This is a genomic window from Kineosphaera limosa NBRC 100340 (assembly GCF_000298215.1).
Taxonomy (GTDB): Bacteria; Actinomycetota; Actinomycetes; order Actinomycetales; family Dermatophilaceae; genus Kineosphaera; species Kineosphaera limosa.
The window spans coordinates 1-54,612 of record NZ_BAHD01000018.1 but is presented as its reverse complement, the minus strand read 5'-3'; the positions used below and the strand labels follow the sequence as shown (position 1 = coordinate 54,612).

The 54,612-nt window shown below is 70.1% G+C and carries 55 protein-coding genes, 1 tRNA gene and 1 pseudogene; 32 read left to right on the top strand and 25 right to left on the bottom strand.

The window, feature by feature from the left end:
- The first annotated feature begins 67 nt into the window (after positions 1-67).
- Positions 68-439: a hypothetical protein gene (locus KILIM_RS06460; RefSeq protein WP_006591840.1), complete on the top strand. Its 372-nt coding sequence runs from the start codon at positions 68-70 to the stop codon at positions 437-439.
- A gap of 2 nt (positions 440-441) precedes the next feature.
- Here KILIM_RS06460 and KILIM_RS06455 read toward each other — a convergent pair whose 3' ends face one another.
- Both KILIM_RS06455 and KILIM_RS06450 read right to left on the bottom strand, forming a co-directional pair.
- Entirely contained in the window at positions 442-789 is a 348-nt protein-coding gene (locus tag KILIM_RS06455) for a helix-turn-helix domain-containing protein (protein ID WP_235774804.1), read from the bottom strand.
- 230 nt (positions 790-1,019) lie between these two features.
- The gene (locus KILIM_RS06450; protein WP_373280984.1) at positions 1,020-3,026 is read right to left on the bottom strand and encodes a heavy metal translocating P-type ATPase; all 2,007 of its coding nucleotides are present in this window, start codon (positions 3,024-3,026) and stop codon (positions 1,020-1,022) included.
- A gap of 66 nt (positions 3,027-3,092) precedes the next feature.
- Between KILIM_RS06450 and KILIM_RS25420 the strand changes: the two genes are divergently transcribed.
- A complete protein-coding gene (locus tag KILIM_RS25420; RefSeq protein WP_373280983.1) occupies positions 3,093-3,362 on the top strand; it encodes a hypothetical protein in 270 nt (89 codons plus the stop codon).
- On the opposite strand, the gene KILIM_RS06440 is transcribed toward KILIM_RS25420, so the two are convergent.
- A complete protein-coding gene (locus KILIM_RS06440; RefSeq protein ID WP_006591837.1) occupies positions 3,320-3,898 on the bottom strand; it encodes a YdhK family protein in 579 nt (192 codons plus the stop codon). The genes KILIM_RS25420 and KILIM_RS06440 overlap by 43 nt on opposite strands.
- A gap of 253 nt (positions 3,899-4,151) precedes the next feature.
- On the opposite strand from KILIM_RS06440, the gene KILIM_RS23140 reads away from it, so the two are divergent.
- The gene (locus KILIM_RS23140) at positions 4,152-4,895 is read left to right on the top strand and encodes a PH domain-containing protein (RefSeq protein WP_157551514.1); all 744 of its coding nucleotides are present in this window, start codon (positions 4,152-4,154) and stop codon (positions 4,893-4,895) included.
- Between the two features lie 27 nt (positions 4,896-4,922).
- Here the strand turns inward: KILIM_RS23140 and KILIM_RS06430 are convergent, their stop codons facing one another.
- Positions 4,923-6,515 carry a dolichyl-phosphate-mannose--protein mannosyltransferase gene (locus tag KILIM_RS06430; RefSeq protein WP_006591835.1) on the bottom strand — a complete coding sequence of 531 codons (1,593 nt, stop codon included), beginning with the start codon at positions 6,513-6,515 and terminating at the stop codon, positions 4,923-4,925.
- 96 nt (positions 6,516-6,611) lie between these two features.
- On the opposite strand from KILIM_RS06430, the gene rsmI reads away from it, so the two are divergent.
- The 5 genes from rsmI to aroQ all read left to right on the top strand — a co-directional run bounded on the left by rsmI (position 6,612) and on the right by aroQ (position 12,213).
- Positions 6,612-7,616 carry a 16S rRNA (cytidine(1402)-2'-O)-methyltransferase gene (rsmI, locus tag KILIM_RS06425; protein ID WP_006591834.1) on the top strand — a complete coding sequence of 335 codons (1,005 nt, stop codon included), beginning with the start codon at positions 6,612-6,614 and terminating at the stop codon, positions 7,614-7,616.
- 420 nt (positions 7,617-8,036) lie between these two features.
- On the top strand, positions 8,037-8,696 hold the full coding sequence (locus tag KILIM_RS06420; RefSeq protein WP_006591833.1) for a succinate dehydrogenase cytochrome b subunit: 660 nt from the start codon (positions 8,037-8,039) through the stop codon (positions 8,694-8,696).
- 15 nt (positions 8,697-8,711) lie between these two features.
- Entirely contained in the window at positions 8,712-10,742 is a 2,031-nt protein-coding gene (locus tag KILIM_RS06415) for a fumarate reductase/succinate dehydrogenase flavoprotein subunit (RefSeq protein ID WP_051988665.1), read from the top strand.
- A gap of 114 nt (positions 10,743-10,856) precedes the next feature.
- On the top strand, positions 10,857-11,612 hold the full coding sequence (locus KILIM_RS06410) for a succinate dehydrogenase/fumarate reductase iron-sulfur subunit (RefSeq protein ID WP_006591831.1): 756 nt from the start codon (positions 10,857-10,859) through the stop codon (positions 11,610-11,612).
- Positions 11,613-11,772: 160 nt separating this feature from the next.
- Positions 11,773-12,213: a type II 3-dehydroquinate dehydratase gene (aroQ, locus tag KILIM_RS06405; RefSeq protein WP_006591830.1), complete on the top strand. Its 441-nt coding sequence runs from the start codon at positions 11,773-11,775 to the stop codon at positions 12,211-12,213.
- Here aroQ and KILIM_RS06400 read toward each other — a convergent pair.
- The gene (locus tag KILIM_RS06400; RefSeq protein ID WP_006591829.1) at positions 12,200-12,598 is read right to left on the bottom strand and encodes a hypothetical protein; all 399 of its coding nucleotides are present in this window, start codon (positions 12,596-12,598) and stop codon (positions 12,200-12,202) included. The genes aroQ and KILIM_RS06400 overlap by 14 nt on opposite strands.
- A gap of 319 nt (positions 12,599-12,917) precedes the next feature.
- On the opposite strand from KILIM_RS06400, the gene KILIM_RS06395 reads away from it, so the two are divergent.
- From KILIM_RS06395 to KILIM_RS06380, 4 genes are all read left to right on the top strand, one after another.
- Entirely contained in the window at positions 12,918-13,178 is a 261-nt protein-coding gene (locus KILIM_RS06395) for a hypothetical protein (protein ID WP_255247614.1), read from the top strand.
- Between the two features lie 88 nt (positions 13,179-13,266).
- Positions 13,267-15,087, top strand: a complete 1,821-nt coding sequence (gene glmS / locus KILIM_RS06390; protein WP_006591827.1) for a glutamine--fructose-6-phosphate transaminase (isomerizing) — start codon at positions 13,267-13,269, stop codon at positions 15,085-15,087.
- Positions 15,084-15,710, top strand: a complete 627-nt coding sequence (locus KILIM_RS06385; protein WP_006591826.1) for a LysE family translocator — start codon at positions 15,084-15,086, stop codon at positions 15,708-15,710. Before glmS ends, KILIM_RS06385 begins: the two co-directional genes overlap by 4 nt.
- A 117-nt stretch (positions 15,711-15,827) precedes the next feature.
- Positions 15,828-16,781, top strand: a complete 954-nt coding sequence (locus tag KILIM_RS06380) for an alpha/beta hydrolase (protein WP_083875947.1) — start codon at positions 15,828-15,830, stop codon at positions 16,779-16,781.
- Positions 16,782-16,814: 33 nt separating this feature from the next.
- Here KILIM_RS06380 and KILIM_RS06375 read toward each other — a convergent pair whose 3' ends face one another.
- Positions 16,815-17,129: a hypothetical protein gene (locus KILIM_RS06375; protein WP_083875945.1), complete on the bottom strand. Its 315-nt coding sequence runs from the start codon at positions 17,127-17,129 to the stop codon at positions 16,815-16,817.
- Positions 17,130-17,206: 77 nt separating this feature from the next.
- Entirely contained in the window at positions 17,207-17,782 is a 576-nt protein-coding gene (locus tag KILIM_RS06370; protein WP_157551511.1) for a nucleotidyltransferase domain-containing protein, read from the bottom strand.
- Positions 17,783-17,934: 152 nt separating this feature from the next.
- Here KILIM_RS06370 and KILIM_RS06365 point away from each other — a divergent pair, with 152 nt between their 5' ends.
- Complete coding sequence (locus tag KILIM_RS06365) at positions 17,935-18,870, top strand: threonine/serine dehydratase (protein WP_006591822.1); 936 nt, start codon at positions 17,935-17,937, stop codon at positions 18,868-18,870.
- Between the two features lie 66 nt (positions 18,871-18,936).
- Here the strand turns inward: KILIM_RS06365 and KILIM_RS06360 are convergent, their stop codons facing one another.
- Positions 18,937-19,173 (bottom strand): addiction module protein, encoded by a 237-nt coding sequence (locus tag KILIM_RS06360; protein ID WP_006591821.1) that lies wholly within the window; start codon positions 19,171-19,173, stop codon positions 18,937-18,939.
- Between the two features lie 123 nt (positions 19,174-19,296).
- Here KILIM_RS06360 and KILIM_RS06355 point away from each other — a divergent pair, with 123 nt between their 5' ends.
- Positions 19,297-19,539 (top strand): type II toxin-antitoxin system Phd/YefM family antitoxin, encoded by a 243-nt coding sequence (locus KILIM_RS06355; protein WP_006591820.1) that lies wholly within the window; start codon positions 19,297-19,299, stop codon positions 19,537-19,539.
- 5 nt (positions 19,540-19,544) lie between these two features.
- Positions 19,545-19,919: a type II toxin-antitoxin system VapC family toxin gene (locus KILIM_RS06350; RefSeq protein WP_217997064.1), complete on the top strand. Its 375-nt coding sequence runs from the start codon at positions 19,545-19,547 to the stop codon at positions 19,917-19,919.
- A 122-nt stretch (positions 19,920-20,041) separates the two neighbouring features.
- Here KILIM_RS06350 and KILIM_RS06345 read toward each other — a convergent pair whose 3' ends face one another.
- Positions 20,042-21,271, bottom strand: a complete 1,230-nt coding sequence (locus tag KILIM_RS06345; protein WP_006591818.1) for a TolB family protein — start codon at positions 21,269-21,271, stop codon at positions 20,042-20,044.
- A complete protein-coding gene (locus tag KILIM_RS06340) occupies positions 21,264-21,761 on the bottom strand; it encodes an RNA polymerase sigma factor (protein ID WP_006591817.1) in 498 nt (165 codons plus the stop codon). Before KILIM_RS06340 ends, KILIM_RS06345 begins: the two co-directional genes overlap by 8 nt.
- A gap of 258 nt (positions 21,762-22,019) precedes the next feature.
- Between KILIM_RS06340 and KILIM_RS06335 the strand changes: the two genes are divergently transcribed.
- The 6 genes from KILIM_RS06335 (at position 22,020) to clpB (ending at position 29,355) form a co-directional block, all read left to right on the top strand.
- Positions 22,020-22,607 (top strand): DUF1269 domain-containing protein, encoded by a 588-nt coding sequence (locus KILIM_RS06335; protein WP_006591816.1) that lies wholly within the window; start codon positions 22,020-22,022, stop codon positions 22,605-22,607.
- 330 nt (positions 22,608-22,937) lie between these two features.
- Entirely contained in the window at positions 22,938-24,851 is a 1,914-nt protein-coding gene (gene dnaK / locus KILIM_RS06330; RefSeq protein ID WP_006591815.1) for a molecular chaperone DnaK, read from the top strand.
- Positions 24,848-25,390, top strand: a complete 543-nt coding sequence (locus KILIM_RS06325) for a nucleotide exchange factor GrpE (RefSeq protein WP_006591814.1) — start codon at positions 24,848-24,850, stop codon at positions 25,388-25,390. The genes dnaK and KILIM_RS06325 overlap by 4 nt, the downstream gene beginning before the upstream one ends.
- Positions 25,391-25,393: 3 nt before the next feature.
- Positions 25,394-26,392, top strand: coding sequence for a DnaJ C-terminal domain-containing protein (locus tag KILIM_RS06320; RefSeq protein WP_006591813.1), 999 nt, complete (start codon positions 25,394-25,396; stop codon positions 26,390-26,392).
- On the top strand, positions 26,389-26,712 hold the full coding sequence (locus tag KILIM_RS06315; protein WP_006591812.1) for a chaperone modulator CbpM: 324 nt from the start codon (positions 26,389-26,391) through the stop codon (positions 26,710-26,712). The genes KILIM_RS06320 and KILIM_RS06315 overlap by 4 nt, the downstream gene beginning before the upstream one ends.
- 9 nt (positions 26,713-26,721) lie before the next feature.
- Positions 26,722-29,355, top strand: coding sequence for an ATP-dependent chaperone ClpB (clpB, locus tag KILIM_RS06310; RefSeq protein ID WP_006591811.1), 2,634 nt, complete (start codon positions 26,722-26,724; stop codon positions 29,353-29,355).
- Here the strand turns inward: clpB and KILIM_RS06305 are convergent.
- Complete coding sequence (locus KILIM_RS06305; RefSeq protein WP_006591810.1) at positions 29,319-30,635, bottom strand: PucR family transcriptional regulator; 1,317 nt, start codon at positions 30,633-30,635, stop codon at positions 29,319-29,321. The genes clpB and KILIM_RS06305 overlap by 37 nt on opposite strands.
- A 255-nt stretch (positions 30,636-30,890) precedes the next feature.
- On the opposite strand from KILIM_RS06305, the gene KILIM_RS22140 reads away from it, so the two are divergent.
- The 3 genes from KILIM_RS22140 (at position 30,891) to KILIM_RS06290 (ending at position 32,700) form a co-directional block, all read left to right on the top strand.
- Positions 30,891-31,382: a hypothetical protein gene (locus tag KILIM_RS22140; protein WP_006591809.1), complete on the top strand. Its 492-nt coding sequence runs from the start codon at positions 30,891-30,893 to the stop codon at positions 31,380-31,382.
- A 187-nt stretch (positions 31,383-31,569) separates the two neighbouring features.
- Positions 31,570-32,154, top strand: coding sequence for a DUF1269 domain-containing protein (locus tag KILIM_RS06295; RefSeq protein ID WP_006591808.1), 585 nt, complete (start codon positions 31,570-31,572; stop codon positions 32,152-32,154).
- Positions 32,155-32,217: 63 nt separating this feature from the next.
- Entirely contained in the window at positions 32,218-32,700 is a 483-nt protein-coding gene (locus tag KILIM_RS06290) for an HAD family hydrolase (RefSeq protein ID WP_373280982.1), read from the top strand.
- 9 nt (positions 32,701-32,709) lie between these two features.
- Here the strand turns inward: KILIM_RS06290 and KILIM_RS06285 are convergent, their stop codons facing one another.
- The gene (locus KILIM_RS06285; protein WP_006591806.1) at positions 32,710-33,351 is read right to left on the bottom strand and encodes an HAD-IA family hydrolase; all 642 of its coding nucleotides are present in this window, start codon (positions 33,349-33,351) and stop codon (positions 32,710-32,712) included.
- Positions 33,352-33,444: 93 nt separating this feature from the next.
- Between KILIM_RS06285 and KILIM_RS06280 the strand changes: the two genes are divergently transcribed.
- The 6 genes from KILIM_RS06280 to KILIM_RS06255 all read left to right on the top strand — a co-directional run bounded on the left by KILIM_RS06280 (position 33,445) and on the right by KILIM_RS06255 (position 41,177).
- The gene (locus KILIM_RS06280; RefSeq protein ID WP_006591805.1) at positions 33,445-34,023 is read left to right on the top strand and encodes an HhH-GPD-type base excision DNA repair protein; all 579 of its coding nucleotides are present in this window, start codon (positions 33,445-33,447) and stop codon (positions 34,021-34,023) included.
- Positions 34,024-34,084: 61 nt separating this feature from the next.
- Positions 34,085-36,001, top strand: a complete 1,917-nt coding sequence (gene metG / locus KILIM_RS06275) for a methionine--tRNA ligase (RefSeq protein ID WP_083875942.1) — start codon at positions 34,085-34,087, stop codon at positions 35,999-36,001.
- Positions 36,002-36,019: 18 nt separating this feature from the next.
- Entirely contained in the window at positions 36,020-36,919 is a 900-nt protein-coding gene (locus tag KILIM_RS06270; protein WP_083875940.1) for a TatD family hydrolase, read from the top strand.
- A 211-nt stretch (positions 36,920-37,130) separates the two neighbouring features.
- Complete coding sequence (rsmA, locus tag KILIM_RS06265) at positions 37,131-37,988, top strand: 16S rRNA (adenine(1518)-N(6)/adenine(1519)-N(6))-dimethyltransferase RsmA (RefSeq protein WP_006591802.1); 858 nt, start codon at positions 37,131-37,133, stop codon at positions 37,986-37,988.
- Between the two features lie 54 nt (positions 37,989-38,042).
- Positions 38,043-39,092 carry a 4-(cytidine 5'-diphospho)-2-C-methyl-D-erythritol kinase gene (locus KILIM_RS06260; RefSeq protein WP_040562432.1) on the top strand — a complete coding sequence of 350 codons (1,050 nt, stop codon included), beginning with the start codon at positions 38,043-38,045 and terminating at the stop codon, positions 39,090-39,092.
- Positions 39,093-39,377: 285 nt separating this feature from the next.
- On the top strand, positions 39,378-41,177 hold the full coding sequence (locus KILIM_RS06255; protein ID WP_006591800.1) for an ABC-F family ATP-binding cassette domain-containing protein: 1,800 nt from the start codon (positions 39,378-39,380) through the stop codon (positions 41,175-41,177).
- A gap of 189 nt (positions 41,178-41,366) precedes the next feature.
- On the opposite strand, the gene KILIM_RS06250 is transcribed toward KILIM_RS06255, so the two are convergent.
- Entirely contained in the window at positions 41,367-41,924 is a 558-nt protein-coding gene (locus KILIM_RS06250; RefSeq protein WP_006591799.1) for a MarR family winged helix-turn-helix transcriptional regulator, read from the bottom strand.
- 96 nt (positions 41,925-42,020) lie between these two features.
- Between KILIM_RS06250 and KILIM_RS06245 the strand changes: the two genes are divergently transcribed.
- Positions 42,021-42,881, top strand: coding sequence for a methyltransferase domain-containing protein (locus KILIM_RS06245; protein ID WP_040562431.1), 861 nt, complete (start codon positions 42,021-42,023; stop codon positions 42,879-42,881).
- A gap of 20 nt (positions 42,882-42,901) precedes the next feature.
- Here KILIM_RS06245 and KILIM_RS06240 read toward each other — a convergent pair whose 3' ends face one another.
- From KILIM_RS06240 to KILIM_RS06185, 12 genes are all read right to left on the bottom strand, one after another.
- Positions 42,902-43,708, bottom strand: coding sequence for an IclR family transcriptional regulator domain-containing protein (locus KILIM_RS06240; protein WP_051988664.1), 807 nt, complete (start codon positions 43,706-43,708; stop codon positions 42,902-42,904).
- 8 nt (positions 43,709-43,716) lie between these two features.
- Complete coding sequence (locus KILIM_RS06235) at positions 43,717-44,379, bottom strand: CoA-transferase (RefSeq protein WP_006591796.1); 663 nt, start codon at positions 44,377-44,379, stop codon at positions 43,717-43,719.
- Positions 44,380-44,389: 10 nt separating this feature from the next.
- On the bottom strand, positions 44,390-45,076 hold the full coding sequence (locus KILIM_RS06230; protein ID WP_006591795.1) for a 3-oxoacid CoA-transferase subunit A: 687 nt from the start codon (positions 45,074-45,076) through the stop codon (positions 44,390-44,392).
- Positions 45,073-46,281, bottom strand: a complete 1,209-nt coding sequence (locus KILIM_RS06225) for a thiolase family protein (protein WP_006591794.1) — start codon at positions 46,279-46,281, stop codon at positions 45,073-45,075. Before KILIM_RS06225 ends, KILIM_RS06230 begins: the two co-directional genes overlap by 4 nt.
- Positions 46,282-46,290: 9 nt before the next feature.
- On the bottom strand, positions 46,291-47,625 hold the full coding sequence (pcaDC, locus tag KILIM_RS25335; RefSeq protein ID WP_006591793.1) for a bifunctional 3-oxoadipate enol-lactonase/4-carboxymuconolactone decarboxylase PcaDC: 1,335 nt from the start codon (positions 47,623-47,625) through the stop codon (positions 46,291-46,293).
- A 68-nt stretch (positions 47,626-47,693) separates the two neighbouring features.
- Positions 47,694-49,007 carry a lyase family protein gene (locus tag KILIM_RS06215; protein WP_006591792.1) on the bottom strand — a complete coding sequence of 438 codons (1,314 nt, stop codon included), beginning with the start codon at positions 49,005-49,007 and terminating at the stop codon, positions 47,694-47,696.
- Complete coding sequence (gene pcaG, locus KILIM_RS06210; RefSeq protein WP_006591791.1) at positions 49,004-49,642, bottom strand: protocatechuate 3,4-dioxygenase subunit alpha; 639 nt, start codon at positions 49,640-49,642, stop codon at positions 49,004-49,006. Before pcaG ends, KILIM_RS06215 begins: the two co-directional genes overlap by 4 nt.
- The gene (pcaH, locus tag KILIM_RS06205) at positions 49,642-50,502 is read right to left on the bottom strand and encodes a protocatechuate 3,4-dioxygenase subunit beta (RefSeq protein ID WP_006591790.1); all 861 of its coding nucleotides are present in this window, start codon (positions 50,500-50,502) and stop codon (positions 49,642-49,644) included. The genes pcaG and pcaH overlap by 1 nt, the downstream gene beginning before the upstream one ends.
- A gap of 58 nt (positions 50,503-50,560) precedes the next feature.
- The gene (locus KILIM_RS06200) at positions 50,561-52,414 is read right to left on the bottom strand and encodes a bifunctional sugar phosphate isomerase/epimerase/4-hydroxyphenylpyruvate dioxygenase family protein (protein ID WP_006591789.1); all 1,854 of its coding nucleotides are present in this window, start codon (positions 52,412-52,414) and stop codon (positions 50,561-50,563) included.
- 3 nt (positions 52,415-52,417) lie between these two features.
- Positions 52,418-53,290 carry a shikimate dehydrogenase gene (locus KILIM_RS06195; protein WP_006591788.1) on the bottom strand — a complete coding sequence of 291 codons (873 nt, stop codon included), beginning with the start codon at positions 53,288-53,290 and terminating at the stop codon, positions 52,418-52,420.
- 134 nt (positions 53,291-53,424) lie between these two features.
- The gene (locus KILIM_RS06190) at positions 53,425-54,036 is read right to left on the bottom strand and encodes a TetR/AcrR family transcriptional regulator (RefSeq protein ID WP_051988663.1); all 612 of its coding nucleotides are present in this window, start codon (positions 54,034-54,036) and stop codon (positions 53,425-53,427) included.
- Positions 54,037-54,112: 76 nt separating this feature from the next.
- Positions 54,113-54,194, bottom strand: a tRNA-Gln gene (locus KILIM_RS06185).
- 171 nt (positions 54,195-54,365) lie between these two features.
- Between KILIM_RS06185 and KILIM_RS24910 the strand changes: the two are divergent.
- Positions 54,366-54,612, top strand: a pseudogene (locus KILIM_RS24910) (hypothetical protein); the annotation flags it as partial.

Genomic DNA, 54,612 nt, shown 5'->3' with positions numbered 1-54,612 from the left:
CGGCCTTCGGGCACTCACACACGTTCTGCCTCCTCGACGGTGTAACACGTGTGACGAGAGGCCCGCCATGTTCCGCCTTATCTGGACGCTCAGCGTTCGCACCCGCGACTACCTGCACCGCTACATGCCGAGCAACCGCCTGCTCGCTGGCATCCGCACCCGCCGCGGACTCAAGTGGGGGATACCCGCGATGCTGGTCGCGCTTCCGTACATCCTGATCGCCAGCATCTGCTTTGGCTCGGCAGCCGACGGCGGCCCCGGCTGGCTCCACCTCATCGTGCTGTGGGCATGCTGGAACGCGCTCAAGTTCATCATCATGGGACCCCTGAGCGTCGCTCTGCTCATCCGTGCGCGCCTGCGCGAGGCTACGGTCCGTCGTCACCAGCGCCACGACTCGCGCGTCGAGGCGAGCCTGCGTGAGCCAGCCCTTCGTGTCTAGGCTCAACCGCCCACGGCAGTGGATGCCGTGATGCGAGAACCACAGCGCCCGCCAGGCCGGATCACGATGCCGTGCGACGCGAGCGCTCGCCGGACAGCCTGAGGCCCCGCCCCAACCTTCACGCCGACCTCTACCAGCGTCAACCCGCTGAGGTAGAGGTCGGCTGCTTCGTGGATGCGGGAGGGATCGAACCGTCCACGGCGGATCGTCACCTCCCGCCGGGTGAGGTGGGTGGCGACTGTGCGGCGGTTCACGCCGAACACGGATGCCAGTTCCACGAGCGTTGCGCCCTCGCGGTACTGCGCCACCAGATCGTCGACCTGCTCCGGGCGAAGGAGGGTTTGAGCCATCCCAAGTGATCGCACCACTCGCCCCCTGGAGTCGGACACAGTAGGCTCAGAGGAGCGCTGGTCGTGGTTGTAGAAGCCCCGTGACCTGCGCAAAGACAGAGTCTTCAGGTGTGGGCAGGGGTTCTCAAACTCTCTACGGAGGTCCACCAGCTTGTCTGACACATAACGGTCTAAGGACGATGAAGCCGCCCGTTGGGGCGGCTTCAGTCGTTGGTGGGCTTTTCAGAGTGCTACCGGGTGCCTGGGTCTCTCGGCGTGTCGGTGCTGCCCGAACCGGATGACGCGTGCGGGCGCCGCCTGTTGCCGATGAACGCTGCGACGGCGACGGCCGGGCGCAGGTCGAGCCGCCGCAGGAGCTGGGCGTTGAGGGCGACGACGACGGTGGAGGCGGACATGAGGATCGCGCCGACACTCATGGGCAGCACGAAACCGATGGGTGCGAGGATCCCCGCGGCCAGGGGCACCGAGATCAGGTTGTAGCCGGCGGCCCACCACAGGTTCTGCTTCATCTTGCGGTAGCTGGCGCGCGAGAGCTCGATGACCGAAAGCACCGAACGGGGGTCGGAGGAGGCGAGGATCACCCCGGCGGAGGCGATCGCCACGTCGGTGCCGGCGCCGATGGCGATGCCGACGTCCGCCTGGGCGAGCGCGGGGGCGTCGTTGACGCCGTCGCCGACCATCGCGACCTTGCGACCCTCGGACTGGAGCTCGGCGACCTTGGCGGCCTTGTCTTCGGGGCGCACGCCGGCGAACACCCGGTCGATGCGCAGGTCCGCGGCCACGGTGTCGGCGACCGCCTGGGCGTCGCCGGTGATCATGACGACCTGCACTCCGGCGGCGTGCAATGCGTCGACGGCGTCACGAGACTCCGGGCGGATCTCGTCGGCCAGCCGTAGCGCGCCGATCACTCGTCCGTCGGCGATGACGTGCAGGATGATCGCGCCCTGCTCGCGCCACGCCGCGGCGACCGGCAGCTCGCGCTGATCGTGCTGCTCGAGCAGGTAAGGGCCGCCAACCTCGACCGTGGTGCCGTCGATCACCGCCTTGACGCCCACCGCCGGGGAGGAGGAGAAGTCGGTGGCGGCGGGTACCGATAGTTCGCGGTGCCGGGCGGCCCCGACGATGGCCGAAGCCAGCGGATGCTCGCTGTCGGCCTCCGCGGCGGCGGCCAGCGCCAGCACCTCGTCCTCGGTGCGCCCGTCGACGGGCTCGACGCTGGTGACGGTGGGCTCGCCCTTGGTCAGGGTGCCGGTCTTGTCGAACAGGACGGCGTCGACGGTGCGCATGGACTCCAGCGCGAGGCGGTCCTTGACGAGCACCCCCGCTCGCGCCGCGCGCTCGGTGGCGATGGCCACCACCAGCGGGATCGCCAGGCCCAGCGCGTGCGGGCAGGCGATGACCAGGACGGTGATCGCGCGCACCACCGCGTCATCGGGCAGACCGATCAGCGACCAGACGATCGCGGTGATCGCCGCGGCCCCCAGGGCGTACCAGAACAGCCACGCGGCGGCGGTATCGGCGATCCGTTGGGCCCGGGAGGAGGAGGCCTGGGCGTCCGCGACGAGCTTGCGGATGCCGGCCAGGGCGGTGTCGTCCCCGACGGCGGTGACCTCGACGCGCAGGCCGGAGTCGGTGGCCACCGTGCCGGCCACCACCGCGTCGCCCTTGCCCCGGCGGACCGTCTTGGACTCCCCGGTGACCATCGACTCGTCCATGCTGGCGCTGCCGTCGACGATCCTCCCGTCCGCCGGCACCGCCGAGCCTGGTCGCACGATGACCACGTCGCCGACGACCAGGTCGGCGGGGGAGACCTGCACCACCTGGTCGCCGTCGACCTTCTCGGCCTCGTCCGGCAGCAACGCCGCCAGGGAGTCCAGCGCCGAGGTGGTCTGGGCCAGCGAGCGCATCTCGATCCAATGCCCCAGCAGCATGATGACCACCAGCAGCGCCAGCTCCCACCAGAAATTGAGCTCGTGGTCCAGCAGGTGCAGGCTCGCCCCCCAGGAGGCGACGAACGCGACCGTGATCGCCAGGCCGATCAGCAGCATCATGCCCGGTCGACGCGAGCGCACCTCGCTGACCGCCCCGGTCAGGAAGGGCCGGCCGCCCCAGACGTAGACGACCGTGCCGAGGGTCGGCGAGACCCACCACACCCAGTCCGCGTCGGGCAGGCGGTAGCCGACCAGGTGGGCGAACATGTCGTTGAACGCCACTACCGGCACCGCCAACACGAGCATGATCCAGAACAGTCGCCGGAACTGCCCCACGTGATCGCCATGCCCGCCATGCCCACTGTGGCTCTCATGCCCACTGTGCCCGCCATGCCCGCCGTGCCCGCCGTGAGCGCCGTGGTTCTCGTGATCGCTGTGGCCGCCGTGGCCTTTGTGCCGGCCGTGAGCGCCGTGCTCCTGGTGTTCGTGCCCTTCGTCGGCAGGATGGGGGTCGCTGTGGTTCGTGTGCTCGCTCATCGTCATCGCGTCGTCGTCTCTCCTGGCGTGGGCCTGCTGATGTCGCCGCCCGCAGCCGGTCCCTATGAGGTGGGTTGCATCTCGCTCTCGACAACCCACTTGTGATTGGTCATCTTCATGCCGTCGGCCTCGAAGTCGACGACGTAGACGGTCTCGTCGGTCGAGCGGGCGATCCTGGCTGCCGCGCCGTCCATGCCGTCCATGTGGGCGGCGGCCAACCTCACCTCGGTGCCATCGGCCAGGCGTTCGTCGCCCGCGTCGCTGATCTCCTCCTGCACGACCCAGCGATGGTCCTCGATCAGGCCGCCACCGGTAGTAGGAGTGAAGTCGACCGCGTACGTATAGGTGTCGTAGGCCCCGACCACCGTCGCTCGCGCACCGACCATACCGTCGAGATGATCGGCGGTCAGGGTCACCTGGCTGCCCACCGGGAAGCGCGGGCTCGCGGCCGCGGCCATGTCGGCGGGTACCGGACCGCCGTCGGCCGGGTGATCTGCGCCGCCATGTCCACCGTGGCCGCCGTGACCCTGTGCGGCCGTCGAGTTGCTATCGGCTGGGACATCAGCCGAGCAGCCGTTCAGTAGCAGCGCCATGCCGAGCGCGCCCGCGGCAACGATCCCTCGTGCCCGTGCTGTGTTCATGGTGTGCCCCTTTTGGTGTCCTCGGCGCAGGTCGTCCCCGTGACTGTGAATGTGGCGCTGGTCCTCATCATGCCTCTCCTTGCTCGATTACCCCTAGGGGGTATATATACATATAGCTGGTAGGGGTATCAAGCCGCAACCCCTCTGCACGCGGTGCGTGGCTTTGGGGGCGCGGGTGCCGGGCCGGGCTTTCCCTGAGGTGCAACGGCACTGGCGAGCGGATTGGGCCCGTGTGACGCTGGGGAGCATGTCGATGGAGCAGCCGTCCCCGGAGCAGGCCAGCGACGCGACCGGATCCGTTGCGGTGCAGCTGCGCCCGCAGGAGCCGCCGGGCCAGCTGCGTCCGCCGGAGTCGTGGCCCGGAGCCGGAGGGCGCAAGTCCGTCGCTCCCGATGTGCCCTCCTGGCCGGGGGTTAACCGCAGCAGTGAGCCTGGCGGATCGTGGCCGGGCGCGAACCCTCGGAAGCCGCGCGCGAGCGCTCCTGCTGAGCCCGCGCCGCCGCTGCCACTGGACTCCGAGGCGATCGCACGCCTTCGGCAGAATCCTCCCGCGCACCGCGTCTCGCGCAACGCCAAGGGACTGTGGGCGTTGCGTGCCGGGCTGTTCTGGCTGGTGCCGTTCCTGCTCGGCTGCGTGTGGGTCGCCCTCGACCCCGACCACCGGTCCGCCGAACTGATCCTGCTCGGGCTCGTCGCGGTCGCGGCCGCCACACACATCCTGCTCGTGCCCCGGCGCCGCTACGGCATCCACCGTTGGCAGGTCACCGACGACGCCGTCTACACCCAGCACGGTGCGTTCGTGCACAACCGCCGAATCGTCCCGCTGGCCGATGTCACCGAGGTGCGCACCGGGCACGGGCCGCTCGAGGCGATCTTTGGACTCGGCACCATCACGGTGACGACGGCCACCAGCCGGATGCGGATCGCGCACCTATCCCGCGGGCCGCTCGCCGACGTCTCCGCGACCATCGGTGAGCGCGCCGGCCTGGCGTCGTGACACAGCCCTGAGCGGCTGGCGCAGCGGCTAGATCCACGAGCGGAACCACATCCGCCAGCTCCACTGGTCCTGCGGGATGACCTGCGCTGTATACACGGGCCAGAAGAACACGAAGACCGCGACGACGACGAGCGCGTAGGCGGTCACGAGCATCAGTCCCCACTGCCGGCGCCGCCACGAGGCCGATGGTGGACCCATGATCAGAGCGGCCGCGAAGACGACCGCAAGCACCACCCACGGCACGAACGCCACGGAGTAGAACGTGAAGATCGTCCGCTCCTGGTACATGAACCACGGCAGGTAACCGGCCGCCAGCCCCGCGAGGATCGCGCCGGCCCGCCAGTCCCGCCGCAGCGCCCAGCAGAACAGCAACACGGGCAGCGCCAGCGTCGCGGCCCACCAGATCGCCGGATTGCCCAGATCGGTGATGGCCTTCGAGCACTGATCGACGAGGCATCCCTGCTGCCCCTTACTGGGACCCTCGTAATAGAAGGACGTCGGCCGAGCCTGGAGCATCCACGACCACGGGTTGCTCATGTAGTCGTGGTGGCTCGTCAGGCCGATGTGGAAGTTCCACATGTCGACGTGGTACTTCCACAGCGACCGCAGGCCGTCGGGCACCAGGGCCGCGACGCCGTCGACCGGGTGCTCGGCCGCCCACTGCCGCCCCCACCCCGTGTCGGAGCGGAACCAACCGACCCACGAGGCCACGTACGTCAGGAGTGCGACGCCGACCATCGTCAGCGCCGCCTGCGGACCGTCACGCAGAATCGCGGCGGTGCGCCAGCGATGCACCCCGGCGGTGCGGCGAGCGCCCATGTCCCAGAAGACCGTCATGAGCCCGAACACGGCCAGGAAGTACAGGCCCGACCACTTCGTGCCGATGCACAGGCCCAGGCTGACCGCGGCGACGAACCGCCAGGGCCGCAGGCCGAGCCAAGGCCCGTAGCGCATCCGCCGGTCGTCGAAGTGCATGCCGGCGTCGCGCCAGCCGCCCACGACACGGGCAAGCCGCTCGCGGGAGGCGTCGCGGTCGATGAGCAGCGCGCAGAACGCGACCAGCGCGAAGAACATCACCGACATGTCGAGCAGCCCCGTGCGCGAGAGCACGAAGTGCTGACCGTCGAGAGTCAGGAGCAGCCCCGCCAGCACCCCCAGGGCCGTCGAGCCGAACATCCGCCGGGCCGCGCGGGCCAGCATGAGCACCGATAGCGTGCCCAACACTGCCACCCCGATGCGCCACGACCAGGCGTTCTCCACACCGCCGAGGTGCTCGCCGATCGCGATGACCCACTTGCCGACCGGCGGATGCACGACGAAGTCGGCGACCGTGCCGAAGACGGTGGGATTGCCGGATGCCCAGATCTCGTCGACCTTCGGCGTCGCATCCGGGTCCGCCAGCTCCGGCAGCACCTTGTGCTCGACCCCGAACTGCAGCAGCGACCACGCCTGCTTGACGTAATACGTCTCGTCGAAGATCAGGGTGTCGGGCCGGCCGAGGTTCCAGAACCGCAGGAACCCTGCGTACAGGGCCACGAGCAGCGGCCCGATCCAGCCGGCGAGCGTGTCGACCGGGCGAATTCCGAGCAGCCGCAACCGCAACTGATCGGCGTGACTCATGCGCCCCATCGTAGGTGCGGCGCCGGCTCCCTCGATCACGGCCCGCCGCGCCGCGCCGGGCGACGGGTGGCGCTCGGCGGATGGCAGGATCACGCCATGGTCGGCCGCAGTGATTTCCAGGGTATCGAAGTGCCCGAAGAGCCCGAATCGTCCGGCGCCGAGGTCGAGGTGGAGCCTGCTGAGGCTGGGGCTGAGGGTGAGGCTGAGATGGACGGTGAGTCGGGGCCGGCGCCTGACCTCCCGGGCGGGGTGCTCGTGCTGGCGGCGACCCCCATCGGTGATGCGCGCGACGCCTCCCCGCGGTTGGCGCAGGAGCTGGCCCGCGCCGATGTCGTGGCCGCCGAGGACACGCGACGCCTGCAGCGCCTGTCCGCCGCCCTCGGGATCCGCGCTGCCGACGTGCCCGGCGGGCGGCTGCTCAGCTATCACGATCACAACGAACGGGCCCGCACCCCGGAGCTGGCCCGCCAGGTGCAGGAGGGCAGGCGGGTCGTCCTCGTCACGGACGCCGGCATGCCGTCGGTCTCGGACCCGGGGTACCGATTGGTGGAGGCGGTGGTGGCCGACGGCGGCCGCGTCACCTGCGTTCCCGGGCCGAGTGCCGTGCTCATGGCCTTGGCCGTCAGCGGTCTGCCGGTCGACCGGTTCTGCTTCGAGGGCTTCCCGCCGCGCAAGAGCGGTGAGCGGGCCCGCGCACTGGCCGCCCTGGCCACCGAGCCCCGCACACTCGTGTTCTTCGAGGCGCCGCACCGGCTCACCGCGACGCTGGGCGACCTGAGCCAGGCGTTCGGCGCCGAACGGCCCGCGGCCGTCTGCCGCGAGCTGACCAAGAGGTACGAGCAGGTCGTCCGCGGTCCGCTGCGTGAGCTGCACGCCTGGGCCCAGGAGCATCCGGAGCAGGTGCGCGGCGAGATCACTCTCGTCGTCGCCGGCGCGACCGCCGACGGCATCGACCCCGACGACGCCGCCGCCCAGGTGGGCGCTCTCGTGGCGCAGGGTGCGCGGCTCAAGGACGCCTGCCGCACGGTGGCGGCTCGCACCGGTCTGTCGGCCCGGGAGCTCTACGCCGCCCAGGTTGCGGCTAAGAAGGCGGCGACCTAGGGCCGGCACCGCAGGCTCGACCCCCGGACCCCTCGACCTCCCGGGGGTTGGATTGGGGTGAGGGGCTGGAAAGGGCGGATCGCGCTGCGGGACACGGTTCCTGCGCCGTCCGCTCCGCGACACGCGAGGGGTCGGGACATGGGTCCCTGGTGACCTTGTCGGTGCTGCGCTCTAGGATGATTTTCACGACGATTGCGCAGGCGGAGGTCAGGGTTGACCCCCGCATGGTCGCTGTCTGGCTTGCCGGAGGCGCCAGTTGGGGCGCTTTCGCCGTGCGGTCCGCGCCCGACGACCTCCTCGCGCGTCGAGGGCAGATTCGGTGCAGCTTGAGCGAACCGCAGGGCACTCGAGACAGGAACGGGGCAGAATCCGCACGTGGCTACTTCAGCAGTGAAACCAGCGAACCGGAACGTGAGTCCGATGCATTCGACCATCGGGCTGAAGATCATGATGGCCGTCTCCGGCCTCTTCTTCGTCTTCTTCGTGCTCATGCACATGTACGGCAACCTCAAGATCCTCGTCAGCCATCACGCCTTCGATGACTACGCCCATCACCTGCGGGTGCTGGGCGAGCCGATCCTGCCGTACGAGGGTGGCCTGTGGATCTTCCGCATCCTGCTGCTCGTCGCGCTCGCCGCGCACGCCTACTCGGCGTTCACGCTGTGGTCCCGCGCTAACACGGCCCGCGGCACCCGGTACGCAGTGAAGAAGGCCGCGGCCGCCTCGCTCTCCAGCAAGTGGATGCGCTGGGGCGGCGTCGCACTGTTGACGTTCATCGTCTTCCACCTGGCCCAGTTCACCCTCATGTGGATCAACGTGGGCGGCACCTTCGACAGCCCGGCCGAGCGCGTCGTCGCGGCCTTCCAGGTGCCCTGGCTGACGCTGATCTACTTCATCGCCTTGGCGGCCCTGGCGATGCACCTCAACCACGGCACCTTCAGCGCGCTGCAGACGCTGGGCCTGACCAACACCACCAAGGCGTACGTCACCGCCAGGCTGATCGGCACGGCGATCGCCGTGATCGTCGTCGTCGGGTTCGCCATTCCGCCGCTCGCCATCCTCTTCGGCATTATCAAGTAAGGGCGCATGACTGACATGACCGAAACGTTGACCCCGAACACCACTGCGGGCATCACCGACGCGGCGCGGCAGTACTTCAGCGAGGGCGACCCGCTGAGCGACACCAAGGCGCCGGCCGGTCCGATCTCGGACAAGTGGAACCAGCGCAAGTTCGACGCCAAGCTCGTCAACCCCGCCAACCGGCGCAAGTTGTCGGTGATCATCGTCGGCACCGGCCTGGCCGGTGGCGCCGCGGCCGCGACGCTGGGCGAGGCCGGTTACCACGTCAAGGCGTTCTGCTACCAGGACAGCCCCCGCCGCGCCCACTCGATTGCCGCCCAGGGTGGCATCAACGCCGCGAAGAACTACAAGGAGGACGGCGACTCGACGTTCCGCCTCTTCTACGACACGGTCAAGGGCGGCGACTACCGCGCCCGCGAGACCAACGTGTACCGCCTCGCTGAGGTCAGCGCGAACATCATCGACCAGTGCGTCGCGCAGGGCGTGCCCTTCGCGCGGGAGTACGGCGGCCTGCTGGACAACCGCTCCTTCGGTGGCGTGCAGGTCTCGCGCACGTTCTACGCCCGCGGTCAGACCGGGCAGCAGCTGCTCATCGGCGCCTACCAGGCGCTGGAGCGGCAGATCGGTGCCGGCACCGTCGAGATGTACGCCCGGCACGAGATGGTCGAGCTGATCGTCGTCGAGGGCAGGGCCCGCGGGATCATCGTGCGCGACATGGTCACCGGCGAGATCGAGACGCACCTGGCCGACGCCGTGGTGCTGGCCACCGGCGGCTACGGCAACGTCTTCTTCCTGTCGACCAACGCGATGGGCTGCAATGTCACGGCCAACTGGCGCGCCTACCGCAAGGGCGCCTACTTCGCGAACCCCTGCTACACGCAGATCCACCCCACGTGCATCCCCGTGCACGGCGACAAGCAGTCGAAGCTGACGCTGATGAGCGAGTCGCTGCGCAACGACGGCCGCATCTGGGTGCCGAAGAAGGCCGAGGACTGCGACAAGGACCCGCGTCAGATCGCCGAGGAAGACCGCGACTACTACCTCGAGCGCATTTACCCGGCGTTCGGCAACCTCGTGCCCCGCGACATTGCCTCCCGCCAGGCCAAGAACATGTGCGACGAGGGTCGCGGCGTGGGCCCGGCCGTCGTCGAGATCAGCCCGGAGGGTGAGGAGCGGCGCGTGCGCCGCGGCGTCTACCTCGACTTCGCCGACGCCATCGAGCGGATGGGCGAAGACGCCGTGCGCACCAAGTACGGCAACCTCTTCGACATGTACGAGCGCATCACCGGGGAGAACCCCTACAAGGTGCCGATGCGCATCTACCCGGCGGTGCACTACACGATGGGCGGCCTGTGGGTCGACTACGACCTGCAATCCACCATCCCGGGTCTGTTCGTGACCGGCGAGGCCAACTTCTCCGACCACGGCGCCAACCGCCTCGGTGCCTCCGCGCTCATGCAGGGCCTGTCCGACGGCTACTTCGTGCTGCCGAACACGATCCGCGACTACCTGGCCGACGGGCCGTTCCCGAAGATCGACGGCAACGACCCGGCGGTCGCGCAAGCGCGCGACTCGGTGTTCGACCGCATCGAGCACTTCCTCAACTGCAATGGCACCCGCTCGGTCGACTCCTTCCACAAGGAGCTCGGCCAGATCATGTGGGAGTACTGCGGCATGGAGCGCAGCGAAGAGGGCCTCATGAAGGCCATCGGGCTCATCCGGGAGCTGAAGAAGGAGTTCTACTCCAACCTGCGCGTGCTGGGTAAGGCCGACCAGATGAACCAGTCGCTAGAGAAGGCCGGCCGGGTCGCCGACTTCATCGAGCTCGGCGAGCTCATGTGCATCGACGCCCTGCACCGCCGCGAGTCCTGCGGTGGTCACTTCCGCGCCGAGTCGCAGACCGAAGACGGTGAGGCGATGCGGCACGACGACGAGTTCCTCTACGTCGCCGCGTGGCAGTACGCCGGCGAGGATCAACCGCCCATCCTGCACAAGGAAGACCTCGTGTACGAGTTCATCGAGCTGAAGCAGCGGAGCTACAAGTGATCACCCCACAAAGTTCTACGTTCGTACCTCACTCCGATACTCTGCGGGGGCCCCGATGATCACCCCACAAAGTTCTACGTTCGTACCTCACTCCGATACTTTGCGGGGGCCCCGATGAACATCACTGTCAAGATCTGGCGTCAGGACGGCCCGGCGGCACCTGGCAAACTCGTCACCTACGACGTGGCGGACATCAGCGAGGACATGTCGTTCCTCGAGATGCTCGACGTGCTCAACGAGAACCTCAACGACAACGGCGAGGAGCCGGTCGCGTTCGACAGCGACTGTCGTGAGGGCATCTGCGGCATGTGTGGCCTGGTTATCAACGGGCGCCCGCACGGCAACACCGGCGACGACCCGCACGGCAACACGACGACCTGCCAGCTGCACATGCGCAGCTTCAAGGACGGCGAGACGATCACCATCGAGCCGTTCCGGGCGCACGCCTTCCCGGTGATCCGCGACCTGGTCGTCGACCGCACGGCGTTCGACCGGATCATCGCCTCCGGCGGCTTCATCTCGGCCAACACCGGCTCCGCCCCCGAGGCGCACGCCGCACCGGTCGAGAAGAAGAAGGCCGACCGCGCGTTCGAGGCCGCGGCCTGCATCGGCTGCGGCGCCTGCGTCGCGGCGTGCCCGAACGCCTCCGGCATGCTGTTCATGGGCGCCAAGGTCACCCACCTCGGTGAGCTGCCCCAGGGCCAGCCGGAGCGGTGGACCCGCGTCAAGGCGATGGTCTCCACCCACGACGGCGCCGGCTTCGGCGGCTGCACGAACATCGGTGAGTGCACCGCCGCCTGCCCCAAGGACATCCCGCAGGATGTCATCGCCACCCTCAACCGCGACCTCATGCGCTCGCTGGCCCACTGATCGCCAGCGCGTCGCCCAACGGCGGTCGGCCCTAGCGGGGGTCGGCCGCCGTTGGGCGTTCGGCCGCCCCCGGCCGGCCGGTTACGGTGGAGGTCTGGCGCTTCGCGCCGTCTGATGCACGGTGCCGGCTACCACCCGCACCGCCTCGAAAGGAACGTCCATGACCGGCACGATCGCCCTGCTCAACGGGCCGAACCTCAACCTGCTCGGCGTGCGCAAGCCGGAGGTCTACGGCCGGGCGACGCTGGCCGACGTCGAGCAGTTGTGCCGCGACGAGGCGGCGCGGCACGGGCTGGGCATCGAGGCGGTGCAGTCCAATCACGAGGGCGCGCTGATCGACGCGGTGCACGAGCTGCGCGCCACCGCGGTCGGCTTCGTCGTCAACGCCGGGGCCTTCACTCACACCTCGGTCGCGCTGCGCGACGCCCTGGAGACGATCGAGGGCCCCCTCATCGAGGTGCACATCTCCAACGTCCACGCCCGCGAGGCCTTCCGGCACCACTCCTACCTGTCGCCCATCGCCTCCGGCATCATCGTCGGCTGCGGCATCCAGGGCTACGCCTTCGCGGTCGCCCGCATCGCCGAACTCACCGGCGCTTAAGCGGAGCGTCCGTCTCTTCGAGAATCAGCATGTCGATCCGGTGCATGCCGACGAGCATGGCGACGAAACCGCCCACGGCACCGAGGAGTTGAAGTAGTACTCCGGCGTTCTGCCCTTCCCGAACGGTCAGCGACAGCGATTCCCCCTCGCACACATCAATGTCCAGCGTGTTCGACCGAGTCGACCCGCGGCGCGAGCGAACCTGGAGCCGACGGGGCCCAGCGGGTACCGGAACTGTCAGAGTGCGCGGGAAACGCACAAGCGTGCAGGTGGCGACGTCGTCCACGTAGAGCGCGAAGGCGCCCTTGGATCCCACCTCGAAGTCCACGGTCAGCAGGACGGTCGAGCTGTCGCCCCCCAGCGGCGGCTGTTCCTGATCGGCCATGCCCCAAGCCTCGCATCGCTGCTGGAGTCCGTGCCGGTCTGCGCGGACGTAGCGACTTCTCGACGCACTCGCGCGACCTGCGTGCCGGTAGTCCCGAGTAAATGCACTGGTCACAGGCTTGGGCGTGGCGATGATGTGCGGCCGAGTGCGTTGAGAAGTCGCTACGTCTGGCGTGCTGCCCGGCTGACGGCTGGCCGGTCGTTGGCAGGCGTACTCACCCGCGGCGAAAGAAGCGTGCGCGGGAGGCGGCAATGCCGGTATCTGCCCGAAATCGGGCAGATTTTTGGTGTTCGGGCTGTGGATGCGCCACCTTAGGGGGGTGATCGATGCCGACCTTCTCGACCACGTGGCCGCGTCGACGGGCTTGACCCCGGGCGAGGCGCAGCGTGTCGTGGAGGACGTCATCGCGTGGTATCGCGAGCCGGTAGGTGACTACGTTCGTCGCCGGCACGCCGAACTGCAGGTGCACGGGGTTCGCAATCAGCAGGCGTTCGAGCGCATTGCGGGGGAGTTGGGGGAGCGCGTCGTAGCGCCGCCGCACCTCTCCCAACGGCAACTGCGCCGCATCGTCTACGGCTGAGGTCAACCTCGTCGACATGACTACCAAGGCACTATCGAGCGGCCCTTGATGGCCGAGTCGCACAGTACAGAAGGAGAACGGCACACTCATGTGTGGAATCGTCGGATATGTCGGTGCTCAGCCGGCCGCGCCCATCCTCATCGACGGCCTGACGCGGCTGGAGTACCGCGGCTACGACTCCGCTGGTGTCGCTGTCGTCAACGGCAAGGGCACGACGTGCGTGCGCACGGTCGGTCGCGTGCGTGAGCTGGAGTCCGCGCTGCCCAAGCGCCTGGCCGGCAGCCTCGGCATCGGTCACACCCGTTGGGCCACCCACGGCCCGGCCGCCGAGCGCAACGCCCACCCGCACCGCAGCGAAGACGGGCGCATCGCGGTCGTGCACAACGGCATCATCGACAACGCCGGCGCGATCCGCGCCCAGCTGGAGAAGGAGGGCGTGGAGTTCAGCAGCGACACCGACTCCGAGGTCGTGGCCCACCTCATCGCCCGCAGTGGCGCCGACACCCTCGAGGGCGCCGTCCTGGAGGCCACCGACCGCATCGGCGGCACCTACGCCCTGGCGATCACCGACGAGTCGCGCCCCGATCGGATCGTCGTGGCCCGCAACGGTTCTCCGGTGATCCTCGGCGTTGGCGAGGGTGAGATGTTCGTCGCGTCCGACGCCTCCGCGCTCGTGCGGCACACCAGCTCGGTCGTGCACCTCGACGACGGCGAGCTCGCGTCCGTCACCACCGACGGCTTCCGCACCTTCACCAAGGACGGCGCCGACACCGGCCGCACGCCCGAAGACATCGGCGTCGACGCCGACGACCTAGACCTCGGCGGCCACGCGCACTTCATGCTCAAGGAGATCCACGAGCAGCCGGCCGCGGCCGCCGCGGTGATCGCCGGGCGCATTGACGAGCGCTTCGGCACCACCCGCCTCGGCGGCCTCAACCTCACCCCCCGTGAGCTGCGGGCGTTCAAGCGCGTCAAGATCCTCGGCTGCGGCTCGGCCTACTACGTGGGGCAGATGGGCGCGCAGATGATCGAGGACCTGGCCCGCATCCCGGCCGACGCCGAGGCAGCCAGCGAGTTCCGCTACCGCAACCCGATCATCGAGGCCGACACCCTCTACATCGCGGTCAGCCAGAGCGGCGAGACCGCCGACACGGCGTTCGCCGTGCAGGAGGTGCAGCGCAAGGGCGGCTACGTGCTCGGCGTCGTCAACGTCGTCGGCTCCACGATCGCGCGGGCCGTCGATGGCGGCGTCTACATCCACGCCGGCCCGGAGGTGGCAGTCGCCTCGACGAAGGCGCTGACCAACATGGGGATCGCCTTCGCCATGCTCGCCGTGCAGCTGGGCCGGGTCCGTGACCTCTCGGTCGCCGACGGCAAGCGCATCCTCGCGGGCCTGCAGGCGATTCCCGGGCAGATCGCTCAGGTGCTCGCCGACGCGGAGCCGGCCAAGGCCATCGCGGCCGAGCTCATCAAGGGCGACAGCGCGTTCTACATCGGCCGCACCCGCGGCTACCCGGTGGCCCGCGAGGGCGCTCAGAAGCTCAAGGAGATCAGCTACATCCACGCCGAGGCCTACCAGGCCAGCGAGCTCAAGCACGGCCCGCTCGCGCTCATCGACGAGCAGATGCCGACCGTGGCGATCATCCCCGACGACGAGCTGGCCGACCGCAATCTCGCCGCCGGCGAGCAGGTGCTCGCGCGCAAGGGCCCGCTCGTGGTCATCGCGCACCCCGGCGTCGACGTCAGCGCGCTGAAGGTGCCGACGATCCGCGTGCCCAAGAACGAGCCGGAGCTCGACCCGATCCTGCTGACCATCCCCACCCAGGTCATCGCCTACTACGCGGCGCTCGCGCTCGGCCTCGACGTCGACAAGCCGCGCAACCTGGCCAAATCGGTGACCGTCGAGTGACCACCGCGCTCGTCTCCTTCGCGCTCGTCGCGGGGCTGATGACGATCACGCCGGGCATCGACACGGCGCTGGTGCTGCGGGTGGCCGCGACCCGAGGTCGGCTCGCCGGCTTCGCGGCCGCCCTCGGCATCACCTCGGGAGTGCTGGTGTGGGCGGTCGCCGCGGCGTTGGGCGTGTCGGCGCTGCTCGCGGCGTCGGCCACGGCCTTCCTCGCGCTGAAGGTCGTGGGCTCTGCCTACATGATTTGGCTCGGCGCGCGGCTGCTCTTCGGGGCGCTGCGCGGCGGGTCGGGGCATGGTCGCGCCGAGCCGGTCGCCGCCGGCGGTCCCTGGCCGTTCTACCGCCAAGGCCTGCTGGTCAACCTGCTGAACCCGAAGGTCGGGGCGTTCTACGTGGCCGTGCTGCCGCAGTTCCTGCCGCCCGACGTGCCACCCGCGCTCGCCGCCGCCGCGATGGCGCTCGTGCACAACGTCGAGGGTCTGCTGTGGTTCGCCCTCGTGATCTTCACCGTTGATCGGATGCGCGCGTGGCTGGCCCGCCCGAGGGTGCGTCGCGGCCTCGACGCGGCCACCGGCTCGGTCATCGTCGGCTTCGGTGTGGCCCTGGGGCTGTCCCGGGGCTGAGCTGCGGAGACGGGGCGATTCATCGCCCTTGTCACGTAGGATGCGCGCCATGCTGGCCTCCGTCGATCTGCCACCGGCCCTGCATGCTCGGGTCGGTTCACCGTGGCGCAGCGCGCTGTGAGGTTCGCGCGCCCGGCCGCCGGTGCGGCACTGGTGGCGGCCCCCGCCTGGGTGTTGGCGACCAGGTTCGACGCGGTTCGCGACGGCCATCCGGCGTACGCGGTGGTGCTGGCCGTCGCGGGCTTCGTGGGGCTGCTCTTGATCGTCGGCGCCTTGCGCGCGCGTCGGCGCGGTGCGGAGGCGGAGGTTGTCCGGCGTGGGGGCCTACGGCTGGTCGGCGCGGCGCTGGGCCTCGTGCTCGCCGTGCTGGTGGCTGTCGGCGTCGTGTGGCTGCGGCCGTACTCCGGAGACGCGACGGCGGTGGCCGCGATGTCCGGCACCGCGCAGGTCGCGGTGACGCAGGACGCGACGTCGATCACGCTGACTCCCACTGCCGAACCTGCCGAACCTGCCGGCTCGGTGGCCGGGCTCATCTTCCAGCCTGGCGCCCGGGTCGACGCGCGCGCCTACGTGCCGCTGCTCACTCCACTCGCGGAGGCGGGCCACCCGGTGGTCATCGTCAAACAACCGTTGGGGATCGGCTTCCTCGCGCTCGGCGCCCCGGAGCGGATCGTCGATGCCTACGCGGAGTCCGGCTCGCAGGAACGCCGGTGGATGGTCGCGGGGCACAGTCTCGGCGGCGTGGCCGCGGCGCGAGCTGCGGCGTCGGGTGACCCACGCATCCACGGCCTCGCGCTGTGGGCCTCCTATCCCGACGGCGCGACGACCGTCCCGCAGCAGCCGGTGGCTAGCATCTACGGCACCCGCGATGGCCTGGCCACCCCGGCGGACATCGAAGCCTCCCGACCCCTCCTGCCCGCCGATGCACGCTTCGTGCCGATCGACGGCGGCATCCACGCCTACTTCGGCGACTACGGCCCCCAGTCCGGCGACGGCACCCCTACTATCGACCGCGCCACCGCCCAAGCCCAGATCATCGCCGCCATGCGCGACCTCCTCGCCACCAAGTGACGGGCTTCGCCTCAGGCCCGGGGGTAGCGTGCTCTACACCTCGGACGCTCGCTGGCCAAGCCTGTCTGCGGCGCGCATGGCCCGTGTGGCTGAGTCGGAGTTGAGCGCGGCCACCCCGTACTGTGCCTGAGTCTTGATGCTGATCAGGGTCTGTAGATCCGAGGCGGCTTGAGGGTCTGCCTGTCGGAGTAGCTGGACAGCGTGCGAGTGGTCGCCGCTCGAACTCCTCTCGCCGAGCAGGGCAATGCAGGTCGCATCGGCATAGGCGATCCCTGCCAGTACGGCAATGGCCGCATCGACCTTCCGGGATCGTGGATCATTCAGGTCACCCAGGCTCGCGCGGTCCATCAGGAGATCGCCGTCCTCGCGGCGAGCGCGTGCATCGCCAGGTGTCCCCCTAACCGTGCGGGCCGGTTTTCGGGGCGTCATTGGCTGCTGCTGGCGAGGAAAGCGCGCGATTGTTCGAGCAGATCCATACCCTCGCGACGGATCTCAACGGCGAATGGCTCGTCGCTGTCGCTCAGATCGGACCATTCCTTCGGAGAGAGGGTGACGACGTCACAGCTGTTACCGGTCCAGCGGCGCACGGCCGTCACTAGTTCAAGGATCTGGGTGGACCAGAGGTCATCCTGGTGGGCTCCTTCTGCTTGCGGGACGATGAGGAGGTCCACGTCGCTGCTCGCATCACCTTCGCGGCGTGCCGCGGAACCGAACAGAACAGCGTGCTGTGCGGGCAGCGTCCAGCCTTCGATGCGCTCGCGGATGCGCGAAATGGCAGTGGCGCGACCGTTCGCCGCGGCGAGCAGCGGCTCGGTGAGGACGTGTTCGCGGTTGAGGCTGTAGCCGCGCGTTCGGCCGATGGAGATCTCGTCGAGCAAGCCTTGTTCCGCGAGGCGCTCGGCGGCCAGGCGGACCCCCGGTCGCGAGGCCCCCGCGTAGTCCGCGATCTCGCCGAGGCTGTAGATCTTCGTCGACCGCGCGACGCAGGTGAGGACGCGCATGTCCAGGCTAGGCGAGAGGGACTGCAGCGGGTGCGCCAAGTGCATGATGACACCCCAATCGATAGAAAAGTTCTAATATTGAAACTATAGTTGCACTCCCAGTCGTCCGCAACGATCGGGCGGAATGCGCCGGTCGTCCCGAAGGAGTCTTGATGGTCACGGTTGCGCAGGTGCAGGAGGCTCAGGCTCGGATCGAGCCGTTCGTGCGACGGACACCGGTGGTGACGGCCGTCGGCGGCGGACTGTGGTTCAAGGCCGAGTTTCTGCAGACGTGCGGGGTGTTCAAGACCCGGGGGGCGTTCAACCGGCAGTTGGCGGCGCGGGAGCGGGGTGAGCTGGATGCCGTGGCCGGTGTCGTCGCGGCGTCCGGGGGCAACGCGGGGCTTGCCAACGCCTATGCGGCCGCGCGACTCGGGGTGCCCGCCACGGTGTTCGTGCCGACGACCGCGCCGCAGGTCAAGGTCGACCTCCTCCACGCCTACGGGGCGCGGGTGCAGCGCGCCGGCACCGAGTATGCGGAGGCGTTCGAGGCGGCTCAGGAGTACGTCGCGAGCACCGGCGCGTTGTTCTGCCACGCCTACGACCAGCCCGACATTGCCGCCGGCGCGGGCGTCATCGCGTTGGAGATCCTGGAGGACGTGCCGCACGTCGACACGATCGTCGTCGCCGTCGGCGGCGGGGGACTGTTCGCAGGAATTGCCGCGGTGGCCAACGACCGAGGGGTGCGCGTCGTCGCGGCCGAGCCGACTCGCGCGCCGACCCTGCACGCGGCGCTGGCCGCTGGGGAGCCGGTCGACGTCTCGGTCTCCGGGGTGGCCGCCGACTCCCCGGGCGCCCGCCGCCTTGGCGCCCAAGGCTTCGAGCAGGCCAGGCAGACCCACCCGGTCAGCGTGCTCGTCGAGGACGAGGCGATCGTCGCGGCCCGCGACGCGCTCTGGGACGACTGCCGCATCCCCGCGGAACACGGCGCCGCGACCGCCTACGCGGCGCTGACCGCCCAGGCCTACCGACCCGCCTCCGGGGAGACGGTCGTCGTCATCATCTGCGGCGCCAACACCGACCCCACCACCCTCGGCGCCGCCCGTTGATGGTGATCCAGCGCACGGCGGCGTCGAACTCGGCGACGGCCTCGGGATGCTCCTGCTGGGCCAGGGTCATCCGGTGATCGAGGCACGCAAACGGGCGTAGTGCTCGTCAGCATCCACCAACTCGACGGCACCGGCGCGTACTTCGGCCAGTCGTCGGGTGGCCTCGGCCCGCCAGGCTGCATCGACTTCGTCCGTGTCACTTGCGTCATGGAGGCTGTCGAGCAGCAGATTGGCAACGACCGCGCGCTGATCAGCGTCGAGCGCGAGGCCGTCTCGGATCAAGGTCGCGGGGTCCATCGCCATGCCTCCCAGGGTACGACGAGGTGCTCGAACCGGCGCGGCTCTGATGGTCGTCAGGGCTGGCTACCTCCCGGGAGCGCGCGAGTTGACTAGACTAAACTAAGGGCGTTCGGCGATGATGGGTAGATGGTCATCGTCAACATCCATGAGGCGAAGACTCACCTGTCGCGACTGCTCGAGCGCGTGCGCGACGGTGAGGAGATCACGATCGCCAAGGCGGGTACGCCGATCGCCGATCTCGTGCCCCATCGCGCTGGGGGTGTCACGCTCGGCGTCGGGCGTGGTCGGATTCGGTACGACGACGAAACCTTCGATGTCGACAACGACGAGATCGCGGACCTCTTCGAGGGCGATGGCAGCGTCCTATGAACCGGGTGCTTCTGGACTCCCACGTCGTGCTGTGGGTTCTGGATGACTCGCCGAAACTGGGGTCGCAGACGCGCTCGATGCTGGCCATTGCCGAGGCCTACGTTTCGGCGGCGAGCGTCTGGGAACTGCACATCAAGGCCGAGCGAGGGCAGCTGGAGCTCCCTGAGGACTTTGTGGAATTGCTCGCCCAGGCAAAGTTGAAGCAGTTGCCCATCACGTGGGGTCAGGCGTCAGCGCTGGGTGAACCTGCCGTCCTCGAACACCGCGACCCCTTCGACCGGCTGCTTTATGCCCAGGCCGTGGTGGAGCAGATGCCGTTGGTGACCGCAGATCGTCGGTTACTCAAAGCGCCACGCGCCGTGCTCGACGCCCGACTGTGACGGACGGACGAACGTGACGGACGAACGTGACGGACGAACGTGACGGACGAACGTGACGGACGAACGTGGCGGATGTCTTCGTCACGGCTCGGACGAGAAATCACCGGGGGGAGTTCGGATCCTCAGGGCGCCGGGGCGTGCCACGGCTTGGACATCGCGAAGTGCCAGGTGCGGGCCAGGTCGGCGGCGACGTTGAGGAAGATCACGCCTGCGGAGGTGTCGGGCAAAAGGGCGACGACCGTGCGCTCTCCGGTGCTCAGGTCGAAGATGGACAGACCCATGGGGGCCTCGTCGTACGGCACTCCGGGGGTCGTTGCGGCCGTGGATAGGCACAGCATGCGGCGGTTGCTGAGCATCGCCAGTGGGGAGCAGTCGTAACCCGGTGACTCCACGACCTGCCGGGCGCCGGTGCGGACGTCGACGGTGGTGACCTTCAACTTTCCCTGGATCGGGTCGCCGGCAGGGTAATCGTCCCGCACGACGAGCAGTTCGCTCCCGTCAAGGCTCCAGATCGGGGTTCCGGGCAGGCCTTCCGTCAATCCCCGCCAACCTGCCCTCACGAACAGGGGCTGTCCCGTGCGCCGGTCGATGACGACGACGTCCTCGGGTTCTTGGGAGTTGAGCCCTGGCGCGACAGCCAGCGCGACTCCGTCAGGGGAGGGCGCGATCGCCCACGTGCGACTAAGGCTCGGGACCTGGCGCCGGCCGGCCGGGCTCACCTCGTAGACCGATTCGGCCCGACCTACGCGGAGCGTGACATACGCCAGTTGCGAATCGGGCGACCACGCCATAACCGTCAACGAGGTGTCCCCCCGGGGGATCAGCTCCGGGAAGGGGATCTCGACGTGCTCGCCGGTCGTCAGGTCGTCGAGCCGCACACCCTCGTCGGTGCGCGACGCCAGGTGGAGCCCATCGGGGGAAACGACGCTGGCGTCGGGGGTGCCAGCGCCGGTGAGGTAGCGCATCGTGCTCAGGTCGGATCCGAGTAGCGCCTGCCGCGGAGGGTCGAGCGGCCCCCAGCCATGGTCGGTGTGGAACCGCCAGGTCATCGCGACGCCGGGCAGCGGGCTCCACGATTGCGGCAGCCGCCACTGTCGGTAGCCGGGGAGCTCGGCGGGCAGCGTCGGTCCGTTCGAGCTGGCCGGCATGTCGCGCACGGGCCTGCTGCTGCCGATCGCGACCACCAGGAGCAGCAACGCGACTGCGGCCGCGACCCCGGCGAGCATCGCTCGTCGTCGGCCTCGGCGCTCTCGCCGGGGCGGCTCGCCGGAGTCCGGCGGTACGTCGATGGTGTCGATGAGGCCCAGGACCGCGGCGCGGACCCGTGCCTCCTGCTCACGGGGCTCAGTCATCGAGGGCCTCCTCCAGCTCACGCATCGCCCGGGACAGGCGCGACTTCACGGTGCCGAGCGGCACCTGCAACGTTCGGGCGGTTTCGGCCTCGGAGAGGTCGAGGTAGAAGCGGCAGAACACGACGGCCCGCCGCTGCGGAGAGAGCTTGGCCACCGCCTGCCGCACGTTCACCAACTGAGGCACATCGACCGCGGCGACCGACCCGCCTCCGGTCTGGGACTGCAGGTACCGGCGGGCGACGATCCGCCGCCGCACCCACGACACCGAGCGCCGGCCGACCGCCGACCGCAGCCACGCGGCGGGCGACTGAACGTTCTCCCAGACCTCGTGGAGGTCGGCGAAGGCGTCATGCACCAGCTCGACCGCGGCGCCCACGTCGCCGGTGACGAACGCCGCGAAGCGCACCAAGTCGTCGCGCTCGCTGCGGTACACCGCCGACAGCGGCGACTCCTCATCCGGCTCCGCCAACACCTCTGCCCCCGCGTTCACGCCACTGCCCCCGTGTTCACACCCTCATGTCGCGCGGACCCAGCGATAGGTTCCCACTGCATCGTGTCAGCTCGACGGCACCGACGAGGCGTGCGCTGTGGGGCGCCACAGCCTTGGCTGCCCGTCCGAACAGTCCGCAACCGGTCCCACTCCAGTGCGTCCCAAATAGGCCTAGCGTGACGGACGGGCCGGCGCTGCCACGCCAGCCCCGCCTGATGTGCTGACCGTTCGATGACATGGAATTGACAAGGAATCCTGATGACCACCTCCGTCGTCCTCATGACCTTCCCGACCAACAGCCAGACCTACGAAGCGTTCACCAAGTTGAAGAACGTCGACGTCGAAATCGACGACGCAGTCCTCGTGGAGCGTGACGCGGACGGCCGCCTGACCGTGCCCGAGGGGGCCGACTCACAATGGGGCAGTGGCATGCTCGGCGGCTCCCTCATCGGGATGCTCGTCGGCGTGCTCGGTGGCCCCATTGGCGTGCTGCTCGGTTGGACGGCCGGCACCGCCGCCGGCGCGCTCGTCGACGCCGACCGATTCGACAGCGACCGTCAACTCGTCACCGAGATGGCCGCTGACGTGGCGGCCGGAAGCACGGCGATCATCGCGGAGGTTAGCGCCGACTCACCCGCGACGCTCGATGAGTTCGTCGCCGGCTTCGACGGCACCATCCGTCGCTTCCCTCGCGAGCAGGTGCTGGCGGAGCTCGAGGCGCAGCAGCAGGCCGCGGAACACGCCGCCAAGGCAGCCCGCGAAACGCTGCGTGAGCAGCACCGCGCGGAGTTCAAGGAGAAGTTCCACGAGCGGCTGCAGGCCCTCAGGGAGCGCTTCCACCGCTGAGCCCACCCCGACCGCACTCCGCCGCTGACGTTGCGCCATCCCGCGGCCACCATCGCGCGCAAGCCGCTGCAGTCGGAGGCGAGGCGTTGTTGTCGGGCGCCACGCCTCCGACTGTCGGCTTCGACAGTTCTGTGATCTGCGTCTCCCGCGGGCCGGGAGTCGCGCGTAGCGTCCGAGTGGACACCCGCCCCACGTGCTCATCGCGAGCGCCCCGGCAGCCTGGGTGCCACACCTCCTGACAATCCGCACAATCCGCGTCCCGCGCACCCGTACCAGCTACGCAGGTGCCGTGCCGCCGGAATCCGCACCCGCGCACCTAGGAGAGACGCCATGGCCAAGGCAGTAGGAATCGACCTCGGGACTACCAACTCCGTCATCGCAACGATGGAGGGCGGGCACCCGGTCGTCATCCCCAACAGCGAGGGTTCGCGCACGACGCCCTCGGTCGTCGCGTTCACCGACGCCGGCGAGCGCCTCGTCGGCCAACTCGCTCGCCGCCAGGCCATCCTCAACCCCAAGGGCACCGTCTCCTCCGCCAAGCGCTTCATGGGTCGGCGAGGCAACGAGGTCGACTCGGAGCAAAAGGCGGTCTCCTTCGACATCGTCGACGGACCCGACGGCGCGGTGCGATTCACAGTCAACGGCAAGCAGCAGAGCCCGGAGGAGATCTCCGCGCTCATCCTGCGCAAGCTCGTCGAAGATGCCGGAAAGTACTTGGGGGAGAAGGTGACCGAGGCGGTCATCACCGTCCCCGCCTACTTCAACGACGCCCAACGCCAGGCCACTAAGGACGCCGGCCGGATTGCCGGCCTCGAGGTGCTGCGAATCGTCAACGAGCCGACCGCGGCCGCGCTGGCCTACGGCCTGGAGAAGCAGAAGAACGAGACGGTGCTCGTCTTCGACCTCGGTGGCGGCACCTTCGACGTCAGCATTCTGACCGTCGGTGACGGCGTCGTCGAGGTTATGTCGACCTCCGGTGACGGGCACCTCGGCGGCGACGACTTCGACCGGCGCCTCGTCGATTACTTGGCCGACCAGTTCCAGAAGGACGAGGGCGTCGATCTGCGCGACGACCCGCAGGCCCTGCAGCGGCTCTTCGAGGCCGCCGAAAAGGCGAAGGTCGAGCTGTCGAATGTCACCCAGACGCAGGTAAACCTGCCGTTCATCACGGCCACCGCGTCCGGTCCCAAGCACCTGGTCGTCACCGTTATGCGCTCCACCTTTGACGAGATCACCCACGACCTCGTCGAGCGCACCCGCGGGCCGGTGCAGCAGGCAATGGCCGACGCCAAGGTCACGGCGAACGACATTGACGAGGTGATCCTCGTCGGCGGGTCGACCCGCATCCCCGCGGTGCAGGCCGAGGTGCGGCGCTTGACCGGCGGCAAAGACCCGAACATGACGGTCAACCCCGACGAGGTTGTCGCCATCGGCGCAGCCACTCAGGCCGCCATCATCAAGGGCGAGATCAAAGACGTGCTGCTGCTCGACGTCACCCCGCTTTCCCTGGGCGTGGAGACCCTCGGCGGCATGATGACGAAGACCATCGAGCGCAACACGACGATCCCGGCGCGCCGCACCGAGACGTTCAGTACCGCCGACGACAACCAGGAGGCCGTCGACATCGTCGTGCTCCAGGGCGAGCGCGAGCGGGCGGCCGACAACCGGGTGCTCGGCCGCTTCCAACTCACTGGCATCCGCCCCGCTCCGCGCGGCGAGCCCCAGATCGAGGTCACCTTCGACGTCGACGCCAACGGCATCCTCAACGTCTCGGCCAAGGACAAGGGCACCGGCGCCGAACAGACGATCACCATCACCGAAAGCGCCACCCTTGAGGCTGACGAGGTCGAGCGCATGGTCAAGGATGCCGAGTCGCACCGCGCCGAGGACTCTAAGTTGCGGCAGGCTGCCGACGCCCGCAACGAGCTGGACAGCATCGCTTACCAGGTCGACCGGCAGCTGAACGAACTCGGCGACGCGGTGCCGGCGCACGAACGGTCCCGCGCCGAGATGCTCGTCGCCGACGCGCGCAAGGCCGTCAAGGAGTCCGCCGACCTCGACACCGTTCGTCCCCTGACCCAGGAGTTGCAGGGCATCTTCCACGGTCTGGCCAGCCATAGCGCAGCAGCCGCCGCAGGCGGTCCGGGGACCGGCAGCGCGGGGGCCCCGGGTGCCTCGGGTGCGTCCTCGGGCGCGTCGGATGACGACGACGTCATCGACGCCGACTTCACGGTGAAGGAGTGAGCGCGGAGCAGGGCGCGGGTCCCTCCACCTCGGCCGAGGAGTCTGACCAGGCCCAGGCGGCGTCGGGGCCCCCGGCGCAGGCACCCGACCCGCCGCCCCCCACGTGGGCGCAGGTGCACGAGGCCGAGGATCGTCTCCGGCGCGCCCTCGCCGACCTAGACAACGTGCGCAAGCGCGCGGTGCGCGAGCGCGAACTGGAGCGCGCGGCGATGCGCTCCCAGGCGGCGCAGACGTGGCTGCCGGTGATCGACAACCTCGGGCTGGCGATCGAGCACGCCACCGGCGACCCGGCCGCCCTCGTTGAGGGCCTGAAGGCGGTGTATCAGCAGGCCGGCGCGGCCATGGCGCAGCTGGGCTATCCGGCGCTGGAGGCGATGGGGCAGCCGTTCGATCCGACGGTCCACGAGGCCTTCGGGTCGGTCCCGAACGCCGAGGCAGCCGGCACGGTGGTGCACGTCGCCCGCCCCGGCTACGGCACGGCGGAGGCGTTGCTGCGGCCCGCCGGCGTCATCGTCGCCACGGCCCCCCAGGAGCAGTGAGCGATGGCCGAAAAGGACTTTTACGCGGACCTGGGTGTTGCGCGCGACGCCAGCCAGGACGAGATTCAGCGCGCCTATCGCAAGCTGGCGCGCACGTACCATCCGGACGTCAATAAGGACCCCGGGGCGGAGGCGAAGTTCAAGGAAGTCTCCGAGGCCTACGACGTGCTCTCCGACCCGCAGACCCGCAAGAAGTACGACGCGTTCGGGGCTGATTTCCGGCACGTGCCCGACGGGGTCGACCCCCAGGCGTGGGCCCGCGCCCAGCGCGGTGGGCAAGACCCCTTCGGCGGCGGCTACGGCGGCGGAGATCCGTTCGGGGGGAGCTACTCCTACTCCGGTGGGGGCCCGAAGGGCGGCTGGACCAGCGCCGAAGACATCGACCTCGACGACCTGCTCGGCGGCATGTTCGGCGGGCGCGCCGGGCGCGGCGGCCGCAGTTGGGGCGGTGGTCCGGTGCCAGGTGCCGACCAGGAGGTCGAGTTCGAGTTGCCGTTCGCCGACGCCTACGCCGGTACCCGCCGCAGCATCGAGATCTCCGGGGCCGGTGGCTCCCGCACGGTCGAGGTGAACATTCCGGCGGGCGTGACCGACGGTCAGCGGGTGCGGATCGCCGGGCAAGGCGGGCGCGGCAGCGGCGGAGGACCCGCCGGCGACCTGTATCTCATCGTGCGGCTGGCGCCCGACCCGCGCTACCGCGTCGAGGGCAAGGACATCCACGTCACCCTGCCGATCTCGGCATCTGAAGCGGCGTTGGGGGCCCAGGTCGCGCTCGACACCCCGGGAGGGTCGGCGACCGTGCGCATCCCCGCCGGGAGTTCCAGCGGCCGCAAGCTGCGGTTGAAGGGTCGCGGGATGCCCTCCACCCGTGGTGTCGCCGGCGACCTGTACGCCCAGCTGCGCATCGTGATGCCCAAGGACATCTCGCCCGAGGCCAAGGCGCTCTACGAGCAGCTCGCCGCTGCCTCCGACTTCGACCCTCGAGCCAGGAGCGTCGCATGACCACCGCACTCGCCCGCCCGCTGGCCATGGATCTGGAGACGTTCGCCCGGGTCGTGCGGCTGCACCCCGACGGGGTGCGCCGCCTGTGCGCCCTCGGGCTGCTCGAACCGCTCGGGCGCGACGCTGCCGGTGGCCTGTGGTTCGGGTTCCACCACGTCACGGCCGTCGCCCGAATCCAGCGGCTGCGGGCCTCGTTCTCCATCAACTACGCCGCGCTCGGCCTCGTCATCGACCTGCTCGACCGCGTCGCCGAACTCGAGGCCGCCCAGGCCACCCAAGCCGGACACCCGCCTCGGCGCGACGCCGGGACCAGCGACTAGGAGAGGGACATGGACCTGAACCGCCTGACACAGAAGTCGCAGGAGGCGCTGCACGACGCCCAGACCAAGGCGCTTCGCTTCGGCCACCAGGAGATCGACGGCGAGCACCTGCTGCTCGCCCTGCTCGACCAAGGCGACGGGCTCGTGCCGCGGCTGTTGCAGACCGCCGGCACCGACGTCGACCGGCTACGCACCTCCCTCGAGGACGACCTCAAACGGCGACCCAGCGTCTCCGGGCCGGGCGCCTCACCCGGGCAGGTGCACGTCACCCAGCGGCTGTCGCGGCTGTTGGACGACGCGGACGCCGAGGCGAAACGGCTCAAGGACGAATACGTCTCCGTCGAGCACCTGGTGGCGGCGCTGCTCGCCGAAGGCAGCGCGAGTGCCGCCGGGCGGCGCCTGGCCGAACAGGGCGTCAGTCGCGACACCTTCCTGCAGGCGTTGACGCAGATCCGCGGCAACCAGCGGGTCACCTCCGCGATGCCCGAAGTGACGTATGAGGCTTTGGAGAAGTACGGGCGCGACCTCGTCGCCGACGCCCGGTCGGACAAACTCGACCCGGTCATCGGGCGCGACTCCGAGATCCGTCGCACGATCCAGATCCTGTCGCGCAAATCCAAGAACAACCCGGTGCTCATCGGTGAGCCGGGCGTCGGCAAGACCGCGATCGTCGAAGGCCTGGCACAGCGAATCGCCCACGGCGATGTGCCCGAGGGGTTGCGCGACAAGGTCGTCTTCGCCCTCGACATGGGGGCTCTCGTCGCGGGCGCCAAGTACCGCGGCGAGTTCGAGGAGCGGCTCAAGGCCGTGCTCAACGAGGTGTCCGCTGCGCAGGGTCGCATCCTGCTGTTCGTCGACGAACTGCACACCGTTGTGGGCGCAGGTTCGGGCGGCGAGGGCGCGATGGACGCCGGCAACATGCTCAAGCCGATGCTCGCCCGCGGCGAACTGCACATGATCGGTGCGACGACCCTCAACGAGTACCGAAAGTACATCGAGAAGGACGCCGCCCTCGAGCGACGCTTCCAACCGGTCATGGTGTCCGAGCCGACCGTCGAAGACGCGATTTCCATCCTGCGTGGCCTGCGTGAGCGGCTCGAGGTGTTCCACGGTGTCAAGATTCTGGACAGCGCGCTGGTCGCGGCCGTCGTGCTCAGCGACCGGTATATCGCCGACCGATTCCTGCCCGACAAGGCCATCGACCTCGTCGACGAGGGGTGCGCCGTGCTGCGCACCGAGATCGACTCGATGCCGGCCGAACTCGACGAGCTCATCCGCCGGTTGCGGCGGTTGGAGATCGAGGAGGCCGCGCTGGCCAAGGAGGAGGACGCCGCAAGCCACGCTCGGTTGGAGGAGTTGCGCCGCGAGCTTGCCGACCTGCGCTCGGAATCCGATGCGACCCGCGCCCAATGGGAGGCCGAGCGGCAGGCACTGCGGCGGGTGCAGGCGTTGCGCGCTCAGATCGAACAGGTGCGCTTGGAGAGCGACCAGGCCGAGCGCAACTACGACCTGAACCGCGCCGCCGAACTGCGGCACGGCACCCTGCCCGAGCTGACCCGCAAACTGGAGGGCGAGGAGGAGAAGCTCGCCGGCAAGCAGCACGGCAACAAGCTGCTGCGCGAGGTCGTCACCGAAGACGAGATCGCCACCATCGTCGCCCGGTGGACCGGCATCCCCGTGAGCCGGCTGCAGGAGGGCGAGCGGGCCAAGCTGCTGCGGCTGGACGAGATCCTTCACGAACGGGTCGTGGGGCAGGACGAGGCGGTGCAGCTGGTCGCCGACGCCATCATCCGGGCCCGTTCGGGCGTCAAAGACCCGCGCCGCCCCATCGGCTCGTTCCTGTTTCTGGGGCCCACGGGCGTCGGCAAGACCGAACTGGCCAAGACCCTGGCCCAGGCGCTCTTCGACAGCGGCGACAACGTCGTACGCATCGACATGAGCGAGTACCAGGAGCGGCACACGGTGAGCCGGCTCATCGGCGCCCCGCCCGGATACGTCGGCTACGAGGAAGGCGGTCAGCTGACGGAGGCGGTGCGCCGAAAGCCATACTCGGTGGTGCTCTTCGACGAGATCGAGAAGGCACACCCCGACGTCTTCAACACCCTGCTGCAGGTACTCGACGACGGGCGGCTCACCGACTCCCAGGGGCGCACCGTCGACTTCCGAAACACGGTCATCATCATGACCTCCAACATCGGCTCGCAGTTCCTGCTCGACGGTGTCAAGGACGGGGAGATCACACAGGAGGCGCGTGACCACGTCAACGCGGCGCTGCGGGCGCACTTCCGGCCCGAGTTCCTCAATCGGATCGACGAGATCATCCTCTTCCGCCCCTTGTCCCAGGGGCAGATCGAGCGGATCGTCGACCTCATGCTCGACGATCTGCGCGAGCGGCTCGCCGACCGCCGGATGACCCTGGAGGTCACGCCGGCCGCCGAGGAGTTCATCGCGGAGGAGGGCTTCGACCCGGTCTACGGGGCGCGGCCGCTGCGCCGGTTCATCTCCCGCGAGGTGGAAACGCGGGTTGGGCGGGCACTCATCGGCGGCGACGTGCTCGACGGCGCCACCGTGCACATCGACTACGCCGACGGCGACCTGTCCGTCACCTACGGCAACCCGCCCACCACCGGAGAGGCCGCGTAAGGCCTGCGCGGCCGGCGCCCTCGGCCCTCGTCGGGCAGCACCCGCAGCGCGACGAGGGCCGAGGCCAATTCGGTGAGCTGCATTGGGTCCCGCGTCGAACGCTGCGTGAGTTCTTCGATGCGCCGGAGCCGGTAGCGGACCGTGTTGGCGTGGCAGTGCAGGGTGCGTCCGGTCAGGTCGGCGGAGGCGTCATGCTGAAGGTAGGCGTCCAGTGTCTCCAGCAGCAGAACCCGGTCGTCCTTGGGCAGTTCGAGCAGGCTGCCGAGCACGGTGTCGGCCAGTCGGCGCGCCTCGAGCGGGGAGCACGCCAGCATCGCCGCCAACGGATCGGTCGGGAAGGTGCGCACCTCGATGGTCCGCGCCGGGATGCCGCTCAGCACGATGCGTGCCAGGTGCAGGGCGCGAGGTCTGTCGGCCAGCGCCCGGAACGGCGGGCTCACTCCGACGCGGGCCAGCGCGACCTCCTGGAGGGCTGACAACACCAGCTCCTCCTGGCCCGACGCGGGCGCGACGATGCCCAGTTGGAGTGCGGGCGTCAGCCGCCAGGCCGACGACACACCCATCGCGGCCAGCCGCGCCTCGATGCCTGGCAGGCTTTCCTCGGCCAGGGCGCAGGTCTCAGCCGCCACGACGAGATTGTTGGCATCGGGCGGCAAGCCCAGCAGGCGGGCGGTTTCCCAGGGGCCGGTCTGGGGGCTGTTCTCGCCGGAGAACAAGGCCTCGACCAGGGCGCCGCGGCGGCGGTGTTGCACGGCGAGCAGTTCCATGGTCTGCGCCCGGTACGCCTCGGTGAGCAGCCCGGCGTGGTCGTCGGAGAGAGTCCACAGGCGGGTGGCCGCAGCCAGCAGGGTGTGCTCGCTGAACTCGGGATCCGTCTGGGCATGGCGGGACAGCAGATCCCACAAGCCCATGAAGGTCAGGCGGTAGGCCCGTAGCACCTCCGGCAGCGGCATGCCCTGCACCGCCCGTCGTCGACCGGTGTCGGCAGGAACCGTCGGGTCGGAGACGGCGCTCGGGTCTGCCAGCGCGTCGATCATGAACCGCAGATTGCGGGCGATCGAGCGGCGCAGATCGTCGACGGGCACGATCGTCTCGTCGCGATAGGCCTCCATGCCGGCCAGCACCTGGGCGTAGATCTCATCGGCGAGTCGCTCCGCCTGCGGCTTGGCCCACGCGGCCAGCCGGACCAGCTCCGATGTCGTTTTCGCGTCCATCGGCGGTTGCTGGTCCCGCTGCAACGCGGGCCCGGTGTCATCGTGGTCGGCGCCCCGCGCGCTCATGCTCTTCGTGCCCCTGCAGCGACCGCAGAGTCACTGCTGGCTCCCCTGTGCCTCATGCCGATCCATGTTTCCACCGGCAGGTGTCTGCGCGCCTCCCGAAGCGGCCAACGCTCCTTGTGCGGTGCGACAACGGGCGATCGTCGGCGGGCGTGCCGATCGGCACAATCCCGCTTGTGAGACCGGACAGGATCCTGCAGCGACCGTAGCCCGCCGCCTGCGCCGTGCCTCGGGTCGACGGTGAGGCGGAGGTGAACCATGAGCCAGTCCCCGTTCTTCGACCACATCTTGCGACACCACTTCGCATCGATCGAGCAGCCCGTCGCGCGATTGCCCTGGGCCGCGGTGGAGGTGCTTCTCGTCGATGATGGGCACCGTCGAGTGGCGTTGGGGCGGCGCATGGCGCGCGCCTGTAGTCACCCGCAAACGTCCGTCGGGTACTCCGTTGCACAGGTCGTCCTCGTCGAGGATCACCTGCTGGTGACCGGCGACGGGCTGCTCTACCTAGCGCGGCTGCGAGACGCGGGCGACGCGGCTGAGTCTGCAGCCGCCGACCAGGAGAGTTACTACGTGGCCACCCCTGCGCGGATGTTCGACCTGTTCGTCGATTACAGCCGCGCGATGACGCGTCAGGTGGACTGCGCGGTGACCATCGACTGCCGACTCGATCACGAGCTGGACTACTCCTGGCCGATCGACACCGGCCTGCGCCGCGAACTGGGCGCTCACGAGGTGATGGTCGCGCGCTGAGCCTCGATGCCACCATGCGCGCTGCCGGTCGACGCCGCGATTGACGCCAAGGCGGATGCCTGACCTCCCGCACCACGACACCCACGACACCCACGACAGATGCGACCAAAAGACTTGCCAGGTGTGCTGGCAGACGGGCCCACGGAACCGCCATGCGCCCGAACCAACCCCGAACGGAGAGAAAGCCATGACCGAACGGAACCTTGAGTTGTACGTGGCGAGCTACCCCGACGCATCCTCGGCCAAGGAGGACTTCGACGCCCTCAAAGCGGCCCGCGACGAGGGTGACGTGAAGATTCTGACGTCAGCGATCATCGACCGCGACGACGACGGCAAGGTCGACGTCAAGGAGCACGTCGCCCACAGCGGCCTGAAGGCTGTCGGCTGGGGCGCCCTCGGTGGCCTGCTCGTCGGCTTGTTCGCGCCGGAGGTACTCATCGCTACCGCCGCCGGCACGGTCATCGCGACCACCGCCGCCGGCACCGAGGTCGCCGCTGGATTGGCCGGTGCAGGGGCCGGCGGAATCCTGCACGAGATCAAGAAGCACCACGACGAGAAGAAGCTGGAGAAGGAGTTCGAGGAGTACCTGCCGAGCGGCTCCTCCGCGATCCTCGCCCTGGTCGACGACGAGGTCGCCGACCGGATCGACAAGATCCTCGAGCGCGCCGACAAGCGCGTCACCCGGGCCATCGACCACGACGACTACAGCAAGCTCGTCAAGGCCCTCAACGACGCCGGCTACGACATCGAGGACGAGCTGGCCAGCGACTGACGCTCGCCATTGCTGGTCTCGATCGACTGTGCCTCTCATGCACGAGGGGCACAGTCAATTGTCGTGACCATGGCCGCCTCCGTGCCGAACTGGCCGGCGTTCGAGGACTCCGCGGACGCGTTGGAGCGGCTGCGGCGGCACTACGACCTCGTCATCCTGTCCAACGTCAACCGCGACGGATTCGCCACTAGCAACCGGCACCTCGGGCAGGGCGACTTTCAGTGGATCATCACCGCCGAAGATGTCGGTGCCTACAAGCCCGCCGACCCGCACTTCGACGAGTTGGCGCGGCGGCTCGCCGACGCCGACCTGGGAGCCGGCGACCTGCTGCACGTCGCGCAGAGCCTCTTCCACGATCACGTGCCCGCGCAGCGACACGGCCTCGACTCCGTGTGGATCAACCGGCGGCACGCGCGGCCCGGCTGGGGCGCCACGCCCGAGCCCGCCGGGGAGTTCGGCTACGACCTGGAGTTCGAGTCCATGGCCGCCTTCGCCGATGCCGTCGACGAGGCGTTCGCGGGAGTAGGAGTACTCGAGAGGAGGTAAACAGGCGGGTCAGGCGGAGGGCGCGAGCAGGTCGGCCAGTTCGCCGAGGTGCTCGACGCGCAGGTCGGCCTCGTCGTGACGCACGCCGGCCACGCGGGCCCCCGCGGCGCGGCCGGCTGCGACGCCCGAGTCGCTGTCCTCGACGACGAGGCAGCGGGTCAGCGGCACCCCGATCCGCTCCGAGCCCAGCTCGTAGATCTGCGGATGAGGCTTGCCGACCGGCACCTCGTCGACCGTGACGAGCAGCGGCGGGGTGATGCCCGCCGCCCCGAGGCGCGCCACCGCGAGGTCGTGATCGGCATTGGTGACGACACCCCACGGCACGCCGAGGTCGGCGAGCGTGTCGAGCAGCTTCAGCGCGCCGGGCGCCGCCACGACATCCGCGACATCGGCCGTCTCGCGGCGCATGTTCTCCTGCGTCTGCGCCTCGATGACCTCGTCGGCCAGGTCCGGGCGGAACCGCCGCATCGTCGCCTGCGGCGTCGCCCCATGACAGGCCGCCACCACGGCCTCCGGGTCGACGTCGTGCGACGTGGCCCAGTCGCGCCAGATGCGCTCGACGGCCGCGTCGGAATCCACGAGCGTGCCGTCCATGTCGAGCAGCACCGCCTCGACGGGCGCGCTGAGCAGTACGTCCGAAGCCTGATTCATGTGCCGCCATCCTCCTGTTGACCAGTGTCGAATCGATTCGATTTCCTGAGCGCTACCGTACAACGAACCCGAGCCGCCGCGTAAGGTGCGGCCATGACCTTGCGCACGATCCGCATCGCCCAGGACGAGGCCGCCGACGAGGTGCTCTCCACCGACGACTTCGGGCTACTGACGGGCATGCTGCTCGATCAGCAGTTCCCCATGGAGCGCGCGTTCGCGGGGCCCGCCAAGATCCTGGAACGCTTCGGCACCCTCGACCCGGCCAAGATCGCAGCGGCCGAGCCGGAGGCGTTCGCCGACCTGTGCGCCACGCCTCCCGCGATCCACCGGTACGGCCGGTCGATGGCCGGGCGAATCCAGCAGCTCGCCCAGGTCATCGTCGAGCAGTATGACGGACGAACCGCGGCGCTCTGGGAGACCGCCGACTCGACCTCCGAGCTGCTCAAACGCCTCAAGGCACTGCCCGGATTCGGCGACCAGAAGGCCCGCATCTTCGCCGCCGTGCTCGGCAAGCAACTCGACGTCACCCACGACGGCTGGCGCGCGACGATCGGCCCCTACGCCGACGAGGGCGCCACCCGCTCCGTCGCCGACGTCGTCGACCCCGCCAGCCTGCAGGCCGTGCGCGAGTTCAAGCAGGCCGCCAAGGCGAAAGCCAAGTCCGGAGGCTGAGCGCGACCGCGTCGTCGGCCCGTCGTCGACGGCTTGGAGCCCGCAACTAGACTCGGGCGCCATGAGCAAGGTCCTGTCCGCCGTCGCCTGGCCGTACGCAAACGGCCCACGTCACATCGGCCACGTCGCCGGTTTCGGCGTGCCCTCCGACGTCTTCAGCCGGTACATGCGGATGGCGGGGCACGACGTGCTCATGGTCAGCGGCACCGACGAGCACGGCACCCCGATCCTCGTCGCCGCCGACGCCGCCGGGGTCACCCCGCAGGCGCTCGCCGACATCAACAACCGGATCATCGTCGAGGACCTCGTCGCGCTCGGCCTCTCCTACGACCTGTTCACCCGCACGACCACCCGCAACCACTACGCGGTCGTGCAGGAGCTGTTTCGGGTCGTGCACGCCAACGGCTACATGATCGAGCAGGCCACGCACGGGGCCATCAGCCCCAGCACCGGGCGCACCCTGCCCGACCGCTACATCGAGGGCACCTGCCCGATCTGCGGATTCCCCGACGCCCGCGGCGACCAGTGCGACAACTGCGGCAACCAGCTCGACCCCACCGACCTCATCAACCCGCGCTCCAAGATCAACGGCGAGGCCCCGCAGTTCGTCGAGAGCCAGCACTTCTTCCTCGACCTGCCCGCGCTCGCCGACGCGCTCGGGGAGTTCATCGCCGACCGCGAGGCGTCGGGGCTGTGGCGACCCAACGTCATCCGGTTCAGCAAGGGCCTGCTTACCGACATGAAGCCGCGGGCGATGACCCGCGACATCGACTGGGGCATCCCGATCCCGCTCGACGGCTGGCGCGAGCAGCCGAGCAAGCGGCTCTACGTGTGGTTCGACGCGGTCATCGGCTACCTGTCGGCCTCCATCGAATGGGCCCGTCGCATCGGGGACCCCGACCGCTGGCGCGAGTGGTGGAACGACCCGGCGACCCTGTCGTACTACTTCCAGGGCAAAGACAACATCACCTTCCACTCCCAGATCTGGCCCGCCGAGCTGCTCGGTTACGCCGGCGGGGGCGACAAAGGCGGCGAGCCGGGCCAATATGGGCGCCTCGAGCTGCCGACGGAGGTCGTGGCGAGCGAGTTCATGACGATGGAGGGCAAGCAGTTCTCCTCCAGCCGCGGCGTCGTCATCTACGTGCGCGACATGCTCAGCCGCTACCAACCTGACGCGCTGCGGTACTTCATCTGCGCCGCCGGGCCCGAGAGTAGCGACTCCGACTTCACGTGGGCCGAGTTCGTGCAGCGCACCAACTCCGAGCTCGTCGCCGGCTGGGGCAACCTGGTCAACCGCACGGCCAGCATGATCGCCAAGAACTTCGGCGAGATCCCGCCCGCGGGGCCGCTGGAGGCCATCGACGAGGAGATCCTCGCCGCGGTCACCGCAGGATTCGGCACCGTCGGGGGCCTCATCGAGCGGCACCGGCAGCGGGCGGCCATCGCGGAGGCGATGCGGCTGGTCGGCGAGGTCAACGCCTACGTCTCGCGCACCGAGCCGTTCAAGCTCAAGGGCGAGGATCAGCGGGAGCGCCTCGGCACCATCCTGCACACGCTCGCGCAGTGCGTATCCGACCTCAACGTCATGCTCAGCCCGTTCCTGCCGCACAGCTCGAACGCGGTCGACGCGGTGCTCGGCGGCGACGGCACGCTGACGCCGATGCCGCGGCTGGACGAGGTCACCGACTTCGACGACGCCCTGGAGGGGCTGCCGGAGGCCGTGCCGCCCGTGCGCAGTTACCCCGTGATCACCGGTGACTACTCCGGCTTCCCGCAGTGGGGGCCGCGGCCGGTCGTCGCCGGTACGCCGATCGCCAAGCCGACGCCCGTGTTCACCAAGCTCGACCCGAGCGTCGTCGCCGACGAGTTGGAGCGGTTGGCTCCGCCGGAGGAGTCGGCTGAGTCGGAGGCCGTCGTTGTGGAGGCCGCCGTTGTGCAGGCCGCCGAGTCGGCCGCGCGGCAGCAGGGACAGTCGTGAGGTCGGGCGGCAGCTGTGATGAGTGACCCGGAGGGGGCGGGGCAGGCCGCTGCGTCCCCGTCCCCGTCCGCGTCCGGTCACCGGTCGCCGCAGGCCGCCCCGCCCGCCCCACATCCGCTGCCGCTGCCGGTCGTCGACAACCATTGCCACCTGGACATGGGCCGTGACGGCGCGGACCGACCGGATCTCGCCGACACGCTCGCGGCGGCTGCGACGGTCGGGGTCGACCGGGTCGTGCAGATCGGCTGCGAACTCGAGTCGGCGCGTTGGACCGCGCAGGTCGTCACGCAGCATCCGGGCCTGGTCGGGGGAGTGGCGCTGCACCCGAACGAGGCGCCGCGGCTGGCCGCCGACGGGCTGCTCGACGACGCGCTGAGCGAGATCGAGGCGCTGGCCGGGGGGCCCCGCATCCGGGTCGTGGGGGAGACCGGGCTCGACTATTACCGCACCGGGCCGGAGGGTCGGGCCGCGCAGCACGAGTCGTTTCGGGCGCACATCGAGATGGCCAAGCGCCTGGACCGCACGCTGCAGATCCACGACCGCGACTCCCACGACGATGTGCTCGCGACCCTCGCCGACGTCGGCGCCCCGGAGCGGACCGTCATGCACTGCTTCTCCGGCGACATCGACATGGCCACCGAGTGTGTGCGCCGCGGGTATCACCTGTCGTTCGCCGGCACGGTGACCTTCAAGAACGCCCGCGCGCTGCGCAACGCCCTCTCGGTGGTGCCGCTGGAGTTGCTGCTCGTGGAGACCGACGCCCCGTACCTCACGCCCTCGCCGCACCGGGGTGCCACGAACGCGCCCTACCTCATTCCGTTGACCGTCCGGGCCATGGCCGACGTGCTCAATGTCGCCGTCCCCACCCTGTGCGCAGCCCTGTCTGCGAACTCCGAGCGGCTCTACGGGCCCTGGTGAGGGCCAGCTGCCCTTGATGCCCGCCCCATTCCGGGCGGCGCGCAGGGCCGAGTTGTCAGTTTTGGGGACGAGTTGTCGGTAATTCGTGACCATTGGGGCGTAAAAGTGACGACTCGGCGGCACGAAAGTGGCGACTCGCCTGCGAAAGTGACCACTCGCCCGCACACGTGGCGGCGGCGGGCGGCGCGGGCGGGGCGCGTAGGGTTCGAGGATGGAGTTGCTGGGGGCCGCGCGCGTGCGTGAGCTGGCCGATCGGCTGGGACTGCGGCCGACCAAGACGTGGGGGCAGAACTTCGTCATCGACGCCAACACGGTGCGCCGGATCGTGCGGACCGCGCAGGTGGGGCCGCATGACGATGTCGTGGAGGTCGGGCCCGGGCTGGGGTCCCTGACCCTGCCGCTGCTGGAGGCGGCGCGCACCGTCACCGCCGTGGAGGTCGACCCGCTGCTCGCCGGGCAGCTACCGCTGACCGTGACGGAGCTAGCGCCCGACCTCGCCGACCGGCTGCACATCCTGCACGCCGATGCTCTGACGGTGCGCGAGCTGCCGGTAGCGCCCACTGCCCTTGTGGCAAATCTTCCGTACAACGTGTCGGTGCCGGTGATCCTGTCCTTCCTGGCCCGGTTCGCCAGCCTGCAGCGGGTGCTCGTCATGGTGCAGCTGGAGGTCGCGCAACGCCTGGCCGCGGCGCCGGGCAGCAAGATCTACGGTGTGCCCAGCCTCAAGGCCGCCTGGTACGGCGAGGTTCGGCTGGCCGGCACCGTCCCGCGGGCCGTGTTCTGGCCGGTACCCAACGTCGACTCCGGTCTTGTGGCACTTGTGCGGCACAACCCGCCGGAGGCGACCGCCAGCCGAGAACAGGTCTTCGCCTGCATCGACGCCGCGTTCGCCCAACGCCGCAAGACCCTGCGCGCTGCCCTGGCTGGCTGGGCCGGGGGCGCTGACCGGGCCGAACAGGCCCTGCGCGCCGCCGGCATCGATCCGCGCGCCCGCGGCGAGCAACTCGGTATCGACGAGTTCGCCCGCATCGCCGCCGCGCTGTCGCCGGCGCCGGAATCGTCCGACTAAGCCGTCGCGACGGGGGTCGTTCGGGGTTGTGAGCGGCCCGTTATGGTGGCGGCCATGACTGCTGCGGCCCGTGGAGGCGTCACCGTTCGCGTCCCCGCGAAGATCAACCTCGAATTGATCGTGGGACCGCGGCGCGCGGACGGCTACCACGACCTGTCCACGGTCTTCCACGCCGTCGGCCTGTACGACGACATCACCGTCACCCCCGCCTCGCAGTGGGCCGTCACCCTCTCCGGGCCCTACCGCCACCTGGTGCCGGAGACCGGCGACAACCTGGCGCTGAAGGCCGCGCGGCTCCTTGCCCAGCGGGCCGCCGCCGAAGCCGCTGCGGACCCCGAGCCCGCGGAGGAGGTCGAGGAGCCCAGCCGCGGACCGCTGCGCCAGGTGCCCTCCAAACCGGAGGAGCCGCAGGGAATCGGCCCGGTTCACGTCCACATCGCCAAGGAGATCCCCGTCGCCGCCGGTATGGCCGGGGGATCCGCCGACGCCGCCGCCACCCTCGTGGCCTGCGACGCTCTGTGGCAACTCAACACCGACCGCGAGGTGCTCGACGAGCTGGCCGCCGAGCTGGGCAGCGACGTCAACTTCGCCCTGACCGGCGGCACCGCCATCGGTTCCGGGCGGGGCGAGCGGGTCGCCCCCGTGCTCAGCCGCGGTCGCTACCACTGGGTGCTAGCCGTCGCCAAGGAGGGATTGTCGACCCCGGCCGTCTTCGCCGAATGCGATCGGTTGCGCGACGACCGCGGCGAACACGACATCCCTGACCCGCAACCCTCGCCGGACATGATGGCCGCCCTCCGCGGCGGCGACTCCCACGCGCTCGGCGCCGCCCTGCGCAACGACCTGCAAGAAGCCGCGCTCAGCCTGCGACCCGACCTGCAAGAGGTGCTCGACGCCGGCCTGGAGTACGGCGCCCTCGGCGGCATCGTCTCCGGCTCGGGTCCCACGCTGGCCTTCCTCGTCGACGGGCCGGAGGGGGCCCTCGACCTCGCCGTCGCGCTCACCGCTTCCGGGGTGGCCAGCGACGTCAAGCGCGCGGTGGGCCCCGCCCACGGCGCCCATGTGCTGAACGCCCCCGCCGGCACCCCCCTGGGCCGCAAGTAGCCCCTTTGGCCCCCACCCCGTCCCGCGGGTGTCGGGGGACGTAGCGACTTCTTGACGTACTCGCGACGGCGCCGAAACGGGGCCTCGCAGAAAAGCCCAGGTCACAGGCCCGGGCCAGCTGAGGCCCTGCGCGCGAGTACGTCAAGAAGTCGCTACGTCTGACGAGACGTTCCCGCTAAACCGGATCCGCTCCGACAGTGCGCCCTCTGTGGCGGTACTCGCGGCGGCGGGAGGCGGCGTGGCCGCCTGCGTGGGGGGCCGGTGGCGTCCCTAACCTGGTAGGCGATGGCACATCTATTGGGGGCCGAGGGCCTGCACCTGGAGTATCCGACGCGCGTGGTCTTCGACGACGTGACCCTCGGGATCGACGAGGGCGACCGCATCGGCATCGTCGGACGCAACGGCGACGGCAAGTCGTCGCTGCTCAACCTGCTGTCGGGGCGCCAAGATCCCGACGCCGGGCGGGTCACGCGCCGCGGCGGGGTGCGGATGGGGGTGCTCGATCAGTCCGACACCCTCGACGACGACGAGACGGTGGGGCACGCGATCGTCGGCGACCGCGTCGAGCACGAATGGGCCGGCGACCCCCAGGTGCGCGACGTCATCGGCGGCCTCGTGTCCGACCTCGCCTGGGAAGCCAAGATCGGCACGCTCTCCGGTGGCCAGCGACGCCGGGTGGCGCTCGCGGCTCTGCTCGTCGGCGACTGGGACGTCATCGCCCTCGACGAGCCGACCAACCACCTCGACGTCGAAGGCATCGCCTGGCTCGCCGGACACCTGAAGACCCGGTGGGCCAAGAACGCCGGCGGGCTGCTGCTCATCACCCACGACCGGTGGTTTCTCGACGAGGTCGTCACCAGCACGTGGGAGGTGCACGACCGGATCGTCGAACCGTTCGAGGGTGGCTACGCGGCATATGTGTTGCAGCGGGTCGAACGCGATCGGCAGGCCGCCGCGGTCGAAGCCAAGCGGCAGAACCTCATGCGCAAGGAGCTGGCGTGGCTGCGGCGCGGCGCCCCGGCGCGCACGTCCAAGCCGAAGTTCCGCATCGACGCGGCGAACGTGCTCATCGAGGACGTGCCGCCGCCCCGCGACCGCCTCGAACTCTCCCGGATGGCGGTGTCCCGGCTCGGCAAGGACGTCATCGACCTGCTCGATGCCGGGGTCTCGTTCGGTGACCACGAGGTGCTGCGGGATGTGCTCTGGCGGATCGCGCCGGGGGAGCGGACCGCCGTGCTCGGGGCCAACGGCGTCGGCAAGTCCACGCTGCTCGCGCTCATCGCGGGCACCCTGGCGCCGACCTCCGGGCGGGTCAAGCGCGGCAAGACCGTGCGGCTCGGGGTGCTCGACCAGCAGTTCACCCAGTTGGCGGAGATCGCGGCGGAGCGGGTGCGCGACGTGCTCGCCCGCACCAAGGCCGCGTACGTCGTCGACGGCAAGGAGCTGACGCCGGCCCAGCTGCTCGAGCGTCTCGGCTTCGCCCGCGAGCACCTTGCCGCCCGGGTCGGGGAGCTCTCCGGCGGGCAGAAGCGCCGGCTGCAGCTGCTGCTTGTGCTGCTCGATGAGCCGAACGTCATGATCCTCGACGAGCCGTCCAACGACGTCGACACCGACATGCTGGCCGCGATGGAAGACCTGCTGGACTCCTGGCCGGGCACTCTGATCGTCGTCTCGCACGACCGCTACCTGCTCGAACGCGCCACCGACCAGCAGTACGCCATCATCGACGGGCGACTGCGGCACATGCCCGGCGGCGTCGATGAGTACCTGCGGCTGCGGCACGCGCAGCAGGCCGGCGCCGAGCGTGCCGGGGGGAGCCCGCTGGGCCCGGGGGGCTCGGGAGGCGCCTCCGATCATCGCGTCAACGGCGCCCAGGACCGTGCCCTGCGCAAGGAGATCACCGCCATCGAGCGCAAGCTGGATCGCCTCGCCAAGAGCATCGCCGGCATCCACGACCGGATGGCCGCGCACGACCAGAGCGACTACGCCGGCCTCGGCAGCTTGAGCGCCGAGCTGCGCGCCGCCGAATCCGAGGTAGGGGAGCTGGAAGAGCGCTGGCTGGAGCTTTCGGAGTCCCTCGCCTGAGCCCTGCTGGCGCTACGAAGCGCCCGGGCCGGCATGTGCCGCGTGGACTGGGCAAGCGCCGACCCGACTGGGCAATAGCTGGCCCGACTGGGCAACGACTCGAGCAGTTGCCCAGTCGGTTGCCTGTTGTCCAGTCGGTTGCCGGTTGCCCAGTCGAGCCTCAGTCCCGTCGAGTTCCGATGATGGCGGTCAGTCGGGGTGGCGCTTGTCCGAGCGCCGGTGGTCGGCGTCGGGCTCCAGCGGCGCCAACAGGAGGCGGAGGGAGTCCGCCAGGTGGGTGCGTTCGGCCTGGGGGAGGTGGGCCAGCAGGTCGTGCTCACGTTCCAGGAGGTCGTGCAGCGCGGAGTCGACGACCTCGCAGCCGGTGGCGGTCAGTCGCACCTTGACGCCCCGGCGGTCGCTGGGGTCGCGGTGTCGCTCGACGAGACCGCGCCGCTCGAGCCGATCGATGCGGTTGGTCATCGTGCCGCTCGTCGACAGGGTCTGCTGCACCAAGATGCCCGGTGACAGTTCGTACGGGGCCCCGGCCCGGCGCAGCGCCGACATCACGTCGAACTCCCACACCTCCAGGTGATGCCGCGAGAACGCCTCCTTGCGAGCGCGGTCCAGGTGCCGGGCGAACCGGCTGATGCGCGAGAGAACGTGGAGGGGCTCGACCGGCAGCTGCGGCGCCACTCGCTGCCAGGCCTGGACGATGCGGTCGACCTCGTCGTGTTCGACGGGGTGCTGCGGATCGATGGCGGCCATCCCATGAGCCTAGGCGATCAAGATGCTTGACATCGAAAGACCGGGCTGACACGCTCACAACTATCTTGATATCGAGATAAACGGAGTGTCGTGGCCATGACGTGGGATCCGGCGCAGTACGCCCGCTACGGCGACGAGCGCAGCCGCCCGTTCATCGACCTGCTCGCACGGGTCGGCCCGGAGGTTGCGCCGAGGCTCGTGGTCGACGTCGGGTGCGGCGACGGCCCGGCGACCCTGTTGCTGCCGCGCCGTTGGCCGCAGGCGCGCATCGTCGGGCTCGACAACTCCCCGCAGATGCTGACGCGGGCGCGTGACCTCGATGTCGACCGCCGGGTGCAATGGGTGCAGGGGGATCTCGCAACCTGGGACGCGGCCGGCTTCGCGACCGAGGGCGGGAGCGGCGGCCCGGCCGGCGGGCCTGGGTTCGGCGGCATCGATGTGCTCGTCACCAACGCCGCGCTCCAGTGGGTTCCGGGGCATCGAGAGCTGCTGCCGAGGTGGGCGCGGGCGTTGGCACCCGGCGGGGTGCTCGCGCTGCAAGTGCCGCACAATTTCGGCGCGCCCTCGCACGCGTTGATGCGCGAGGTGGCCGCCGGGCATCGACGTGCCGACGAGTTGCTGCCGCCCCTGCAGCGCGCCGCCGCGTCGGCGACCGCCCCCGAGTACCTGGAGATCCTCGCCGCGGCGGGCTTGACCGTCGACGCCTGGACGACGACCTACGTCCACGTGCTCCCCGCCGACATCCCCGATACAGCACACAAGAGTGTGCATCCGGTGCTGAGTTGGGTGCGAGCGACGGCCCTACGACCGGTGCTGGCGGTGCTCACCGACGACAGCGAGCGCGAGGCATTTCTCGCGGAGTACGAGGCCGCCCTGCACGAGGCCTACCCCGTGCGCGACGGCCGCGTGCTGCTGGAGTTCGAGCGGGTCTTCGCCGTCGGTCACAAAGCCACCTGAATCGGCACGACCCGGGCCGCTCAGCGCCCCTGCGCGCGCAGGTCGCCCTCGATCTTGGCGGCGGTCTCGAGCAGCGGCTCGAGCAGTTGCTCGACGGACTGCCCGTGCGGGGTCAGCACGCCGGTGGAGACGTTGACCGCCGCCACCACCCGACCGGCTCCGTCCCGAATAGGGGCGGCGATGGAGCGCAGCCCCAACTCCAGCTCCTGATCGACGACGGCGTACCCCTGGTCGCGGATGCGGCCCAGCTCGGCGCGCAGCTGCGCGGGGTCGGTGAGGGTGCCCGAGGTGATCGACACCAGCGGCACCCGCTCGAGGTAGGCCTGCAGCGCGGGCTCGTCGAAGTCGGCCAGCAGCACCCGCCCCATCGACGTGGCGTAGGCGGGAAATCGGGTGCCGACGCGGATCGCCACCGTCATGATCCGCCGCGTCGCCTGCCGCGCGACATACGTGATGTCGTCACCGTCGAGCACGGCCACGGAGGTCGACTCCTGCAGCTGCCGCGAAAGCTCGGTGAGGTGCGGCTGGGCGACATCGGGTAGCGACTGGCTGGAGAGGTAGGCGAACCCCAAGCGCATGACCTGCGGCGTCAACGCGAACTCGCGCCCGTCGCTGCGCACGTACCCCAGGTGCTCCAGCGTCAGCAGGAACCGTCGGGCGGTCGCCCGCGACAGGCCGGTGCGCCGCGCGACCTCGGACAGGGTCATCTGCGGGTTGTCCGCGTCGAACGCGGCGATGACGGCCAGCCCGCGGGCCAGCGACTGCACGTAACCGCCGGCTCCGGCCTCCAGCTCGCCGGGCTCCCCGGCCTCTCGCGTCTGCCCCATGTCCGTCGTCACGCCACCGCGGTCAGCGGCATTCCCATCCGCTGCGCCAGGTCGTCGGCGTCGACTCCGAAGGTCTCGCGCACGGCGACCTGGCCGTCGCCCAGCACGAACACGGCATCTGGGGTGTAGACGCGGGTCACGCAGTTCACCCCGGTCGCGGGAAAGGTCAGCTCGTCGACGAGCTTGCACGTGCCGTCCTTGGCGAACAGCGTCATCATCACCCACGTCTCCTTCGCACCGATCGCCAGATCCATGGCGCCCCCGACGGCGGGGATCGCGTCCGGCGCGCCGGTCGACCAGTTCGCCAGATCTCCACCGACCGACACCTGGAACGCCCCGAGCACACACACGTCGAGGTGCCCACCACGCATCATCGCGAACGAGTCGGCGTGGTGGAAGTAGGCCGCGCCGGGCAACTCGGTGACCGGCACCTTGCCGGCGTTGATGAGGTCGGGGTCGACGTCCTCGCCGTGGGCTTCCGGGCCCATGCCGAGCATGCCGTTCTCGGTGTGCAGCGTCACGCGCTGCTGCGGGCTCAGGTAGTTGGAGACGGTCGTCGGCTGCCCGATGCCCAGGTTGACGAAGGAGCCTTCCCTGATGTCGCCGGCCACGAGGGCAGCCAGGTCGTTCTTGTTCAGCGGCGCGTCGGCGCGCCGGATGCTCTCGGTCATTGCGGGCTCCTCAGGCGCTGGCGGGGGTCGCGGGATGGGGCACCGTCACGACGGTGTCGACGTAGATGTACGGGGTCACGACGATCTCGGGATCGATCGACCCGACCGGCACGACCTCGCTGACCTGCACGATCGCGTGGGCGGCGGCCGTGCACATGATCGGGCCGAAGTTGCGGGCGGTCTTGCGATAGATGAGGTTGCCCAGCTCGTCCGCCCGCAACGCCTTGACCAGCGCCACGTCGGCGACCAGCGGCGCCTCCAGGACGTAGCCGCGCCCGTCGATGACGCGGGTCTCCTTACCCTCGGCCAGCGCGGTGCCGTAACCGGTCGGGGTGAAGAAGCCGCCGATCCCGGCGCCGCCGGCACGGATGCGTTCGGCCAGCGTGCCCTGCGGCACCAGCTCCAGTTCGACCTGCCCGGAGCGGTAGGCGGCGTCGAAGATCTGGCTGTCGTGCTGCCGCGGGAAGCTGCAGATCATCTTGGCGACCTTGCCGGCGCCGATGAGGGCGGCCAGCCCGGTGGTGCCGTTGCCGGCGTTGTTGTTCACGACGGTCAGCCCGGAGACGTCGCGCGCCATGAGGGCCTCGATGAGTTCGACGGGCTGCCCGGCGGCGCCGAAGCCGCCGATGAGTACGGTGTCGCCGTCGCGGACACACTCCACGGCCTGGGCGGTCGATTCGACGAAGGTGGTGCTCATGCTGCCCTCCCGGCGACGTTCTCCAGGACGACGGCCAGACCTTGGCCGACGCCGATACAGATGGCGGCGACTCCGTAGCGGCCGCCTTCGGCCTGCAGTCGCCGCGCCAGGGTGCCCAGAACGCGGCCCCCGGAGGCGCCGAGCGGGTGACCGATGGCGACGGCCCCGCCCCACGCGTTGACCTTCTCGGGATCGACGTCCCAGGCGGCCAGGCAGGCCAGCGACTGCGCCGCGAACGCCTCGTTGAGCTCGACGGCGTCCACGTCGCTCCAGGCGATGCCGGCGCGACGAAGGGCCAGGTTGGCGGCCTCGACGGGGGCGTACCCGAAGTACTGCGGCTCGTTGCCGGCGGCGGCGCGGCCCGCGATCCGGGCCAGCGGGTCGGCGCCGAGCAACTGCCCACCGCGTTCGCTGCCGAGCCAGAGCGCCGACGCGCCGTCACTGAGCGGAGAGGAGTTGCCGGCGGTCACGGTGCCGCCCTCGGCGCGGAACACCGGCTTGAGCCCGGAGAGGGTGTCGGCGGTGCTGTCGGCCCGCACCCCCTCGTCGCGGGTCAGCGGTTCGCCCCGGCGCGGCGCCGGGCCGGGCACGACGAGGTCGTCGTAGCGCCCCGCGTCCCACGCCGCGGCGGCGAGCTGGTGGGAGCGGGCGGCGAACTCGTCCTGCTGCTCGCGGGTCACGCCGTACTTCTCGCGGAGCTGCTCGGTCGCTTCACCGAGGGAGACGGTCCACTCCTTAGGCATCTTCGGGTTGACCAGGCGCCATCCCAGCGCGGTGTTCGCGGCCTCGAGATTGCCTGCGGGATAGGGACGCTCGGTCTTAGGCAGCACCCAGGGGGCCCGGCTCATCGACTCCACCCCACCGACGAGCACGACGTCGGCGTCGCCGACGGCGATCTGTCGAGAGGCGATCATCGCGGCGTCCAGGCTCGACCCGCACAGGCGGTTGACGGTGACGCCGGGGACGCTGACCGGCAGCCCGGCGAGCAGCACGGCCATCCGGGCGACATTCCGGTTTTCCTCACCGGCGCCGTTGGCGTTGCCGAAGACGACCTCGTCGATCGCCTCCGGGTCGAGGGTGGGCATGCGGTCCATGCTGGCGCGCACGATGTGGGCGGCCAGGTCGTCGGGGCGGATGCCGGCGAGCGCGCCGCCGAACTTGCCGAACGGGATGCGCACGGCGTCGTAGACGTAGGCGTCGGTCATCGGTTCTCCTCAGTTCTGCTCAGGGGTGGAGGTGCGGGCGTCGTCGGCGAGGACCTCGCGGGCGACGGCGAAGGCGGTGTTGGCGCTGGGCACCGAGCAGTAGATGGCGCTCTGCAGCAGCACCTCGACGATCTGCTCGCGGGTCATGCCGTTGCGCAGGGCGGAGCGCAAGTGCATGGCCAGCTCTTCGCGGTGGCCGCCGGCGATCATGGCGGTGATCGTGATGGCGCTGCGCGTGACGCGGTCCAGGCCGGGGCGGGTCCAGATGGAGCCCCAGGCGTAGCGGGTGATGAACTCCTGGAAGTCGCGCGTGATGTCGTCGATCGAGGCGTTCGCCCGGTCGACGTGCTCGTCGCCGAGCACCTCGCGCCGCACCGCCATCCCGCCGTCATAGAGCTGCGCCAGCGTCGCGGTGGGCACAGCGGCCCCGCACCGCGACACCCCCAGCGCGCCCGACGCCGCCATCGCTGCATCGGAGGCGGTGTCGTGGGGCGAGCGGTCGGCGACGGCTCCCTCGTCGGCTGGGTCGGGGCCGGCGCCCAACCCCAGCAGCTCGGCCAGCGCGACGGCGGTCACCTGCGGGTCTTCGGCGGGCGCCAGGTGCGCCACGCCGTTTGCGGTCAGCCGGCGGCCGTCGCGCACCGCGCCGGCCACCTGCGCGGCGAGGGCGGGCGGGGCGACCGCGTCGAGTTCACCGGCGATCGCCAGTAGCGGGTCGGTGATGCCGGGCAGCCGGGCGGTCACGTCGTGCCCGGCCAGCGCCTCGCAGCACAGGGCGTACGACTCGTCGTCGGCGTGCGTCAGGCTCGTCAGCAGCCGGCCGCCGAGCGTGGCCTCGCGGTCGAGCCAGCCGGGGGCGAACCACCGGCCCGCGGAGGCGGTGACCAGGCTGGCCGTCCCCTGCGCCCGCACCGCCGCGGCCCGCTCGCGCCAGCCGTCCGGGGTGCCGAGCGCCGGGCCGGAGCAGATCACGGCGATGCCCGCGAACAGCCCCGGATGCCGCAGCCCGAGTTCGAGTCCGACGGCCCCGCCGAGGGAGACACCGGCGTAGTAGCGGTCGGCCGGTGCCCCGATGCCGTGGGCCAGGCGGGCGACCGCGTCGGCCAAATCGGCCACGCCGAAGGCTTCCGTGGCCGCGGGGGAACGACCGTGGCCCGGCAGATCCCAGGCCACGAGGTGCACGCGGTCGCCCAGCAGCGGCACGACCCGCTCCCACAGCACGAGGGCGTCGGTGCCCAGCGAGGCGCCGAGCAGCAGCAGCGGCTTGGGGTTGGCGGGGGTGCCGGGGTCGCTGAGCTGGGTGGCGGTCAGCCGGGGGCCGGCGGTTTCGCGAGAGTCGGGCATCGCTCGTTCCTGGTCAGAAGGCGGTCAGAAGGCGGTCAGAAGGCGGTCGGGAGGAGGAGTGGAGGGGGCTAGGCGCCGGCTGCGTCGGAGCGGGCGGCGGGTCGGCGCTGCGCGTCGGCGGCCAGCAGCGCGTCGATGAACTCGCGCGTCTCGCCGAGGTAGCCACAGGGGTCGAGCTGGGCCGGGTCGGCGCCGGTGATCTTGGCCCACTCGGCGAGCACCGCCGGGGTGGAGGCGGCCAGGTTGCGCCGCATCGCTGCGGCGTCGACGTGCAGGCCGGCGGTCAGCTCGGCGAGGATCGCCGCGACGCCGCCGGTGAGTCGCAGCAGCTCGCGCAGCGCGGACCATTCGGCGTGCCAGGCGCCGTCGGGGCGCTCGTCGGCGGCCAGCCCGGCGGCGGTGGTGATCGTCGCGAGAAGCCCGGGGCCGGTGAGCGCCGCCGAGCGGATCGTCACCGACAGCACCGGATTGCGTTTGTGCGGCATCGCGGACGAGCCGCCGCGGCCCGGGCCGGTCGGCTCGGCCAGTTCGCCGATCTCGTTGCGGGAGCCGGTGACGACGTCGGTGGCGATCGTGCCGGCGGCGGCCAGGACTCCGGTCAGGGCGCCGGCCAGCCCGGTGATCGGGGTGCGGGTCGTGTGCCAGCCGGCGCTGTCGCGCAGCCCGAGCCGGTCGGCCAGCTCCGCGCGCAACCGCGCCGCCTGCCCGCCTGGGTGCCCCGCCGACGTGGTCAGTCCAGCGCGATCCAGGTAAGCCGTCAGCGCAGCTCCGGTGCCGGCAGCGCCGACCCACTGCAGCGGCAGCTGCGCCCGCATCGCCGACAGCGCCGCCGTGGCCTGGGAGAGGCCGTCGAGCCAGCGCGCGGCCCGCAACCCGAACGTGTACGGCAGCGCGTGCTGCCCCAGGGAGCGGGCGACGCACAGCGTTTCCCGGTTCGTGCGGGCCAGTTCGGCCAGCGCGTCGCACGCCGCGTCGAGCCGCGGCAGGGCGTCGTCGAGCACGCGGCCGGCGGTCAGCATGAGCGCCGAGTCGAGCACGTCCTGGCTGGTCGCTCCCAGGTGCACGATGCCCACCTGCGGGCTGTCGGCCAGGGCCACGCGCAGGTCCGCCAGCAGCGGGATCAGCGGGTTGCCCCCGTGCGGGGTGCGTTCCGCGATCCCGGCCAGGTCGTAACTAGCCGCCGCCCACACGCCCTCCGGCGAAACGTCCTCCGACGGGCCGTACGAGGCTCCCAGCCCACCGCGGCGGCACACGTCGACCCAGGCGCGCTCGACATCGAGCATCGCCTGCAGCACGGCGGTGTCGTCGCACAGGCGTGCCGCGGCGCTACCCGCCCACGCGGGGGCGAGCAGACCGAGGTCGCCGGGCCGGGCCGAGGTCATCGCTGATCCGACCCCTGCGCACCGTTGCCGGTCGCACCCTCGCCAGCGGCGTCGTCGGCCCAGTAGTCGAGGAAGACGGTCTCGCCGTCGCCCTGCAGTCGCAGGTCCCAGCGCAGCGCCCCACCCGGTTCACGAGTGGCGATGAGCGTGGCGCGCTCCTCCTCCGACAGCGACGACAGCAAAGGATCGTTGGCGTGTGCCGTGGCGTCCTCGGGCAGGTAGACCCGGGTGTGCAGCTTGTCGAGCAGGCCGCGGGCGAAGACGAGGACGCTGAAGAAGCGCGCCGACCCCTCCTGCACGTGGCCCGGCTCGAGGGTCGTGAACGTGTAGCCGCCGACATTGTCGGTGCCGGCGCGGCCCCATCCGGTGAACGTGTGACCGTCCCGAATCAAAGAACCCTGTGTGGTTGGGACGCTGCCGACCCCGTCGGCCTGCCACAGCTCGAGCATCGCGTCGGGGATCGGCTGGCCGGTGCCGTCGTACACCGTGCCGTACAGGCGCACGGAGCCCAGCGAGCCCGGCGGCACCAGGTGCTGGCTGTCGCGGAACGGCAGAGCGAACCCGAAGAACGGGCCCACGGTCTGGCCAGGGGTGGGGGTGAGGTCAGGGGTCAGATCGGCGTCGTGCTGGCTCATCAGTGCTCTCCGTCCGCGCCGGGTGCGCCGGCGATGGTGTCGGACTCCAACAGCGTGCGGTGGGCGCCGGTGAGCACGATGTCCCACCGGTAGCCCGTGCACCATTCGTGCTGGGTGACGTCGTGGTCGTAGGTCGCGACGAGGCGGTCGCGGGCGCGCTGGTCGACGATCGACTGGTAGATCGGATCGAGCGCGAACAGCGGGTCTCCGGGGAAGTACATCTGGGTGATCATCCGCTGGGTTAAGTCGGTGCCGAACAGCGAAAAGTGGATGTGCGCCGGGCGCCACGCGTTGTGGTGGTTCTTCCACGGGTAGGGCCCCGGGCGGATAGTCGTGAAGGAGTACGAGCCGTCGTCGCCGGTGAGGGTGCGACCGACGCCGGTGAAGAACGGGTCCAGCGGAGCGGGGTGCTGGTCGCGCTTGTGCACGTAGCGGCCCGCGGCGTTGGCCTGCCAGATCTCCACGAGTTGGCCGCGCACGGGCCGCCCGTCGCCGTCGAGCACCCGGCCGGTCACGATGATCCGCTCACCGAGCGGCTCGCCGCCGTCCAGGATCGTCAGGTCCGCCTCCAGAGGGGAGACGTCGCGGTGCCCGAACGCGGGCGAATACAGCTCGATCGTCTCGGGGTCGACCGGCACGGGCGCCTTGGTCGGGTGCCGCAACACGCTGCTGCGGTAGGGCGCGAAGTCGACGCGGGGTCGGGTCTCCGGTGCCTTGCCGGCGTCCAGTCCGGCCCGGTAGGCGGCATGCAGCTCGTCCATCTGCGCGCTGATCTCGCGCTGGGTGCTGGTCGCCGAGTCCGACGAGGTGATGACCTTGGCATCGTCGAAATGCTCATCGGAGACGGTGTGCTCTGCCATGGCGGTCCTTTCTGGGGGAGGGGCTGGGGAGGCAAAGGGGGGTGCTCAGCGGCACCGGTCAATCCAGGAGGGTGGCCAGTTGCGCCGCGAGTCGAACGGGTGCGTTCGGGGCGCCATAGCCGTCGTAGCCGTCGGTGCGCTGGACGATCTCGAGGAAGACCTCGCCGACCGTCGGGGTGTAGAGGTGGTAGAACTCGCCCCGGTCGTCACGGTCGTAGAGCAGGTTGAGTTCACGAAGGGTGGCCAGCGTCTGCGCCGGTAGGTCGAATCGGGCGGCCAGGTCGTCGTAGTAGTTGGCGGGCACCGGCAGAAACTCCAGGCCACGGTCGCGGGCCCGCCGGGCGAGCCCGATGAGGTCGGGGCAGGAGATCGCGACGTGCTGCACCTGTCCGATGCCCGGGTGGGAGCCCACCGACTGGCGGGCCATCGGCGGCGCGACATTGAGGGCCAGCCGCACGGCGCCGTCGGCGCTGCGCATCACCTGGCTGCGCACCAGCCCGAGCGGGCTGGCCACGTCGAGCGAGGGCTGCGGGTCGAGGCTGAGCACGGCGGAGAGGAACAGCAAGCCCTCGTCCTGCCGCTGCCAGGGCTGATCGAGGTTGACGTGGTCGACGTGGCTGTCGGCGCCGTCTTCGGGCCGGGCGGCGCGGGTCGCCCGCTCATCACCGGGCTTCACGCTGAACTCGCTGGTCCAGGCGTTGGTGCGGGAGCAGAAGAAGATCTCGGTGGTGTCGGGGGCGCGCACGGCCTGCAGCACCTGCTCGTCGGCCTCGCTGCGCCGGGGCACGCTCGGAGCCCCGAGCTCGCCGGCACGGGCCGCCGAGCGCTGCGGGTCGTCGACGACGAACCCGATCGCGGCGACGACGGGTCGACCATCCTGGGTGTCGGCGTCGTTGACGACGATGCGGGCCTGCCCGAGCTCCCACAGGCGCACGGACTTGCTGCGGTGGGTGCCGGCGTAGGTGAATCCGAGTGCGGCGAGCATGTCTTCGATCCGCTCCACTCCGGCGCGGCCGCGGATCTCGACGAAATCGATGCCGGTGGGGTCTTCGACCGCAGGCAGGCGCAGCAGCGGCACGGGGGCTTCGGTGTTGCCGAGCCGGGCGGCGGCGTGCTCCTGCAGCCAGCGCAGCGAGCGCATGGCGTCGACGGCGGTGCGTCCGACGTCGGTCTGGCGGAAGGTGTCGTTGAAGACCTCGAGGGAGACGGGGCCGGTGTACCCGGCGCGCATCAGGTGGGCCAGGAAGCTCGGCAGGTCCCACGAGCCCTGGCCGGGGAAGACGCGGTGATGGCGGCTCCAGCTCAGCACGTCCATCGACAGCTGCGGGGCGTCGGCGAGCTGGACGAAGAAGATCTTCTCGGCCGGGATGTCTTCGATGCCGCGGGGGTCACCGCCGCGGGAGAGGATGTGGAAGCTGTCGAGGCACGTGCCCACGTTGGGGTGGGCGGCCCGTCGCACGAGGCGCCAGGCGTGCTCGTAGGTGTTGACGTAGCGGCCCCAGGCCAGCGCCTCGTAGGCGATGCGGGTGCCGTGCTCGGCGGCCAGTTCGCCCAGCTGGCGCAGCTGTTCGGCGGCCAACTCGTCGTCGTCGACGGTGGCGGTGGCGACATTGCTGCACACGAGCATCGTCTCGATGCCCAGGCGGCCCATGAGCTCGAACTTGTGCCGCGCCCGCCGCAGGTTGTCCGCGAACTGGTCGGGCCCGACCCCCTCGAGGTCGCGGAACGGCTGATAAAGGTCCAGGGTCAGGCCCAGGGAGTCGGCCAGCTCACGGATCTGCTCCGGTGAGCGGGGTGAGGCGATGAGGTCGGGTTCGAAGATCTCGACGCCGTCGAAGCCGGCGGCGGCGCTGGCGTGGAGTTTGGCCTCGAGGGTCCCGGACAGGCAGACGGTGGCGATGCTGGTGCGCATACTTCAGTGTCCCTGCGCGATGAGCTCGAGGAAGTGGCTTCGCATGCGTCCGGCGTCGGGAGTCAGGCCCGTCATCAGCTCGAACGCGTCGACGGCCTGACCGGTCGCCATCCAGCCGCCGTCGAGCACCGCGCAACCGCGCTCGCGGGCGCCGACGACCAACGCCGTCTGCAGCGGTCGATAGACGATGTCGGCCACCCAGTGCCGTGCGTGCAGCAGGTCGAGGTCGACGGAGGTGCCCGGGTGGTCGGCCATGCCGATCGGGGTGGCGTTGACGATGCCGCTGGCGGCCGGCACGAGGTCTGGGGCGGCGCCGACCTCGTGGGCCTGCACGGCGGCGTCGGGGAAGAAGTCGGCGAGGCGGTGGGCCTGCGCCTGCGCTCGCTCCGGGTCGACATCGACGAGGTCGAGGCGCTCGACCCCGGCCTCGAGCAGCGCGTACGAGACGGCGGCGCCCGCTCCGCCGGTGCCGAACTGGACCACGCGGGACAGGTCAGGATCGGTCAGGCCGGCGGCCAGCGCCCACCCGAAGCCGGTGACGTCGGTGTTGTACCCGAGCAGGCGACCGTCGCGCACGACGACCGTGTTGACGGCGCCCAGAGATTCGGCGCGGCCGGCCACCTCGTCGAGGGCCGAGAGCACGATCTGCTTGCAGGGGTGCGTGATGTTGAAGGCGTTGAAGCCGAGTGCGGCACCGGCGCGCACCAGGTCGGCGACGTCGGTGGCCGGCCGATTCAGCACCGTCAGGTCGATGGGGCGGTAGACGCAGCGCAGGCCGTGGTGGTCGGCCTCGGCCTCGTGCATCGCCGGCGTGAGCGAGGGCGTGACGCCGGTGCCGATGAGACCGGCCAGGTAGGACTGACTTGTCGTACTCAACGTGCCACCTCCAGATGATCCGTCGTGGATCCGTGGCACGACACTAGCGGTTGTTCGCTAGATGCACAAGTGTTCGCTAGGCGAACACTGTGGAACGGTGCCGAGTGTCGATGGGGTCGCGTCGAAGGCGCGGGTCAGCGGGTCGGGGAGGCGGTCTGCAGCGCCGGATTGCGCTCCAGGCCGGAGAGGCCGTTCCAGGCGAGGTTGACCAGGTGGGCGGCGACATCCGCCTTGTTGTACTTGCGCGAATCCAGCCACCACTGCCCGGTGAGGGCGACCATGCCGACGAGCATCTGGGCGTACATCGGGGCCGCGCGCGGGTCGAGCCGACGCCGCTTGAACTCGGCCGCGAGGATGTGCTCGACCTGACTGGCAATATCGGAGATCAGGCTGGCGAAGGAGCCGGTGGACTGCCCGGTGGGGGAGTCGCGCACGAGAATGCGGAAGCCGTCCGTCGAGCTGTCGATGTAGTCCAGCAGCGCCAAGGCCGCGAGCTCGACGAGGCCGCGCGGCCCGGTCACCTCCGTGGTCAGCGCCTCGGTGATGCCGTCGAGCAGCGTGCGGATCTCGCGGTCGACGACGACGGCGTACAGGCCTTCTTTGCCGCCGAAGTGCTCGTACACAACGGGCTTGGAGACGCCGGCCTTGGCGGCGATCTCCTCCACGGTCGTGCCCTCGAAGCCACGGTCGGCGAACAGGGTGCGCCCGATGTGGATCAGCTGTTCGCGACGCTGCTTGCCGGTCATCCGGGAGCGGCCGCCGGTGTCTCGACTCACCAGGCCATCTTGCCCCGCGCCGTGGATGCGCGCCGCGTGGGGGCGTTGGCTCCCCGGGTAGGAATCGAACCTACGTCGCTTGTCCTGATTCAAAGTCAGGCGGGCCCTGCCAGCAGACCAACCGGGGAATGGCACCAGCGGCCAGGATAATCGACGTGGCCACCGCGTCCCACGTGCCCGCGGCCACGTGCGCGGGCGGCGGGACCAACGGCCCTGCCCCCAGGACTAGATGTCACGTCACCATTGAGGGCAGGAGGCCTCTGCATCCCAGAGAGGCCGTCGAGGGAAAGGCTCTCACCATGAGCGCGACCACACGCGAGGGGCGCACCAGCCCGCAGAACCCGGGGGCGGCTGGCACGCCCGTCTATCAGGAATCGATCGTCACGCGGCCCATCGCGCGCTGGCTCCTGGCGATCAGCCGAATCGTCATCGGCTTCTATTTCTTGTGGGGATTCCTGGACAAGGCCTTCGGGCTGCGGTTCTCCACGATGCCGGAGGGGCGTTGGGAGGTCTTCGGCGGCACCGGCACCCCGGCGGCCAGCTATC

Bases quoted from the DNA above. Each gene is read 5' to 3' on its own strand.
- KILIM_RS06460 (WP_006591840.1), top strand. From the start codon at position 68: ATGTTCCGCCTTATCTGGACGCTCAGCGTTCGCACCCGCGACTACCTG.
- KILIM_RS06455 (WP_235774804.1), bottom strand. From the start codon at position 789: ATGGCTCAAACCCTCCTTCGCCCGGAGCAGGTCGACGATCTGGTGGCG.
- KILIM_RS06450 (WP_373280984.1), bottom strand. From the start codon at position 3,026: ATGCTCGTGTTGGCGGTGCCGGTAGTGGCGTTCAACGACATGTTCGCC.
- KILIM_RS25420 (WP_373280983.1), top strand. From the start codon at position 3,093: ATGCCCACTGTGCCCGCCATGCCCGCCGTGCCCGCCGTGAGCGCCGTG.
- KILIM_RS06440 (WP_006591837.1), bottom strand. From the start codon at position 3,898: ATGAACACAGCACGGGCACGAGGGATCGTTGCCGCGGGCGCGCTCGGC.
- KILIM_RS23140 (WP_157551514.1), top strand. From the start codon at position 4,152: ATGGAGCAGCCGTCCCCGGAGCAGGCCAGCGACGCGACCGGATCCGTT.
- KILIM_RS06430 (WP_006591835.1), bottom strand. From the start codon at position 6,515: ATGAGTCACGCCGATCAGTTGCGGTTGCGGCTGCTCGGAATTCGCCCG.
- rsmI (WP_006591834.1), top strand. From the start codon at position 6,612: ATGGTCGGCCGCAGTGATTTCCAGGGTATCGAAGTGCCCGAAGAGCCC.
- KILIM_RS06420 (WP_006591833.1), top strand. From the start codon at position 8,037: ATGCATTCGACCATCGGGCTGAAGATCATGATGGCCGTCTCCGGCCTC.
- KILIM_RS06415 (WP_051988665.1), top strand. From the start codon at position 8,712: ATGACCGAAACGTTGACCCCGAACACCACTGCGGGCATCACCGACGCG.
- KILIM_RS06410 (WP_006591831.1), top strand. From the start codon at position 10,857: ATGAACATCACTGTCAAGATCTGGCGTCAGGACGGCCCGGCGGCACCT.
- aroQ (WP_006591830.1), top strand. From the start codon at position 11,773: ATGACCGGCACGATCGCCCTGCTCAACGGGCCGAACCTCAACCTGCTC.
- KILIM_RS06400 (WP_006591829.1), bottom strand. From the start codon at position 12,598: ATGGCCGATCAGGAACAGCCGCCGCTGGGGGGCGACAGCTCGACCGTC.
- glmS (WP_006591827.1), top strand. From the start codon at position 13,267: ATGTGTGGAATCGTCGGATATGTCGGTGCTCAGCCGGCCGCGCCCATC.
- KILIM_RS06375 (WP_083875945.1), bottom strand. From the start codon at position 17,129: ATGGACCGCGCGAGCCTGGGTGACCTGAATGATCCACGATCCCGGAAG.
- KILIM_RS06370 (WP_157551511.1), bottom strand. From the start codon at position 17,782: ATGCGCGTCCTCACCTGCGTCGCGCGGTCGACGAAGATCTACAGCCTC.
- KILIM_RS06365 (WP_006591822.1), top strand. From the start codon at position 17,935: ATGGTCACGGTTGCGCAGGTGCAGGAGGCTCAGGCTCGGATCGAGCCG.
- KILIM_RS06360 (WP_006591821.1), bottom strand. From the start codon at position 19,173: ATGGCGATGGACCCCGCGACCTTGATCCGAGACGGCCTCGCGCTCGAC.
- KILIM_RS06355 (WP_006591820.1), top strand. From the start codon at position 19,297: ATGGTCATCGTCAACATCCATGAGGCGAAGACTCACCTGTCGCGACTG.
- KILIM_RS06345 (WP_006591818.1), bottom strand. From the start codon at position 21,271: ATGACTGAGCCCCGTGAGCAGGAGGCACGGGTCCGCGCCGCGGTCCTG.
- KILIM_RS06335 (WP_006591816.1), top strand. From the start codon at position 22,020: ATGACCACCTCCGTCGTCCTCATGACCTTCCCGACCAACAGCCAGACC.
- dnaK (WP_006591815.1), top strand. From the start codon at position 22,938: ATGGCCAAGGCAGTAGGAATCGACCTCGGGACTACCAACTCCGTCATC.
- KILIM_RS06320 (WP_006591813.1), top strand. From the start codon at position 25,394: ATGGCCGAAAAGGACTTTTACGCGGACCTGGGTGTTGCGCGCGACGCC.
- KILIM_RS06315 (WP_006591812.1), top strand. From the start codon at position 26,389: ATGACCACCGCACTCGCCCGCCCGCTGGCCATGGATCTGGAGACGTTC.
- clpB (WP_006591811.1), top strand. From the start codon at position 26,722: ATGGACCTGAACCGCCTGACACAGAAGTCGCAGGAGGCGCTGCACGAC.
- KILIM_RS06305 (WP_006591810.1), bottom strand. From the start codon at position 30,635: ATGAGCGCGCGGGGCGCCGACCACGATGACACCGGGCCCGCGTTGCAG.
- KILIM_RS22140 (WP_006591809.1), top strand. From the start codon at position 30,891: ATGAGCCAGTCCCCGTTCTTCGACCACATCTTGCGACACCACTTCGCA.
- KILIM_RS06295 (WP_006591808.1), top strand. From the start codon at position 31,570: ATGACCGAACGGAACCTTGAGTTGTACGTGGCGAGCTACCCCGACGCA.
- KILIM_RS06285 (WP_006591806.1), bottom strand. From the start codon at position 33,351: ATGAATCAGGCTTCGGACGTACTGCTCAGCGCGCCCGTCGAGGCGGTG.
- KILIM_RS06280 (WP_006591805.1), top strand. From the start codon at position 33,445: ATGACCTTGCGCACGATCCGCATCGCCCAGGACGAGGCCGCCGACGAG.
- metG (WP_083875942.1), top strand. From the start codon at position 34,085: ATGAGCAAGGTCCTGTCCGCCGTCGCCTGGCCGTACGCAAACGGCCCA.
- KILIM_RS06270 (WP_083875940.1), top strand. From the start codon at position 36,020: ATGAGTGACCCGGAGGGGGCGGGGCAGGCCGCTGCGTCCCCGTCCCCG.
- rsmA (WP_006591802.1), top strand. From the start codon at position 37,131: ATGGAGTTGCTGGGGGCCGCGCGCGTGCGTGAGCTGGCCGATCGGCTG.
- KILIM_RS06260 (WP_040562432.1), top strand. From the start codon at position 38,043: ATGACTGCTGCGGCCCGTGGAGGCGTCACCGTTCGCGTCCCCGCGAAG.
- KILIM_RS06255 (WP_006591800.1), top strand. From the start codon at position 39,378: ATGGCACATCTATTGGGGGCCGAGGGCCTGCACCTGGAGTATCCGACG.
- KILIM_RS06250 (WP_006591799.1), bottom strand. From the start codon at position 41,924: ATGGCCGCCATCGATCCGCAGCACCCCGTCGAACACGACGAGGTCGAC.
- KILIM_RS06245 (WP_040562431.1), top strand. From the start codon at position 42,021: ATGACGTGGGATCCGGCGCAGTACGCCCGCTACGGCGACGAGCGCAGC.
- KILIM_RS06240 (WP_051988664.1), bottom strand. From the start codon at position 43,708: ATGGGGCAGACGCGAGAGGCCGGGGAGCCCGGCGAGCTGGAGGCCGGA.
- KILIM_RS06235 (WP_006591796.1), bottom strand. From the start codon at position 44,379: ATGACCGAGAGCATCCGGCGCGCCGACGCGCCGCTGAACAAGAACGAC.
- KILIM_RS06230 (WP_006591795.1), bottom strand. From the start codon at position 45,076: ATGAGCACCACCTTCGTCGAATCGACCGCCCAGGCCGTGGAGTGTGTC.
- KILIM_RS06225 (WP_006591794.1), bottom strand. From the start codon at position 46,281: ATGACCGACGCCTACGTCTACGACGCCGTGCGCATCCCGTTCGGCAAG.
- pcaDC (WP_006591793.1), bottom strand. From the start codon at position 47,625: ATGCCCGACTCTCGCGAAACCGCCGGCCCCCGGCTGACCGCCACCCAG.
- KILIM_RS06215 (WP_006591792.1), bottom strand. From the start codon at position 49,007: ATGACCTCGGCCCGGCCCGGCGACCTCGGTCTGCTCGCCCCCGCGTGG.
- pcaG (WP_006591791.1), bottom strand. From the start codon at position 49,642: ATGAGCCAGCACGACGCCGATCTGACCCCTGACCTCACCCCCACCCCT.
- pcaH (WP_006591790.1), bottom strand. From the start codon at position 50,502: ATGGCAGAGCACACCGTCTCCGATGAGCATTTCGACGATGCCAAGGTC.
- KILIM_RS06200 (WP_006591789.1), bottom strand. From the start codon at position 52,414: ATGCGCACCAGCATCGCCACCGTCTGCCTGTCCGGGACCCTCGAGGCC.
- KILIM_RS06190 (WP_051988663.1), bottom strand. From the start codon at position 54,036: ATGACCGGCAAGCAGCGTCGCGAACAGCTGATCCACATCGGGCGCACC.